The 57,671-nt window shown below is 73.7% G+C and carries 46 protein-coding genes (2 of these 46 running past the window's edge); 15 read left to right on the top strand and 31 right to left on the bottom strand.

The window, feature by feature from the left end:
• Positions 1-550: the 5' portion of an ArsR/SmtB family transcription factor gene (locus BJ999_RS04655; protein WP_179832129.1), read on the bottom strand. Its footprint begins 464 nt before the window's first position; only the first 550 of its 1,014 coding nucleotides appear in the window; its start codon is at positions 548-550; its stop codon lies beyond the left edge, outside the window.
• Positions 551-609: 59 nt separating this feature from the next.
• On the opposite strand from BJ999_RS04655, the gene BJ999_RS04650 reads away from it, so the two are divergent.
• The 3 genes from BJ999_RS04650 to BJ999_RS04640 all read left to right on the top strand — a co-directional run bounded on the left by BJ999_RS04650 (position 610) and on the right by BJ999_RS04640 (position 9,044).
• A complete protein-coding gene (locus tag BJ999_RS04650) occupies positions 610-1,872 on the top strand; it encodes an MFS transporter (protein ID WP_179832128.1) in 1,263 nt (420 codons plus the stop codon).
• A 3-nt stretch (positions 1,873-1,875) separates the two neighbouring features.
• A complete protein-coding gene (locus BJ999_RS04645) occupies positions 1,876-3,288 on the top strand; it encodes a B12-binding domain-containing radical SAM protein (protein ID WP_179832127.1) in 1,413 nt (470 codons plus the stop codon).
• Between the two features lie 239 nt (positions 3,289-3,527).
• Positions 3,528-9,044 carry an ATP-binding protein gene (locus tag BJ999_RS04640; RefSeq protein WP_179832126.1) on the top strand — a complete coding sequence of 1,839 codons (5,517 nt, stop codon included), beginning with the start codon at positions 3,528-3,530 and terminating at the stop codon, positions 9,042-9,044.
• A gap of 93 nt (positions 9,045-9,137) precedes the next feature.
• Here BJ999_RS04640 and BJ999_RS04635 read toward each other — a convergent pair whose 3' ends face one another.
• Together BJ999_RS04635 and BJ999_RS41745 are read right to left on the bottom strand one after the other, a co-directional pair.
• The gene (locus BJ999_RS04635) at positions 9,138-9,479 is read right to left on the bottom strand and encodes a HEAT repeat domain-containing protein (protein WP_218934937.1); all 342 of its coding nucleotides are present in this window, start codon (positions 9,477-9,479) and stop codon (positions 9,138-9,140) included.
• A 61-nt stretch (positions 9,480-9,540) separates the two neighbouring features.
• Positions 9,541-9,984 (bottom strand): MarR family winged helix-turn-helix transcriptional regulator, encoded by a 444-nt coding sequence (locus BJ999_RS41745; protein ID WP_179832125.1) that lies wholly within the window; start codon positions 9,982-9,984, stop codon positions 9,541-9,543.
• Positions 9,985-10,035: 51 nt separating this feature from the next.
• On the opposite strand from BJ999_RS41745, the gene BJ999_RS04625 reads away from it, so the two are divergent.
• The 4 genes from BJ999_RS04625 to BJ999_RS04610 all read left to right on the top strand — a co-directional run bounded on the left by BJ999_RS04625 (position 10,036) and on the right by BJ999_RS04610 (position 15,193).
• Complete coding sequence (locus BJ999_RS04625; protein WP_179832124.1) at positions 10,036-11,181, top strand: substrate-binding domain-containing protein; 1,146 nt, start codon at positions 10,036-10,038, stop codon at positions 11,179-11,181.
• 91 nt (positions 11,182-11,272) lie between these two features.
• Complete coding sequence (locus tag BJ999_RS04620; RefSeq protein WP_179832123.1) at positions 11,273-12,679, top strand: APC family permease; 1,407 nt, start codon at positions 11,273-11,275, stop codon at positions 12,677-12,679.
• Entirely contained in the window at positions 12,676-13,686 is a 1,011-nt protein-coding gene (locus BJ999_RS04615) for an acetamidase/formamidase family protein (protein ID WP_179832122.1), read from the top strand. The genes BJ999_RS04620 and BJ999_RS04615 overlap by 4 nt, the downstream gene beginning before the upstream one ends.
• Positions 13,687-13,828: 142 nt before the next feature.
• The gene (locus BJ999_RS04610) at positions 13,829-15,193 is read left to right on the top strand and encodes a hypothetical protein (protein ID WP_179832121.1); all 1,365 of its coding nucleotides are present in this window, start codon (positions 13,829-13,831) and stop codon (positions 15,191-15,193) included.
• 69 nt (positions 15,194-15,262) lie between these two features.
• Here the strand turns inward: BJ999_RS04610 and dacB are convergent, their stop codons facing one another.
• The 11 genes from dacB to BJ999_RS04555 all read right to left on the bottom strand — a co-directional run bounded on the left by dacB (position 15,263) and on the right by BJ999_RS04555 (position 27,688).
• On the bottom strand, positions 15,263-16,834 hold the full coding sequence (gene dacB / locus BJ999_RS04605; protein WP_179832120.1) for a D-alanyl-D-alanine carboxypeptidase/D-alanyl-D-alanine endopeptidase: 1,572 nt from the start codon (positions 16,832-16,834) through the stop codon (positions 15,263-15,265).
• Between the two features lie 56 nt (positions 16,835-16,890).
• Entirely contained in the window at positions 16,891-17,568 is a 678-nt protein-coding gene (locus BJ999_RS04600; protein WP_179832119.1) for a spherulation-specific family 4 protein, read from the bottom strand.
• A gap of 5 nt (positions 17,569-17,573) precedes the next feature.
• Entirely contained in the window at positions 17,574-18,461 is an 888-nt protein-coding gene (locus BJ999_RS04595; RefSeq protein WP_179832118.1) for an NAD-dependent epimerase/dehydratase family protein, read from the bottom strand.
• Entirely contained in the window at positions 18,458-19,192 is a 735-nt protein-coding gene (locus BJ999_RS04590; RefSeq protein WP_179832117.1) for a nucleotidyltransferase family protein, read from the bottom strand. The genes BJ999_RS04595 and BJ999_RS04590 overlap by 4 nt, the downstream gene beginning before the upstream one ends.
• Positions 19,193-19,207: 15 nt before the next feature.
• Positions 19,208-20,203, bottom strand: coding sequence for an SDR family NAD(P)-dependent oxidoreductase (locus BJ999_RS04585; RefSeq protein WP_179832116.1), 996 nt, complete (start codon positions 20,201-20,203; stop codon positions 19,208-19,210).
• A gap of 14 nt (positions 20,204-20,217) precedes the next feature.
• On the bottom strand, positions 20,218-21,558 hold the full coding sequence (locus tag BJ999_RS04580) for a hypothetical protein (RefSeq protein WP_179832115.1): 1,341 nt from the start codon (positions 21,556-21,558) through the stop codon (positions 20,218-20,220).
• Complete coding sequence (gene pelF / locus BJ999_RS04575; RefSeq protein WP_218934936.1) at positions 21,555-22,988, bottom strand: GT4 family glycosyltransferase PelF; 1,434 nt, start codon at positions 22,986-22,988, stop codon at positions 21,555-21,557. The genes BJ999_RS04580 and pelF overlap by 4 nt, the downstream gene beginning before the upstream one ends.
• Positions 22,989-23,005: 17 nt before the next feature.
• On the bottom strand, positions 23,006-25,009 hold the full coding sequence (locus tag BJ999_RS04570) for a hypothetical protein (protein WP_179832113.1): 2,004 nt from the start codon (positions 25,007-25,009) through the stop codon (positions 23,006-23,008).
• A 214-nt stretch (positions 25,010-25,223) separates the two neighbouring features.
• Entirely contained in the window at positions 25,224-25,874 is a 651-nt protein-coding gene (locus tag BJ999_RS04565) for a response regulator transcription factor (RefSeq protein ID WP_179832112.1), read from the bottom strand.
• Between the two features lie 137 nt (positions 25,875-26,011).
• The gene (locus BJ999_RS04560; protein ID WP_179832111.1) at positions 26,012-27,055 is read right to left on the bottom strand and encodes a maleylacetate reductase; all 1,044 of its coding nucleotides are present in this window, start codon (positions 27,053-27,055) and stop codon (positions 26,012-26,014) included.
• A 165-nt stretch (positions 27,056-27,220) separates the two neighbouring features.
• Entirely contained in the window at positions 27,221-27,688 is a 468-nt protein-coding gene (locus tag BJ999_RS04555; RefSeq protein ID WP_179832110.1) for a MarR family winged helix-turn-helix transcriptional regulator, read from the bottom strand.
• 97 nt (positions 27,689-27,785) lie between these two features.
• Here BJ999_RS04555 and BJ999_RS04550 point away from each other — a divergent pair, with 97 nt between their 5' ends.
• Positions 27,786-28,838, top strand: a complete 1,053-nt coding sequence (locus BJ999_RS04550; protein ID WP_179832109.1) for an amidohydrolase family protein — start codon at positions 27,786-27,788, stop codon at positions 28,836-28,838.
• On the opposite strand, the gene BJ999_RS04545 is transcribed toward BJ999_RS04550, so the two are convergent.
• The 4 genes from BJ999_RS04545 to BJ999_RS04525 all read right to left on the bottom strand — a co-directional run bounded on the left by BJ999_RS04545 (position 28,831) and on the right by BJ999_RS04525 (position 31,973).
• Entirely contained in the window at positions 28,831-30,102 is a 1,272-nt protein-coding gene (locus BJ999_RS04545; RefSeq protein ID WP_179832108.1) for a cytochrome P450, read from the bottom strand. The genes BJ999_RS04550 and BJ999_RS04545 overlap by 8 nt on opposite strands.
• Position 30,103: 1 nt before the next feature.
• Complete coding sequence (locus tag BJ999_RS04535; RefSeq protein WP_229810234.1) at positions 30,104-30,922, bottom strand: TetR family transcriptional regulator; 819 nt, start codon at positions 30,920-30,922, stop codon at positions 30,104-30,106.
• 111 nt (positions 30,923-31,033) lie between these two features.
• Positions 31,034-31,438 (bottom strand): hypothetical protein, encoded by a 405-nt coding sequence (locus tag BJ999_RS04530; protein WP_179832107.1) that lies wholly within the window; start codon positions 31,436-31,438, stop codon positions 31,034-31,036.
• A gap of 118 nt (positions 31,439-31,556) precedes the next feature.
• The gene (locus tag BJ999_RS04525) at positions 31,557-31,973 is read right to left on the bottom strand and encodes a PGPGW domain-containing protein (protein WP_179832106.1); all 417 of its coding nucleotides are present in this window, start codon (positions 31,971-31,973) and stop codon (positions 31,557-31,559) included.
• 240 nt (positions 31,974-32,213) lie between these two features.
• Between BJ999_RS04525 and BJ999_RS04520 the strand changes: the two genes are divergently transcribed.
• The 5 genes from BJ999_RS04520 (at position 32,214) to BJ999_RS04500 (ending at position 39,596) form a co-directional block, all read left to right on the top strand.
• A complete protein-coding gene (locus BJ999_RS04520) occupies positions 32,214-33,335 on the top strand; it encodes an acyltransferase family protein (RefSeq protein WP_179832105.1) in 1,122 nt (373 codons plus the stop codon).
• A 267-nt stretch (positions 33,336-33,602) separates the two neighbouring features.
• Positions 33,603-35,021, top strand: a complete 1,419-nt coding sequence (locus tag BJ999_RS04515) for a bifunctional cytidylyltransferase/SDR family oxidoreductase (protein ID WP_179832104.1) — start codon at positions 33,603-33,605, stop codon at positions 35,019-35,021.
• A 138-nt stretch (positions 35,022-35,159) separates the two neighbouring features.
• Complete coding sequence (locus BJ999_RS04510) at positions 35,160-36,935, top strand: CDP-glycerol glycerophosphotransferase family protein (protein WP_179832103.1); 1,776 nt, start codon at positions 35,160-35,162, stop codon at positions 36,933-36,935.
• Between the two features lie 38 nt (positions 36,936-36,973).
• Positions 36,974-38,941 carry a glycosyltransferase family 2 protein gene (locus BJ999_RS04505; protein ID WP_179832102.1) on the top strand — a complete coding sequence of 656 codons (1,968 nt, stop codon included), beginning with the start codon at positions 36,974-36,976 and terminating at the stop codon, positions 38,939-38,941.
• Positions 38,942-38,981: 40 nt separating this feature from the next.
• Positions 38,982-39,596, top strand: coding sequence for an acyltransferase (locus BJ999_RS04500; RefSeq protein WP_179832101.1), 615 nt, complete (start codon positions 38,982-38,984; stop codon positions 39,594-39,596).
• A 24-nt stretch (positions 39,597-39,620) separates the two neighbouring features.
• On the opposite strand, the gene BJ999_RS04495 is transcribed toward BJ999_RS04500, so the two are convergent.
• The 10 genes from BJ999_RS04495 to BJ999_RS04450 form a co-directional block, all read right to left on the bottom strand.
• Positions 39,621-40,199: a hypothetical protein gene (locus tag BJ999_RS04495; RefSeq protein WP_179832100.1), complete on the bottom strand. Its 579-nt coding sequence runs from the start codon at positions 40,197-40,199 to the stop codon at positions 39,621-39,623.
• 20 nt (positions 40,200-40,219) lie between these two features.
• A complete protein-coding gene (locus BJ999_RS04490) occupies positions 40,220-41,668 on the bottom strand; it encodes a glycosyltransferase (RefSeq protein ID WP_179832099.1) in 1,449 nt (482 codons plus the stop codon).
• Between the two features lie 4 nt (positions 41,669-41,672).
• Positions 41,673-42,212, bottom strand: coding sequence for a hypothetical protein (locus tag BJ999_RS04485; RefSeq protein WP_179832098.1), 540 nt, complete (start codon positions 42,210-42,212; stop codon positions 41,673-41,675).
• Positions 42,209-43,465 carry a glycosyltransferase gene (locus BJ999_RS04480; RefSeq protein WP_218934935.1) on the bottom strand — a complete coding sequence of 419 codons (1,257 nt, stop codon included), beginning with the start codon at positions 43,463-43,465 and terminating at the stop codon, positions 42,209-42,211. Before BJ999_RS04480 ends, BJ999_RS04485 begins: the two co-directional genes overlap by 4 nt.
• Position 43,466: 1 nt before the next feature.
• Positions 43,467-45,065, bottom strand: coding sequence for a glycosyltransferase family 4 protein (locus BJ999_RS04475; RefSeq protein WP_218934934.1), 1,599 nt, complete (start codon positions 45,063-45,065; stop codon positions 43,467-43,469).
• A 65-nt stretch (positions 45,066-45,130) separates the two neighbouring features.
• Positions 45,131-46,435: a nucleotide sugar dehydrogenase gene (locus BJ999_RS04470; protein ID WP_179832097.1), complete on the bottom strand. Its 1,305-nt coding sequence runs from the start codon at positions 46,433-46,435 to the stop codon at positions 45,131-45,133.
• 3 nt (positions 46,436-46,438) lie between these two features.
• Positions 46,439-48,043 carry a glycosyltransferase family 2 protein gene (locus BJ999_RS04465; protein ID WP_179832096.1) on the bottom strand — a complete coding sequence of 535 codons (1,605 nt, stop codon included), beginning with the start codon at positions 48,041-48,043 and terminating at the stop codon, positions 46,439-46,441.
• Entirely contained in the window at positions 48,033-49,064 is a 1,032-nt protein-coding gene (locus BJ999_RS04460) for a Gfo/Idh/MocA family protein (protein WP_179832095.1), read from the bottom strand. Before BJ999_RS04460 ends, BJ999_RS04465 begins: the two co-directional genes overlap by 11 nt.
• On the bottom strand, positions 49,061-50,170 hold the full coding sequence (locus BJ999_RS04455) for a DegT/DnrJ/EryC1/StrS family aminotransferase (RefSeq protein WP_179832094.1): 1,110 nt from the start codon (positions 50,168-50,170) through the stop codon (positions 49,061-49,063). Before BJ999_RS04455 ends, BJ999_RS04460 begins: the two co-directional genes overlap by 4 nt.
• Before the next feature lie 154 nt (positions 50,171-50,324).
• The gene (locus tag BJ999_RS04450) at positions 50,325-52,094 is read right to left on the bottom strand and encodes a MoxR family ATPase (RefSeq protein ID WP_179832093.1); all 1,770 of its coding nucleotides are present in this window, start codon (positions 52,092-52,094) and stop codon (positions 50,325-50,327) included.
• A 145-nt stretch (positions 52,095-52,239) separates the two neighbouring features.
• Between BJ999_RS04450 and BJ999_RS04445 the strand changes: the two genes are divergently transcribed.
• On the top strand, positions 52,240-53,553 hold the full coding sequence (locus BJ999_RS04445; protein ID WP_229810236.1) for an SDR family NAD(P)-dependent oxidoreductase: 1,314 nt from the start codon (positions 52,240-52,242) through the stop codon (positions 53,551-53,553).
• A 4-nt stretch (positions 53,554-53,557) separates the two neighbouring features.
• Here BJ999_RS04445 and BJ999_RS04440 read toward each other — a convergent pair whose 3' ends face one another.
• From BJ999_RS04440 to BJ999_RS04430, 3 genes are read right to left on the bottom strand one after another with little or no spacing between them, the layout of a single operon-like run.
• Positions 53,558-55,174 carry a hypothetical protein gene (locus BJ999_RS04440; RefSeq protein WP_179832091.1) on the bottom strand — a complete coding sequence of 539 codons (1,617 nt, stop codon included), beginning with the start codon at positions 55,172-55,174 and terminating at the stop codon, positions 53,558-53,560.
• A gap of 22 nt (positions 55,175-55,196) precedes the next feature.
• Positions 55,197-56,558, bottom strand: coding sequence for a vWA domain-containing protein (locus BJ999_RS04435; protein WP_179832090.1), 1,362 nt, complete (start codon positions 56,556-56,558; stop codon positions 55,197-55,199).
• A 40-nt stretch (positions 56,559-56,598) separates the two neighbouring features.
• Positions 56,599-57,219, bottom strand: a complete 621-nt coding sequence (locus BJ999_RS04430) for a TetR/AcrR family transcriptional regulator (RefSeq protein WP_179832089.1) — start codon at positions 57,217-57,219, stop codon at positions 56,599-56,601.
• Between the two features lie 72 nt (positions 57,220-57,291).
• Here BJ999_RS04430 and BJ999_RS04425 point away from each other — a divergent pair, with 72 nt between their 5' ends.
• Positions 57,292-57,671, top strand: the 5' portion of a protein-coding gene (locus BJ999_RS04425; protein ID WP_179832088.1) for a maleylpyruvate isomerase family mycothiol-dependent enzyme. The gene runs 178 nt beyond the window's last position; only the first 380 of its 558 coding nucleotides appear in the window; it begins with the start codon at positions 57,292-57,294; its stop codon lies off the right edge, out of view.

The raw sequence follows: 57,671 nt of genomic DNA, 5'->3' as shown, positions 1-57,671 counted from the left end.
GCATCCCGGGGCGCATGTCGTCGAGCGCGGCGGCCCAGCCGCCCTGGCTCAGCTGCCCGGCGCGCGCGACGGCGTCGGCCTCGATGACGCGGCGGCGGCGCTCCCAGTCCGGCTCGACGGTGTGCGTCCACACCCACTCCAGCAGGCCGGCGATCCGCTCGGGCGCGTCGGGGCGGCGCAGCTCGGCGGGCAGCGGGCCGCCGAACGAGACCTCCAGGTCGGCGTGCGCCCGTTCGGGCGGGGTCCGGCGGACGACGGCGAGTTCCTCGTGGAACGGCGGCGAGCCCACGCCCGGGTGCGGCGGCGTCAGGAAGTCGGCGATCCACCTGGTCCTGGTGCCGAGGGCGGCGTCCAGCAGCGCGGCGGTGACCGGGTCGCGCCGCAGCATGCGCCGGTAGGCGGGCAGGTGGTCGTCGAGCCAGGCCCGCTCGCCCGGGTGCGCGGCGGCGTTCTTCTCCAGGAGCTTCACGCAGGCGGTGGTCTCCGCGAGGGCCGAGATCACGAACCGCCCGCTCGCGAGCGTGTCCGCGTTGACCAGCCACACACCCATGTTTCGCCTCCCTGCGAAACATTACCGGCCGCGCGGCGGCGGCCCCGAGTCTGTCGATCATGCGCACCTATCGGGATCTCTTCCGCGCCCCGGAGTACACGCCGCTCTTCGCGTCGTTCACGGTCCAGGGGTCCGCCCAGACGGTCAGCGGCCTGGCGCTCGGCACGCTGGTGTACGACGCGACCCGCTCGCCGCTGCTGTCGGCGCTGAGCATGTTCGGCGGCTCGTTCGCCCAGATGGCCGGCGCGCTGACGCTGCTGTCGGCCGCCGACCGCCTGCCGCCGAGGACCGCGCTCGCCTGCATGGCGCTGCTCTTCGGCGCTGGGACGGCCGTCCTGGCGGTTCCCGGCCTTCCGCTGGCGGCGCTGTTCGCCATCGTGCTGGGCCTCGGCCTGGTCGCCTCGCTCGGTAGCGGCGTCCGCTACGGCCTGCTGAGCGAGATCCTGCCCGAGGAGGGCTACCTCCTCGGGCGCTCCGTCCTGAACATGGCGGTGGGGACGACGCAGATCTGCGGCTTCGCCGTCGGCGGCGTCCTCGTCGTCGCGCTCTCGCCGCGGGGCACCCTGCTCGCCGGCGCCGCGCTCTACCTGCTCACCGCGGTGGTGGCGGTCACCGGCCTGAGCCGCCGCCCGCCCCGGGCCGCCGGGCGCCCGAGCCCGGCGGAGACCTGGCGCACCAACGTGCGGCTGCTCTCCTCGGCCCCGCGCCGTTGCGTCTACCTGGCGATGTGGGTGCCGAACGGCCTGATCGTCGGCTGCGAGGCCCTCTTCGTCGCCTATTCCCCGCATCACGCGGGGCTGCTGCTCGCCGTGGGGGCCGTCGGCATGCTGGTCGGCGACACCGTGACGGGCCGGTTCGTCCCGCCGCGCCTGCGCGAGCGCCTCGGCCCGCCCCTGCGGCTCCTGCTGGCGGCCCCCTACCTGCTGTTCGCCGTGGACCCGCCGCTCCCCCTCGGCGCGGCCGCCGTCCTCCTGGCCTCCGTGGGCTATGCGGCGACGCTGCTGTTGCAGGAGCGCCTCATGGCGCTGACCCCGGTCTCCCTGCACGGGCACGCGCTGGGTCTGCACGCGTCCGGGATGCTCACGATGCAGGGCGTCGGCGCGGCGCTGGCGGGCGGGGTGGCCCAGGCGACGTCGCCCACCGCCGCCATGGCGATCATGGCCGCCGCCTCGGTGGCCGTCACCCTCGCCCTGGCCCCGGGGCTCCGTCCCCTTCCCGCGCTCCGGCCCGCGAACGAGAGCCGACGCGCCCGGACGGCACGGGATCTCCACACGATCCGCACACGACGGACGCCACCGGCGCGGCGGCGCGGCGTCCAATGAGACATGCGCGTGAAGATGATCCTCCCGGCCCTGACCGAGGCGACCTCGCCGTTCTTCCGTCCGATCAAGTACTCGCTGTTCCCGCCGCTCGGGCTGGCCACGCTCGCCGGGTACCTCGACCCGGACGACGAGGTGACGGTGACCGACGAGCACGTGCAGAAGGTCGACACCTCCGACGAGCCCGACCTCGTGGTGATCCAGGTCTACATCACCTCCGCGCGGCGGGCCTACGAGCTGGCCGACCTGTACCGCGCCCGGGGCGTCCACGTCTGCCTGGGCGGTCTGCACGTCACCTCGCTCCCGGACGAGGCGGCCCGGCACGCCGACACGATCTTCTGCGGGCCCGGCGAGGACACCTGGCCCCGCTTCCTCGCCGACCTGCGCGCCGGGCGCCCGGCGGCCCGCTACGACTCGTCCGAGCGGACGCTCGCCGCGCTGCCGCCGATCCGCCGCGACCTCATCGCCCGCGAGCGCTACCTCGTCCCGAACTCGATCGTGGTCTCGCGCGGCTGCCCGCACGTGTGCGACTTCTGCTACAAGGAGGCGTTCTTCGAGGGCGGCAAGTCGTTCTACACCCAGACCGTCGACGCGGCGCTCGCCGAGATCGACCGGCTGCCGGGGCGGCACCTGTACTTCCTGGACGACCACCTGTTCGGCAACGCCCGGTTCGCGTCCGCGCTGTTCGACGGGATGCGCGGGATGGGACGGCTCTGGCAGGCGGCCGGGACGGTGAAGGCGGTGCTGAACCCCGGGCTCCTGGAGAAGGCCGTCGAGTCCGGGCTGCGGAGCCTGTTCGTCGGCTTCGAGACCGTCAACGCCGGGAACCTCACCGAGCAGCGCAAATGGCAGAACATCGACCGCGACTACGGCGCGGTGGTCCGCCGGCTGCGCGACAACGGCGTGATGGTCAACGGCAGCTTCGTGTTCGGGATGGACGAGGACGACCCGTCGGTGTTCGACCGCACCGTCGAGTGGGCCGTCGGCCAGGGGATCGAGACGGCCACCTTCCACATCCTGACCCCCTATCCCGGCACGCGCCTCTACGGCCGCATGGCCAAGGCCGACCGCCTCCTGCACTCGGACTGGGACCGGTACGACACCCGCACGGTCGTCTTCAAGCCCGCCAAGATGACCGCCCGGCAGCTTGAGGACGGCTACTGGCGCGCCTACCGCGACTTCTACCGCTGGGGTTCGATCCTGCGCGGCGCCGCGACCAAGCCGACGCTGCGCGGCAAGGCCCGGCACGTCGCCTACGCCGGCGGCTGGAAGAAGTTCGAGCCCGCCTGGGACCTGGTCATCCGCGCGAAGCGGGCGGGCCGCGCGCTGCCGCTGCTGGAATCGGTCCTGTCCGGCTTCGGCAGCCGTCCGGCCGGTTCCGAACCCGGCCGGGAGCCGGAGCCGGTTTCCGTATCCTGATCCCTTCGCCTGGAAGGGCGACGTCCGCGCGCCGCCCGCTCCCCGCACAAGGCGGGGGACGGGTTTTGCAGGTTTCCTACAACTACAGCGGCGCAGCGTGCGTTGTCGGCGGCATGGCGCCGCCGCCCTCTGGGCGGAAAGGTGAATGTGTCCGGGTGCGCCGTGCCCCGGGAGCCGCACATCGTCTGGCAGCTCACGTCGTCCAACGGCGCACATCGTCTACAGGAGGGCTCGGTCGGGTGTTCAGTCGTGTCGCCATCGTGAACCGGGGTGAGGCCGCGATGCGGCTCATCCACGCCGTACGGGACATCGCCGCGGAGAGCGGGACGCGGATCGAGACCGTCGCCCTGTACACCGATGTCGACCGGACGGCCACCTTCGTCCGCGAAGCGGACCTGGCCTACGACCTCGGGCCCGCGTCCGCCCGGCCGTACCTGGACCTGGAGGTCCTGGAGCGCGCGCTGGTGGAGACCGGCGCCGACGCCGCGTGGGTCGGCTGGGGCTTCGTCGCGGAGGACCCGGCGTTCGCGGAGCTGTGCGACCGGATCGGGGTGACCTTCGTCGGGCCGAGCGCGGAGGCCATGCGCCGGCTCGGCGACAAGATCGGCGCGAAGCTGATCGCCGAGGAGGTCGGCGTCCCGGTGGCGCCGTGGAGCCGCGGCGCGGTCGAGACCCTGGACGAGGCGGTCGCGGCGGCGGCGCGGATCGGCTACCCGCTGATGCTCAAGGCGACCGCGGGCGGCGGCGGGCGCGGCATCCGCGTGATCACCAGCGAGGCCGAGCTGGCCGACGCCTACGAGCGCACCAGCCAGGAGGCGGCGCGGGCGTTCGGCAGCGGCGTCGTGTTCCTGGAGCGCCTGGTCACCGGCGCCCGGCACGTCGAGGTCCAGGTCATCGCGGACGGGGAGAGCGCGTGGGCGCTCGGCGTGCGCGACTGCTCGGTGCAGCGCCGCAACCAGAAGATCATCGAGGAGTCGGCGTCGCCGGTGCTCGACGCCGAGCAGACCGCCGAGCTCAGGGCGTCGGCCGAGCGGCTCGCCGTCGCGGTCGGGTACCGCGGCGCGGCGACCGTCGAGTTCCTCTACCACCCCGGCGACCGCATGTTCGCGTTCCTGGAGGTCAACACCCGCCTCCAGGTCGAGCACCCGATCACCGAGTCCACCACCGGGATCGACCTGGTCAAGGCGCAGCTGCACGTGGCCTCCGGCGGACGGCTCGAAGGCGCGCCGCCGGCGGAGCGCGGGCACGCGATCGAGGCGCGGCTGAACGCCGAGGACCCCGACCGCGACTTCGCCCCCTCGCCGGGCCGCATCGCCCGGCTGGACCTGCCCGCCGGGCCGGGCATCCGGGTGGACACCGGCGTCAGCGAGGGCGACACGATCCCCGCCGACTTCGACTCGATGATCGCCAAGATCATCGCCTACGGCCGCGACCGGGACGAGGCGCTCGGCCGGCTGCGCCGCGCGATGACCCAGACCACGGTGATCATCGAGGGCGGCGCGACGAACAAGAGCTTCGTGCTCGACCTGCTCGACCGGCCCGAGGTGATCGACGCGAGCGCCGACACCGGCTGGATCGACCGCGTCCGCGCCGAGGGCGACCTCGTCACCCACCGGCACTCCGCCGTCGCGCTCGCGGCCGCCGCCATCGAGGCCTACGAGGAGGCGGAGGGCGCCGAGCGGCGGCGCCTGCTGTCGACGGCGTCCGGCGGGCGCCCGCAGGCGCGGCACGAGAGCGGCCGGCCGCTGGACCTCAAGCTGCGCGGCGCCGGCTACCGGGTGCGGGTGGCCCGGGTCGGCGCGGACCGGTTCCGCGTCGCCGTCGAGGCGGGCGGCGAGGTCCGCACCGCCGACGTCGAACTCGAACGCTTCGACCGGCACCTCGGCCAGATCACCGTCAACGGCGCCCGGTACCGCCTGCTCACCGGCACCCACGGGCCGGTCCACTTCGTCGAGGTGGACGGCGTGGCGCACCGGGTCAGCCGCGACGAGGGCGGCGTCGTCCGCTCGCCGGCGCCCGCGCTGGTCGTCGCCACGCCCCTGGAGGTCGGCGCCGAGGTCGAGGCGGGCGCGCCGGTGCTGGTCCTGGAGAGCATGAAGATGGAGACGGTGCTGCGGGCGCCGTTCAGGGCGCGGCTGAAGGAGTGCGTCGTCACCGTCGGCAGCCAGGTGGAGACGGGTGCGCCGCTGCTGCGGCTGGAGCCGCTCGCCGACGAGGCGGAGGTCGCGGACGTCGCGGCGGCCGGGACGGTCGAGCTGGACCTGCCCGCCGCGCCCGGGGCCGTCCCGGCCCGCAGGCGCGCCGCGCGCGGCCAGGAGGACCTGCGCAGCCTCCTGCTCGGCTTCGACGTCGACCCGCACGACGAGCGCCGGACCCTGGACGACTACCTCGCCGCGCGCCGGGCCGCCGCCGCGGACGGGCACCGGCCGATGGCCGAGGAGCTCGGGCTCATCGACGTGTTCGCCGACCTCGCCGAGCTGAGCCGCAACCGGCCGGCGGGCGGCGACGGCACCGACGGCGGCCACGTGCACAGCGCCCGCGAGTACTTCCACACCTACCTGCAGAGCCTCGACGTCGAGCGGGCCGGGCTGCCCCAGGCGTTCCAGGCCAAGCTCGCCAAGGCGCTCGGCCACTACGGCGTCACCGACCTGGAGCGCTCCCCCGAGCTCGAGGCGGCGGTGTTCCGGATCTTCCTGGCCCAGCAGCGGGCGTCCGCCGACGCCTCGGTCGTCGCGACGCTGCTGCGCGAGTGGCTGGGCGAGCCGCCGCCGGACGAGGCGCAGCGCGAGTCCGCCGGGCTCGCGCTGGAGCGGCTGGTGGCCGCGACCCAGGTCCGGTTCCCCGTGGTCTACGACCTGGCGTGCGGCGTGGTGTTCGCCTGGTTCGCCCAGCCGCTGCTGCGCCGCAACCGCGCCGCCGTCTACGCCCGCGTCCGCCGCAACCTGCGGCACCTGGACGCGCACCCGGACGCGCCGGAGCGCGACGAGCTCATCGCCGAGATGGTGCGCAGCACCGAGCCGCTGGTGCGGCTGCTCGGCCAGCGGCTCGTCCGCGGCAACCGCAACAACGCCGTGATGCTGGAGGTGCTCACCCGGCGGTACTACGGGAACAAGGACCTCACCGGCGTCCGCACCCGGGAGGCCGGCGGCTGCGCGTTCGTGGTCGCCGAGCACGCGGGCTCGCGCCTGGTCTCCTCCGCGGTGAGCTTCGACGCGCTCGGCGGCGCGCTGCGCGGGCTCGCCGAGCTGGCGGCCGGCGACGAGGCCGTCGACGCCGACATCTACCTGTCCTGGGAGCGGCAGCCGGAGGACTTCGACGCGATGGCCGCCGCGCTGCAGGAGGCCGTCAACGCGCACCCGCTGCCGCCGCAGGTCCGCAGGCTCACCGCCACCGTCGCGGGCAGCAGCGGCGCGGTGATGCACCACCACTTCACGTTCCGCCCGGCGGAGGGCGGCGGGATGGATGAGCGGAGCGATCCGGGGGGTGTGGGGGGTCGTCCCCCCACAGGGGGCATGGCCGAGGAGCGGCTGATCCGCGGCCTGCACCCGTTCATCGCGCAGCGGATGCAGATGGAGCGGCTGCACAAGTTCGACCTCACCCGGCTGCCGTCCTCGGACGAGGAGGTCTACCTCTTCCAGTGCGTGGCGCGCGACAACCCGTCCGACGACCGGCTCGTCGCGTTCGCGCAGGTGCGCGACCTCACCGCGCTGCGCGACGGCGACGGCAGGCTGCGCTCGCTGCCGACGGCCGAGTACACCCTCGCCACCTGCCTGGACTCGATCCGCCGGGCGCAGGCGCGGCGGCCGTCCAAGAAGCGCTTCCCGACCAACCGCATCGTGATCTACGTCTGGCCGACGAGCGACCTCACCCGCGCCGAGCTGCAGCGGCTCGCGGGCCGCATGCTGCCGACGGCGGCGGGTGCCGGGCTGGAGGAGGTCCTGCTCATCGCACGGCAGCGCGACCCGCGGACGGGCGAGCCGGTCAAGGTCGCCGTCCGGGTCTCCTTCGACGCCACGGGCGGTACCCGGCTGACCGTCGGCGCGCCGTCGGACGCGCCGGTCGAGCCGCTGGACGGCTACCGGCAGAAGGTGCTGCGGGCGAGCAGCCGCAACACCGTGTACCCCTACGAGCTGACGGACCTGCTCGGCGACTTCGTCGAGCACGACCTCGACGACGACCACGCCCTGGTGCCGGTGGACCGGCCGAAGGGGCGCAACAGCGCGGCGATCGTCGCGGGCGTCGTCACCAAGCGGACCCGGCGGCACCCGCAGGGCGTCACCCGGGTCGTGCTGCTCGGCGACCCGACCAAGTCGCTCGGCGCGCTGTCGGAGCCCGAGTGCCGCCGCGTGATCGCCGCGCTGGACCTGGCCGAGCGGATGCGGGTGCCGCTGGAGTGGTACGCGCTGTCCTCGGGCGCCCGGGTCTCCATGGACTCGGGCACGGAGAACATGGACTGGGTGGCCGCGGCGCTCAAGCGGATCGTCGAGTTCACCCAGGACGGCGGCGAGATCAACGTCGTCGTCGCGGGCATCAACGTCGGCGCTCAGCCGTACTGGAACGCCGAGGCGACGATGCTCATGCACACCAAGGGCGTCCTGATCATGACGCCGGACTCGGCGATGGTGCTCACCGGCAAGCAGGCGCTCGACTTCTCCGGCGGCGTCTCGGCCGAGGACAACTTCGGCATCGGCGGCTACGACCGGGTGATGGGTCCGAACGGGCAGGCGCAGTACTGGGCGCCGAACCTCATCGCCGCGCGGGACGTCCTGATGTCGCACTACGACCACACCTACGTCGCGCCCGGGGAGCCGGGGCCGCGCGGCGCCGGCACGACCGACCCCGTCGACCGCGACGTCTCCGCCTTCCCGCACGTCCTGGAGGGCAGCGAGTTCACCACGGTCGGCGAGATCTTCTCCGCCGCGGCGAACCCGGACCGCAAGAAGCCGTTCGACATCCGGACCGTGATGCGGGCGCTGTCCGACCAGGACCACCCGGTGCTGGAGCGCTGGGCGGGCATGGCCGACGCCGAGACCGCGGTGGTGCAGGACGTGCACCTCGGCGGCATGCCGGTGTGCCTGCTCGGCATCGAGTCGCAGTCGGTGCCGCGGCGCGGCTTCCCGCCCACCGACGGCCCGGACGCCTACACCGCGGGCACGCTGTTCCCGAAGTCGTCCAAGAAGGCCGCGCGGGCGATCAACGCGGCCAGCGGCAACCGGCCGCTGGTGGTGCTGGCGAACCTGTCGGGCTTCGACGGCTCGCCGGAGTCGATGCGCCAGCTCCAGCTGGAGTACGGGGCCGAGATCGGCCGCGCGATCGTCAACTTCCGCGGCCCCATCGTGTTCTGCGTGATCTCCCGGTACCACGGCGGCGCGTTCGTGGTGTTCTCCAAGACGCTGAACCCGAACATGACCGTGCTCGCGCTGGAGGGCTCGTTCGCGTCGGTGCTCGGCGGCGCCCCGGCCGCCGCGGCGGTGTTCGCCGCCGACGTCAACGCCCGGACCGCCGCCGACCCGCGGGTGCGGGACCTGGAGGCCCGCGTCGCGGCGTCCTCGGGCCCCGGCCGCGCCGCGCTGACGGCGGAGCTGGACGAGCTGCGCGCGACGGTCCGCACGGAGAAGCTCGGCGAGGTGGCAGCGGAGTTCGACCGCGTGCACGACATCCGGCGCGCGGTCGAGGTCGGCTCCGTCGACGCCGTCATCCGCGCCGCGGAGATGCGCCCGCGGATCATCGAGGCCATCGAGGCCCGCCGGGGGTGACCCCGCGCCGCCGGGGACCGGCCGGCCCCCGCGCCGTCAGCGGTGCGGGGGCGCGGCCGTCTCGGGCGTCACCAAGATCATGGCCAGGTGCGGCTAGGAGATCCAGCCGTTGGCCTGCGCCCGGTCGAGGGCCTCGTCGGCCTCGCGGGTGTCGAGCATCTCCAGGCCGCGGACCGCCCAGAACCGCAGCGACGCGTCGGGGCTCTCCAGCTGGCCGCGGAACACCTCCAGTGCCTCCGGCGACCGGGCCTCGGCGATCAGTTCGAGCAGCCAGCAGCGCAGGCCGGGGTCGTCCCGCTCCGCCGCGAACTCCGCGATCAGCTCGCCGACGTAGGCGTCGGCGTGCTCGCGCAGGAAGTCGAAGGCGTCCTCACGGACCCGCGGCTCCCTCGTCCGCATGAACTGCATGGCCTGATCGAAACGCCGCCGCGACATGCGCCGACCCTATGGCCGCCTCCCGACAGAACGCACACCGGCGAACGCGCCGGGCCGGGGGTCAGCGGATGCCCTTCCAGAGGTCGGACAGGAGGGCTGACAGGTTCTGGATCGTGTCGCCGTGCCGCTCGGCGAGGGCCTGCTCGTGCGCGCGGGCCAGCGCCTCCAGCCGCTCCAGCTTGGCGCGGCCCAGGTCGGAGACGTGCACCGACACCCGGCGGCGGTCCCGGCTGGAGTGGGACCGGTAGAGGCAGGCGGAGTCGACCAGGGCGTCCACGAGCCGGGTCAGGGTGGGGTGCGGGATCTCGACGATGAGCGCCAGCTCGCCCATCGAGACGTCGTCGGCCTCGGCGAGGGCGCGCAGCACCCGCCACTGCTCGACCGTCGCGCCCTCCTCGTCCAGGCGGGCGCCGAGGTCGCGGGCCAGGGCCCGCTGCGTTCGGGTGAGCAGGTCGACGAGTTCGGTCTCCGCCGTGCGCGCCGCCGCGCCGTGCCGCTCGACCACCCGGTGCCTCCCTCGCCAGCCGCCCGTGGGGAGAGCATACTTGGCCTGGTCATGAAGGGTTCGGCGGTCATGCGCGCGGTGGTGCGGGACGGCACGGGGTTGCTGGTCACCGGGCCTGACCCCGCGGTGCTGCGGCTCGGGCTGCTGCTGCCCCTGTCGGGACCGCTCGGCCTGACCGGGCCGTCCGGGCTGAGCGCCGCGTGCCTGGCCGCGACCGAGGTCAACGCCTCCGGCGGGGCGGCGGGACGGGCCGTCGAGCTGGTGCCGGTGGACGCCGGGCGGTCGCCGGGCGCGGTGGCGGGCGAGGCCCGGTTCCTCGCCGACGCCGGGCTCGTCCAGGCGTTCGTCGGGTTCCACACGAGCGACGTGCACCGGGGCCTGGAGGCGGCGCTCGCCGGGCAGGTGCCGTACGTGTTCACGCCGCCGCACGAGGGCGGGCCGCGGCGGCAGGGCGTGGTGCTGCTCGGCGACTCGCCGGAGCGGCAGCTCGGCTCCGCGCTGCGCTGGCTGAGCACGCGGCTGAGGCTGCGGCGGTGGGCGCTGGTGGGCAGCGACTACATCTGGCCGCGGGCGGTGCACCGGACGGCGGCGCGGCTCGTCCGGTCGGCGGGCGGCGAGGTGGTGCTGGACCGGCTCGTCCCCTTCCCGTGGGCGGCCGGGGACGACCCGGAGGCCCGCTTCGAGGAGGTCGTGCACGCGCTGGCGCGGACGCGCGCGGAGGCGATCCTGCTCAGCCTGGTCGGCCGGGACCTCGCCGTGTTCAACCGGGTGTTCGCCGCCTCGCGGCTGTCCGCCGGGGTGGTCCGGCTGTCGGGGGCGCTGGAGGAGAACGTCCTGCTGGCCGCCGGCGGAGACGACACCGGTGAGCTGTACTCGGCGATGCGGTCGTTCGCCGGGCAGGGGGACGAGCGGCAGCTCGCGCTGGCCGAGCGGTACCGGACGGTGTTCGGCGAGGTCGCCCCCGTCCTCGACGCCTACGCGGAGGGCTGCTACGACGGCGTCCACCTGCTGGCGGCGCTGGCCGCCGCGGGCATGCTGACCGCGCGGCACGGGCGGCCGGCCTCGGCGCGGCTGCTGGCGGGCGCCGACCCCGTCGCGCGGAGCGCCTGGTCGGCCGCGCCGCTCGGCCCGCCGCGCCCGGAGGGCTACCTGGCCAGGGCGGACGGCCTGGACCTCACCGTCGTCACCCGCCTCTGAGATCTGTGCGCATCAAACCTTTTCATTTGAAAAGATTGCCTCTAGGGTTCGCGGAGCGGGAACGACCCGCGTCCTCGGCTGAGGAGGAAGCATGGCCGTCGACCCAACGCCGCCGGAGGGCATCGAGCGCTACGGGTACGCCCAGGAGCTGCGGCGCTCCCTCACGTTCCGGGACCTGGTGGTCTACGGACTGATCTTCATGGTGCCGATCGCCCCGTTCGGCATCTTCGGCAGCGTCTTCGAGGGCTCGGGCGGCATGGTCGCGCTCGCCTACGCCATCGGGATGCTGGCCATGCTGTTCACCGCCGGCTCGTACGCGCAGATGTCGCGGGCCTTCCCGATGGCCGGGTCGGTCTACACCTACGCCGGGCGGGGCATCGCGGCGCCGGTCGGGTTCCTGTCCGGCTGGATGATCCTGCTCGACTACGTGCTGGTGCCGGCCCTGCTCTACCTGATCGCCGGCGTGGCGATGAACTCGCTGGTGCCGGACGTCCCGGTGTGGCTCTGGCTCATCGCGTTCGTCGTGCTCAACACCGTCGTCAACTTCTTCGGCATCGAGATGACCGCCCGGATCAACCGGATCATGCTGGTCGCCGAGCTGGCCATCCTGGCGGTCTTCCTGGTGGTGGGCCTGGTGGCGCTCGCCCAGGGCAAGGGCCACGGCGGGGGCGGCCTCAGCCCGATCTACAACGGCGCGACGTTCTCCTGGGGGCTGGTGTTCGGCGCCGTGTCGATCGCGGTGCTGAGCTTCCTCGGCTTCGACGGCATCTCGACGCTGGCGGAGGAGAACCGCGAGTCGGCCCGCGCCATCGGACGGTCCATGGTGGCCTCGCTGCTGCTGGTCGGTGTGCTGTTCATCGTCCAGACGTGGGTGGCCTCGCTGCTGGTGACCGACCCCGACAGGCTGGTCGGCGAGGGCGACCCGGACGGGACCGCGTTCTACGACGCCGCGCGGGTCGCGGGCGGGGCGTGGCTGGCCAAGCTGACCGCGCTGGCCACCGCGATCGCCTGGGGCTTCGCCAACTCCCTGGTCGCGCAGGCGGCGACGTCCCGGCTGCTGTACGCCATGGCGCGGGACCGGCAGCTGCCGAGGTTCCTCGCCAGGGTGCATCCCCGGCGGCAGGTCCCGGTCAACGCGACCCTGCTGGTCGCGGCCGTCTCGCTGGGCCTCGGCCTCTACATGGAGCAGCGCGAGGACGGCATCACGCTGCTCAGCTCGCTCGTCAACTTCGGCGCCATGACGGCCTTCCTGGTGCTGCACGTCTCGGTCGTCGTCCACTACGTCGTCCGGTCGGGCAGCCGGGACTGGTGGCGCCACCTGGTCGCGCCGGCGATCGGCTTCGGCATCCTCGGCTACGTGGTGGTCAACGCGAAGGTCGCCGCGCAGGAGCTGGGCTTCCTGTGGCTCGGCATCGGGCTGGTGCTGCTGGTCGGGCTGCTGGTCACCCACCGCCGTCCGGCCCTGGCCGGCATCGCAGAGGAGGAGGACGAGAAGTGACGTTCGACGTGGTCCCGCTGAGGGACACCGAGCCCGGTTTCGCGTTCGGCGGCCGGGAGGCGGCGCTCACCGTCGCGCCCGGCACCGTCGTGGAACTGACGACCGAGGACTGCTTCGGCGGCGCCGTCCAAGGGGTGGACGATCTGCCGAGCCGGGTGTGCACCTTCCCCTACCTCAACCCCGTCACCGGCCCCATCGCCGTCGCGGGCGCCGAGCCGGGCGACGCCGTCGCGGTGCACTTCGTGGACATCCGCCCCGCCCGCGACTGGGCGGTCTCGTCCACCTTCCCGCACTTCGGGGCGCTGACCGCGACGCACACGACGGCGATGCTGCACCCGGCCCTGCCGGAACGGGTGTGGATGTACGACGTGGACGCCGCGCGCGGGATCTGCCGCTTCCGGGCCCGCGCGAGCGACCTGGAGATCGAGCTGCCGCTCGACCCCATGCACGGCACCGTGGGCGTGGCCCCGGCCGCCAACGAGGTGATCATGAGCATCACCCCCGGCGCGCACGGCGGCAACATGGACACCCCGGAGATGCGCGCGGGCACCACCGCGTACTTCCCGGTCAACGTGCCGGGCGGCCTGGTCTCGATCGGCGACGGCCACTGCCGCCAGGGCGAGGGCGAGGTCTGCGGGACCGCCGTGGAGGCGGCGATGAGCACCGTCGTGGTCGTGGACCTGATCAAGGGCGCGGCTCCCGCCTGGCCGCGTCTGGAGGACGACCTCCACCTGATGTCGACCGGCTCGGCCCGCCCGCTGGAGGACGCGTTCCGGATCAGCCAGCACGACCTGGTCGGCTGGACGTCCTCGCTGCTCGGCCTGGACGAGCTGGACGCCTACCAGCTGGTCAGCCAGGCGGCGCTCGCCCCGGCGGGCAACGTCGTCGACACCAACTACACGATGCTCGCGAAGATGCCCAAGACCGCCCTGCCGGGCGTCTCCGCATACGACGGCGTCCACGCGCGCCTGCGCGGCACCGCCGAGAGGTACCTTTCCCAGCGCTGACGACGTCAGGGCCCGGCCTTCCACCTTCATCACCCTCCGTGTTCATATAATGCCGGTGCGTTGCGACGTTCGGGGGCGGAGCGCGGCCGCGCGCTCCGCGGGAGGGGTGTGCGTCTTGAGGACGAGCTGGAAAGTGGCGGGGGTGGCCGTCGGGACGGCCGCCGCCGCGGTCGTGTCCGCGGGGTGGTCGGTCGGGGCCTCCGGAGCCGGAGCTTCCGGAGACGGCCGGTGGAGGCTGGTCGCGCATGAGGAGTTCGACCGGCCGCTGCGCGTCGACGGGTCGCCGTGGCGGCTGGACCCGCAGGGGCCGCGCAGCCCGTGGGCGGTCGACGCGTTCGACGACGACGGGGCGGCCTGGAAGAAGATCAGCGGGCCGCTGTTCGAGCGGCAGATGAAGACCCTCAACGTGTTCCGCAAGCGCGTCGCCTTCGGGCGCGAGGGGTGGCTGACGGCGGAGGTCGCCGCCGTCGACAAGGACCGCGACGGGCGGCCCGACTCCCGCCCCGGGCTGTCGGCCGTGACGCTGCCGGGCGGGCACAACGTCGCGCGGATCTCCGAGCCGAAATGGGACGCGGGGGTCCTGATCCGGCCGACCCGCCCACTGCCCCGGTACTACCGGGTGGAGATGACCCTGCGCGGCATCCAGTTCGGCGGCAAGCGGGGCGGCACGTTCGACTACAACGGCAGGCACAACGGCTACACCAGGGAACCGTGCAAGACCCGGTACCCGTGGACGTTCCAGGGCGCGCTGCCCGGCAAGTCCCGGTGCCAATACCCCGACGTGACGAGGGAGAACGGGTTCTACTACCTGACGATCCTCGACCACGCGAACCCGGCGCCGCACGGCAACCCCGGCATCCACTTCCGGCGCAAGGTCATCATGGACGGCTACTACAGCGACGACGCCCGCTGGAAGAACGCCGCGACCTGCAACCCGAAGACCCGCACGATGTACCGGACGTTCGACGGCACCTTCAACGGGATCAACGCACTGTTCCCGCGCGGCGACCTGTTCCGCGAGACCGCCAACAACAACATCAGCAACGAGTACTACGCCAAGACCGCGTGCGGGGAGGCGTCCATGGACCGGCGGTACGGGCCGGGCGGCCGGTTCGAGGGGCACCTGACCAGCGCCGAGCTGCGGCCGGAACTGATGCCGAAGGCCGCCTACCGGTTCGCCATCGAGCGCGACCGCACCGGGTACACGCTGGAGATGAGCGGCCCGTTCCTGCACACCGGGCAGACCACGCTGCGCGTCCACCACGACTTCGTGGAGAACGGGCGCCCGATCTGGCACTACAACCAGACGCCCGGCGAGTACGACGGCCGGTTCGACCGCAGGCTCGTCCACAAGGGCCCGGCCGGGACGTACACGACCGAGCACAACTGGCCGAAGGGCTCGGCCTACCCCGACTCCTTCATCATCGGCGACCCGCACCTGAACTACTACGAGGGCGAGGCGTTCGTCGACGACGTCCGCCTCTACATCCCCAAGAACCAGGGGTGATCCGCGCCGGCGGGGCGCGTTCCGCCGCCGGCGGGACGCGCCCCGCCGTCGGTCAACACCGGCCGCCGTTCAGCAGCGGCCGATCCAGGAGCACTCCACCTGCGGGGCGTTCCCGGAGACGCGGAACGTCCGGACCGCGGAGGGGTCTCCCCCGGCCAGCCGGATCGCGACCCTGTCCTCGATGTCCTTGGGCGCCGCGCCCTGGTAGCCGTTCAGCACGACCGAGAAGACGAGCCGCCGCCCGGACGGGTCGGTGACGTAGCCCGACAGGGCGGAGGCGCCGGTCAGCGTCCCGGTCTTGGCGTGCACGTTGCCCGCGGCCGGGGTGTCCACCATTCGCGATCGCAGGGTGCCGCCGTCGAGGCGGTCGGGGTCACCGGCGACCGGCAGCGCCCGGTACCAGGTGCCGAACCACGGCGCGTCCTGCGCCTTCCTCAGGAGCGTGCCGATGTCCTGCGCGGTCGTGCGGTTCTTGCGCGACAGCCCGGATCCGTCGGCCATCTCCAGTCGTGCGGCGGGGACGCCCTGGCCGCGGGCGTACCGCTCGACCACGGGCAGCCCCGCAGTCCAGCTCCCCTTGCCGGTCTTCTCCCGGCCGATCGCCTTGACCAGGGTCTCGGCGACCATGTTGTTGCTGAGCTTGAGGAACGGCACCATCAGCCGCGACAGCGGCATCGAGGAGCGGGCGGCGAGCGCGGCCACGCGCTTCGGGGTCCTGCCGCGCTCGGTGGCGCCCTTCACCTGGACGCCGTGCGCCCTGAGCGCGCTCCGGAAGACGTCCGCCGCGTACAGGCTCGGGTTCTCGACCGTGCGCAGGGTCGTGTAGGGCGCCGCGCCCGCCGGGTGGGAACCGCTGACCACGATGGTGTCGGTGCCGTTGGCGCGGTTCACCGCCAGCGTGGACGGCGTCCCAGGACGTCCCGTGACCGCCCTGTTGTCGATCTTGACGGTGCCGGTGGCCGGGGCGAGACCGACCGCGACCGGTGCGCCCTCGGCGCCGCCCGGCTTCACCGACACCTCGACCGAGCCCGCGTCGAAGTCGTCGTTCGGCGCGACGGTCAGCGCGGACGTCTGCGCGGCGTAGTAGTACTGCAGGTCCGTCGGGTCCCAGTGCGAGGGCGTGCGAACGGCGTCGAACCAGGTGTCGTCCGCGACGAGGTCGCCCTCGACGCGCCGGATGCCGCGCGCCGCCACCCGGGCGGCGAGCCGGTCGTAGTCGGCCGCCCGCGTCGTCGGGTCGCCGGTGCCCTTGAGGTAGAGGTCGCCCTTGACGGACGATCCGGACACGGCCCGGGCGTACACGCCGGTGCGGAACCGGTACCCCGGCCCCAGCAGCGACAGTGCCGCACCCGAGGTGTAGAGCTTCATGTTCGAGGCGGGCATCACCGGCGCCGTCGCGCCGCGCGAGTAGCGGACGGCGCCCGTCCGGGCATCGCGCACCACGGCGCCCACGGTAGCGCCCTTGAGACGGCCGTCGGCGAGGATGGCGTCGAGGTCCGTGCCCAGATCTCCCTCGGCGGAGTCTCCCTTGGCGGAGTCTCCTTTGGCGGCGGCCGTGGCCGCGGGGTGCATGGCGGGAGCGGCGAGCAGGGACGTCCCGGCGACCAGGACGGACGTGATTCGCACCAGTGGTCCACGCATGGGGTGTGAGCGTAGGGCAACGGCCCTGCGGCGGCAGCGGAACGACACGGCCGGCATCAGTCCCCCGCGTAGACCAGAGAGAGCTCCCTGGAGAAGTACTCGGGCAGGCCGTTCCACGGGTTCGCTCCGTTCCCGTCGGTGATGTACACGACGCCCGCGTTGCAGCGCCTGGCGCGTGCGAGCGCGCGCGGGAGAACCGACCGCGGCGCCGCGTAGACCAGATGGCAGAACCGTTCGGGCGGCAGCCGCGTCGCCCATGCGGGCGCGCGGACGTGCCGGTACGCCGACCAGGGCCCCTCAAAGGTGACGAGCAGGTCGGCGAGCTGCGCGTACGCCTCGTCGGGGTACGCGCCGTGGTTGAGGACGACGTGTTCCGCACCCCGCGCCCGGACCCCCGCGACGATGCGCCGGTACCGCAGCACGTGCTCGGGGACGGCGGACACCTGGTCGAGGAACACCGCCCGGACGCCGTACCACAGGCGGTACCGCCGCACCTCCTCCTCGATCTCGGCGGGCGGACGGCGCCCGTACGCGGTGTCCACGTACCCGGCGAGCCGCACCCCGGCGGCGGACGTGCGGTGCGCGACGTCCGCGAACCCGCTGTCCCGGACCGTGCCCGCGCCGCTGTCGACGTTGAGCACGACGGCGCCGAGACGAGGGTCGGCGAGGTCCGTCCAGTAGACGGCGCCCGGAGGGAAGTACGCCGGCACGGCCACCGACGCGGCAGGCTCCACCCCACTCATGGTTGCGCTGCCCAGAGGTCCCGTAGTGACGTCGTCAGGTCGGTGACGGGGGTCCAGCCGAGGGCCTGGCCGGCGGCGCTGATGTCGGCGCGCTGCCAGGCCACGCCCGCCGAGCGGTCCGAGCCGGCGGCGGCCTCCAGCACCCGGCTCCGCGCGCCGGTGACGCGCAGCAGCTGCGCCGCGAGGTCGCGCAGCGGCGTGGCCCGCCCGCTGCCGACGTTCAGCACGGCGGGCAGCTCACCGGGGGCGCGAACGGCGGCGACCACCGCGTCGGCGACGTCGCGCACGTCCACGAGGTCGCGGCTCGCGTCGAGCGGTCCCACCCGCACGTCCTCGCCGGTGCCCGCCGTGCGGCGCAGCTCGGTGGCGAGCCGCCCGGCCAGCGTGGTGCCGGGCGCGCCGGGTCCGACGGGGTTGAACACCCGCAGGACGACGGCGTCGAGCCCGGTGGCGGCGCGGACGAGTTCCGTCCCGGCCAGCTTCGTGACCCCGTACGGGCCGAGCGGGCGCGGCGGCGCGAGCTCCGAGACGGGCGTGCCCCGCTCGACGTGCCCGTACTCCGCGGCCGAGCCGAGGTGCACGAGCCGGACGGGTCGCGGCACCGCCGCAACCCCCGCGAGGAGGTTCGCGACGGCCACGACGTTGCCCCGGACGAGTTCCGCGGGGGAACCGTGCGTGACCCCCGCGCAGTTGACGACCGCGTCCGGTGCGGCGCGTCGGACGGCCGCCGCCACGGCGCCGGGGCCGGCGGTCAGGTCCAGCGGCAGGCCGCCGAGCCCCAGGGACCGTCCGGCCGCGACGACGTCGATTCCGGCGGCGGCCGCCCGCGCCCGGACGTGCCGGCCGACGAACCCCGTTGCGCCGACCAGCAGGATCCGGCTCATGACCGCCGGGTGGCCGGGACGCGGCCCTCCAGCAGTTGCGGCCGCAGCGCGGGGAACTCGGCGTTGGCCCGGTCGTAGTCGGCGGGCCGGCCGATGTCGAGCCAGTACCCCTCGAACCGGTACTCGCGCGGATGGCGCCCGGCCGCCAGCAGGTCGAGGACGAGCTCGTCGAAGCCGAGCGGGAACCCCGCTTCGTACTCGGCGAGCGCGGCGGCGGACACCCCGTACACGCCCATGCTGACCTGGTAGTCGAGCGTGGGCTTCTCGGCGAACTCGACGACCCGTCCGTCGACGGCGGTGAGGACGCCGAAGTCGATGTCGACCTTCCGCGCGTAGGTGGCGACGGTCAGCGGGGGCCGGGACGCCCGGTGCTCGTCCAGCAGCCCGGCGAAGTCGAGGTCGGTGAGGACGTCGCCGTTGGTCACGAGGAACTCGTCGGGAAGCCGGTCCCGCATGGTCAGCAGCGGTCCGATGGTGCCGAGCGGCGCCTCCTCGGAGGCGTAGTCGATGCGCAGCCCCCACCGGCTCCCGTCACCGACGTAGGACCGGATGAGGTGCCCGAGGTGCCCGATGGCCAGCGTCACGGTGGCGAACCCCTGCCGGGACAGCTGGTGCAACAGGATCTCCAGGATGGAGTACTCGTCGCCTATGGGGACGAGCGGCTTCGGAAGGGTCGTCGTGTACGGGCGCAGCCGCACTCCCTTGCCGCCCGCGAGGATGACGGCGTGCATGATGACGGTGCCTCACTAGATGGTGTAGGTGGACGGTCGGTAGCGCGCCAGGTTGGCGGGGTCGAGGAACCACTCGACGGTCTGCTTGAGGCCCTCTTCGAGGGTGTGCCGGTGCCGCCAGCCGGTGACGCGGCGCAGCCGGCCCGCGTCGCAGACGAGCCGCATGACCTCCGACGCCGCGGGGCGCTCGCGGTCGGCGGCGCACCGGAACTCGGGGTCGGCGCCCATCAGGTCGGCGATGGCCCGGGCGAGCCGCCCCATGGAGATCTCCACGCCGGTGCCGGAGTTGAACGTGCCGCCGACGACGTCGCCGGCGGGCGCCGTGCCGAGCGCGACGAACGCCTCGGCGGTGTCGCGGACGAACGTGAAGTCGCGGGTCGGTTCGAGCGCCCCGACCTCGACGGTGCCGGATCCGGCGGCGATCTGGCCGGCGACGGTGGGGATGAACGCGCGCGCCGACTGCCGGGGCCCGAAGGTGTTGAACGGGCGCAGCGTCACGGCCGGCAGGCCGAACGAGGCGTGGTAGCTCTCCACCAGCCGGTCCGCCGCGATCTTCGTGGCCGCGTACGGGGACTGCGCCTGGAGGGGGTGCGACTCGTCGATGGGCACGCGCCGCGCCGTCCCGTAGGTCTCGCTGGTGGAGGTGTGCACGAGCCGCGGCGTCTCCTCGTCGCGCACGGCCTCCAGGACGTTCAGGGTCCCGGTGACGTTGGTGTCGACGTACGAGCGGGGCGCCCGGTAGGAGTACGGGATCGCGATCAGCGCGGCCAGGTGGTAGACGGTCTGCGCGCCGCGGACCAGGCCGCGCACCGACGCCGGGTCCCGGACGTCGCCCGGCACCGCCTCCACCTGCTCCATCACGTCGGGCGCGACGTCGTCCAGCCACCCCCGGGACGCGAACGAGTTGTACTGCACCATGGCCCGGACGCGATGCCCGCGGTCCACGAGCGCTTCGACCAGGTGGGAGCCGATGAACCCGTCGGCTCCCGTCACGGCGACCGTGTTCTGCATCGGTTGTCTGCCCTTCATCGATGGGAGGTCGCGCGGGCCAGGACGCGGCCCGCGTGGATCGTGAGGAGGACGAGCAGCCCGCACGACGCGGCGAGCTGGACCGTGGCGGGGGCCGCGTCCGGCAGGGCCGGGGCCGCCGCGACCTCGGCGGCCAGGGCGCAGGCGTATCCGGTGAGGGCGGCGCCGATGCGGCCGCAGGCCTGGAGGACGAGCGCCAGGAAGAAGGCGCAGCCGAGCGCGGCGAACCCGCCGAGCGTCCGCGCCGTGACGGCCGTGGCGGGCAGGCGGGCGATGACCGCGGCGACGGCGGTGATCGCCAGCAGCGCCGCCAGGTACTGGACGAGGGCGCAGACCAGGGCGGTACGGGCGGCGCGCGTGAACGCGGCCATGCCGGTGTGCGAGCGCAGGAGGTCGTGGACGCGCCGGCGGTAGGCGTACAGGACCCATTCGGCGCAGCCCATCGACAGCGAGAGCGACAGCACCGCCACCGTCGTGGTCCCCGACGGGACGGGACGGCCCGCCAGCGCGCACAGCAGCGTGTACGTCAGCAGCCCGCCGGTCAGCACCCCGAAGAGGGCGAACGGCAGCGCCGCCCTGAGGTCCGCGCGCGTGACCTTCGGACGTCCGGCGCCGCGGGTGCGGAGGAGCGCGAGCACCGCCGTGGCCGCCAGCGACACCGCCCAGGCGCCCCAGACCGCCGCGGGCGGCCCGTGCCCGGCGAGGTGGAGCGTCCCCGCGGCGACGCCGGGGAGCAGCGCCGGAAGAAGCCACACCTCGGCGCCGTCGACCTGCACGACCGTGGCCGACAGCAGGTAGGCCGACAGTCCGGCGGACAGCGCCGTGGCCATCGCGCCCGCTCCCGCGAGGGCGCCCGTGCCCACCGTGGCCGGGACCACGACCAGCGTCCCGCTCGCGAGCCCGTACCGCAGGACGCCGGACGCCGCGGCCCGGTCCATGCGCCCCAGCCGGATGTACCCGAGGTAGGCCGTCCCCTGGCTGAACGCCCAGGACAGCAGCAGCGAGAACACCAGGACGACGCCGGCGCCCGTCCCGTCGAGCACCTGCGCGCCGGAGACGTAGCAGAGCCCGGGGAGGCCGAACAGCACCCCGCGCAGCAGGTGCCGCAGAGGCTCGGGCCGCCACGGCGCCTCGGTCTTCTCGGCCGGCGGCGGGCGGCGCGGCGTCCGGGCGTACAGGTCCTCGGCGAGCGCGAACACGTCCGGATGGCCGTAGGCTCTGGCCGCCTCGTCGTTGATGCCCTCCGACTCCAGCCCGGCCGTGACCTCCAGCGCGTCGACGGCGCCCGCGCACAGCCCGGCCATGCGCTCGCGCAGGCCCTCCACCGAGGCGCTCACGCGAGCCTCGCCTCGGCCGCCGGACGGGTCGAGCCGCCGGGCGCGCGGAGCCCCGCGTAGATCTCGCGGAACGCGTCGATCGCCCGGTCCACGGTGAACAGTTCGAGCGCCCGCTCCCGCGCGGCCCGGCCGAGCCGCCGCCGCGCCATCTCGTCCCCGAGTAGCCGCAGGCACGCGTCCGCCATCTGGCGCGGCGCGCGCGGCGGGACGACCAGCCCGGTGTCGGCGACCGCCTCGCGCACCCCGCCGACGTCGGTCGCGACGGTCGCGCGACCGCAGGTCATCGCCTCGATCAGCGTGTAGGGGAAGCCCTCGGAGATGCTCGACAGGACGACCACCGTGCCCGCCGCGTAGGCGTCGCGGATGTCCTCGACCCGCCCCTCGAACGTGGCCTGCCCGGCGATGCCGAGGTCGGCGACGAGCTCCTCGCAGCGCGCCCGGTACCGCTCCCCGCCGGACGGGGTTCCGCCGAACATCCGCAGCCGCGCCTCCGGCAGCTCCTCCCGCACCAGCGCGAACGCCCGGATCAGCGTCTCCAGATCCTTGATCGGATCGACGCGCCCCGCCCAGCTGAGGGTGGGGTCGGCGGGTTCGGCGCCGGCCGCCGGGAAGTTCGCCGGGTCCACGCCGTTGTAGACCGTCTCCATGGTCGCGGGGTCGGCGCCGCACCTCACCTCCCACCGCTGGTTGTAGAGGTTGGCGGGCGTGAGCAGGTCGGCCGTGCGGTAGCCGGTGGCGCACAGCAGGCGCATGAAGCCGAGCACCACCGCCTTGACCGGCCACGCGAACGGCGACCGCCGCATCCCGATATAGCGTTCCCGCAGGTAGATGCCGTGCTCGGTGAGGCACAGCGGGGTCCCGTGGGTCCATTTGGCGGCGAGGCCGGGCAGCACGGGGATGCCGTTGGACACCGCGTGCGTGACGTCGGCGCGCGGCGGGGGGACGGTCAGCGGGCGCAGCAGGTGCTCCAGCAGGTCGACCGCCGTGAGCGCGTCGTGGACGGTGGGCCGGACGCCGATCCGGTCGAACGCGTCGGCGCGGGCCGTCCAGGCGTCCATGAGCCAGCGGACGGGCCCCTCCGTGCGCATCGCCGCACCGAGGTCGCTCGTCCGCCCGAACTCGAACAGCCCGCGCAGGACATGGGGGAACACGTCACCGCCCCGGGACGGGGCCAAGATCGCCTCAAGGAGGGAGCGGAAGAGCCGCTCGAACCGGCGGGCCCCGCCGCGGGACGGGGGCCGCCCCGCGGACGGCCCCCACATCGGCACGGATTCGGCGGTCACATGGCCGGGAAGGTCCCAGACCACCGGTTCCGACCCGGTGGTCGTGAGCGCCCGGACGTGGAACGCGTGCTCCGGCATGCCCTGGACGAGCTGGTCGCACCAGACGCTCACACCACCGTAGTTGTGCGGATACGTTCCCTCCGTCACCAGGGTGATCTCCAACGTCAGGCTCCGGGCGGGGTGAGGGTGACGTCCCCGGCCCGGTGGTCCGAGCGCTCGCCGGCGTAGGACTGGCCGAACGGCGCCCCGCCCTCCCGGGTGCCCTCCGGCATGGTGACCGGCACGTCGAGGCCGGCGGGCGCCCTGACCGTGACCCTGCCGTCCTGCAGGTGGGCGGTGACGTCGGCGCCGCCCTTGAGCGCGGCGCGCCACGCGTCCTGCCGGCGCAGCTCGGCGCCCGCCGCCGACATCGGGACGTTCGTCACCGGGGTGTTCTCGGCGAACACCGCGCGGTAGTCGGCGAGGACCCGGTCGAGCAGCGTGTACAGGATGCGGCCCTCTGTGAGGTTCGACTGGTGCGCGTAGTGCGGGCGCGGGTCGTTGCCGAGGATGTGCGACAGCGTGATCCGCGTGTCGGTCGGGACGATGTGGGAGGTGAACCCGGTGGCGGGGTCGAGCGGCGTGATGCACGTCGTCGTGTCGGGACGGTCCTCGCACAGGCCGCTGCCGCCGTCGGCCCGGCGCGTGTAGATCCAGTTGTACTCGTCGACCTCCTCGGCCTCGGTCGCGACGTTGAAGAAGACGCTGAGCGGGTGCCGCGGGACGGTCCGCACGCTCCCGAGTTCCCGCTGCCCGCCCTCGCGGGAGGCGTCGCCCGCCGTCCACCTGACGCCGGCCCCGGCCAGCGCGGGCGCCAGGTTCGGGTTGTCGTCGGGCTGCTGCGGCAGGATCCGCAGGCCCGAGTGCTCGCCGGTCACGAGTTCGTCGGTGTCGAGGGCGATGCCGTGGGCGGTCGCCCAGTCGATGTTCTCGGTGACCTCCTTCCTGATGTCGTCGGCGCCGACGTAGAGGGTCTCGCCGGTCACCGGGTCCTTCACGCACGTCCACGGCCGGATCCGCAGATCCTGCCGGCAGCCGAGGAAGGCGTGGCCGAAGGTGTGGTTCACCCAGCGGAACCTGCCGCGGGCGGCGACGAAGGCGTCGGCGAGCGGGTCGCCGCCCTTCTCGCGTATCTCGTCGTCGCTGCCGCCGCCGTTGAACGCCAGGTCGAGCGCGAACCCGCGCCGCGTCTGCCACTGGTCGGCGAACGCGACGTCCTCGGGCTTCATGCGGATCTCTTCGGTGAGCGTCGGACCCTGGCAGTCCTCCTGGGGAGTGCAGTCGTCCTCGACGCTCCACCGCGAGTCGGGCAGGAACACGTCGTCGACGTGCACGCCGAAGTAATTGCGGCTGTAGCCGAGGTGGACGCCCTTGGTCAACCAGGTGACGATGCCGTGGCCGATCGTCCGGAACTGCCACTGGTCGCTGTTCGCGCTGAAGGTCAGCACCAGCTCGCTGCGCCCGTCGTGGTCGTAGACGCCGCCGAGCGTGCCCGTCCTGCCCTGGACGGTCCCGGTGAGGAACGTCTGGAACGACGCCCCGGCCACGGGGTCGTCCGGCAGCGGTGTCGCGAGGAAACCGTAGCTCTCGCCGACGTCGGCGGCGTTGTCGTCGAACCGCACGGGCCCGCGCAGGTACCGGAACGCGTCGCCGCGCCCGGCGTCGGTGACCTCGGCCGTGGTCCCGTCCAGAGTGCCGGCGTAGCCCGGGGTGTTCATCCCGACCGTGGAGGACGGGTACACGTACGAGTCGAGCTGGCGGATCCCGAACCGCTTCTCGTAGTCGGCGAGCACGGTCATCTCGGCGGCGTCGGCGAACGGCGCCGCGTTGGGCAGCACGACCGCCTGGTACCTGGCGCGCGGCGCCCCGTCGACGGTGTCGGACAGGAACGCCTCGTCGATCACCGGCCGGCCGGAGTCGCGCAGGTCGACGGTCGTGTGGGGGACGCCCTCGGCCCTCAACTGGTCCGCGACGGCCGACACCGAGGCGCCTCCGTCGGTGACGACGAGGACCCGCAGGTCGACGCGGGGACCCGCGGCGGTGGCCGGGGGCTGCGGGCCGAGGGTCAGGGCGGCCGCCGTCAGCACCCCGGCGAGGACGCTGAGGGCGGGGCGGCGGACGACGCTCACGGGGCCTCCCGGAGCACGCGACGACGGCGACTGAATTTCAACACCGTTCACATCCCGAATAGAAAGGCAATTGAGTTCTTTCGAACCGGACGACCAGAGCATGCGGTACCGCATCGGGCGAGTAAAGGCGGGGCCGGGCCCATCTTGGACCGGGACCGGTCCTAGGACTCCGCGGGGCCTGCGGAAATCGCTTTACCGCGGCCCGTGATCGGCCTTAGGGGATGTCCGCCCCGCCGCCGGCGGACACCGGGCGCAATTCCCGCCAGCGGGCGATGGCGTGCTCGCGGCCGGTCGCGCCCAGCCGGCGGTAGATCTGGTGCGCGTGGTTCTTCACGGTCTTCTCGGCGATGACCAGGCGGCGTGCGATCTGCCGGTTGGTCAGCCCGGCCGCGATCAGGTCCAGGATCTCGGCCTCCCGGGCCGTCAGCCCGTGGCCCGGCCAGGCCGGGACCCGGCGGCGCGGCCCGTCGTGCAGCCAGCGGACGAGCGCGGTCACCACCGGCGGGGAGAGCGACGACTCCCCGCGCCCCGCCGCGACCAGCACGTCCGCGAGGTCCGCCGGCTCGAAGTGGCCGTAGGTGAGGCAGCCGTGCGCCCCGGCGGCGAGCACCTGCACGAGGACGTGCGGGTCCTGCGTCGCGGTGACCACGACGATCCGGACGGCGGCCGCGGCCCGGACCAGCCCGCCGACGGCGCCCGGGTGCGGCGGCGAGGCGTCCAGCAGCACCACGTCGGGCGCGTGGTCGCGGACGGCGGCCGGGGCGCGGTCAGCGGGCGCGCCGCCCGCGACGACCACGCGCGGCACCGAGTCCAGCAACGACGCGAATCCGATCCGGGAGACCGGATTGTCACTGACAATCAGCACCCGAACCGATTTCGATTCGGGCTCCGGACCGGGAGTCGCCATACATCGAGAATAGAGGATGTCATTGACCGCCCCCTTGACCGCGAGAGGACGGTGCCCTCATTCGAACATTGTGAGAAATATTCGCTACCGGCCGCTCACCACATCGCGTCGAGCAGTTCCGCCACCGCGCCGGCGTCCGGCGCCCGGGGGTTGGGATAAGGGTCGGCGGCCACCCGCCCGGCCATCTCGGGGAGCCGTTCGCGGGGGACGCCCAGGGCGGACAGGCGGGTCGGGCCCCGGTGCGCCCGTGCCAGCGCGGCGACGACCGCGACCGGGTCCGGCCCGGCCACCCGGGCCAGCCGGGCCGAGGCGGCGGGCGCCGACGGCAGGTTGAACGCCATGACGTGGGCCAGCAGCATCGTGTGCAGCTCGGCGTGCGGGAGGCCGAACGCGCCGCCGAGGACGTGGGCGAGCTGGTGGTGCAGCCCCATCCGGGTCTGCGCCAGGCAGATCCCGGCCAGCCACGCGGCCGACTGGAGACGTGCGCGTCCCTCCGGTCCGGTCAGGTCGTCCAGCACCTCGGGCAGCGCGCCCAGGATGCCGCCCGCGGCCTCGATCGCCAACGCGTCCGTGACCATCGTGGCGTCCGGCGCCCACAGGGCCTCGACGGCATGGGCGAGCGCGTTCATCGCGCTGGTCCGGGTCAGGCCGGACGGCATGCCCAGGGTGAGGCGGGGGTCGTAGACGACCGTGCCGGGCGCCAGCGTCGGGGCGCGGCGCGTGGTCTTCACGCCGTCCTCGGTCTCTCCCAGCACGGGCGTCATCTCCGAGCCCGCATAGGTGGTCGGCACCGCGACCTGCGGCATGCCCGTGCGTGCCGACACCGCCTTGGCCAAGCCGATCGCGGAGCCGCCGCCGACCGCGACCACGCAGTCCGCGCCCGCGGCCGCCTCCATGGCGCGCACCGTCACGGCGACCGGGGTGTGCGGGGCCGGACGGTCGAAACGCGCCGCGAGCCGGGCCCCGAGCGCCCCGGCGATCCGGTCGGCGGGCCCGGCGGCGGACGGCGCCGCGACCAGCAGCACCCTCCCCGCCCCGATCCGCACGACCTCGTCCGCGACGAGCTCGCTCGCACCCGGCCCGATCAGGACGCGGGACGGCGGCGTCTCGTGGACGACGACCTCGTCCGCAGTGCTCATGAAGTCCGGCCCGACAAAGGGATCATGCTCACTCTCCTGTACGGCGCTGGGCGCTCCTCGACGGCGCAACCTCTCTCCTATCCAGCGCCGCCGGTCTCTCACGCGACACACGTCGTCCCGTGATGCCGTCCTGACCAGGCGACGCGTCCCGGCGCGGGCGCCCGCTCAGCCCGCGCGCCCGGCGATGCGGCGGAGCAACGCGACGAGCTGGTCCCGCTCGTCGCCGTCGAGACAGCCGAAGAGCCGCTCGCCCACGTCGCCGCCGGCGCGCCGCCCGCCCTCCAGCGCCCGCGTCCCGTCCGGGGTCAGGCTGATCGCGTGGGCCCTGCGGTCCTGCGGGGCGCGCTCGCGCCGGACCAGGCCGCCGCCCTCCAGCTCGTCGACGATGCGCACCATCGTGGACTTGTCGATGCCGGTGAGGTCGATGAGGCGCCGCTGGCTGGACGGCCCGTACATCTCCAGGGCGAGCAGCATGCCGAACCCGCGCACGTCGATGCCGAGGGGTCGCAGTTCGTCGTTCATGCTCGCCCGGCTCCGGTTGTGCGCGGAGGCCAGGAGCATGCCGAGCCCCACATGCCGGACGGCGGGGTCGCCGTCCTCGGACAGGAGGCGTTCGAGCAGGTCGTCGAGCATGGGACCAGTTTAGGGGCTTCTGATATAGTCTCGGATGAGACTTTCTCATGAGAGAAAGCATGGTGGGCGGCGCATCGAACGAGTGAGGGAGACGCCCATGCCCGAGACGACCCGCCGACGCGCCCTGCAGGTGACCGGCCTGGCGATGGCCGCGGCCGCCGTTCCGGCAGGCGAGGCGGCCGCCGCCACCCCCGGGCGGTCGCGCGGCAGGATCGACACCCACCACCACGCCGTCCCGCCCCGGATGCGGCGGTGGGCGGTCGAGCAGGGCCTCCTCCCGCCGACCGGCGGGCCGTCCTGGGCCCGGTGGACGCTGCCGGACACCCTGCGGACGATGGACACCAACGGCATCGCCGCCGGGGTGGCCTCCGCGCCGGTGCCCGCCGAGGTGTTCCTGGACCGGAAGGTCGCCGCCTCAGGCGTCCAGGTGTGCAACGAGTCGCTGGCCGAACTGGCGCGCGAGCACCCCACGAGGTTCGGCTTCTTCGCCAACGTGGCGATGCTCCACCCGGACCTGGCCGTGCGGCAGCTCGCCCACGCCCTCGACGACCTGGGCGCGGACGGAGTGCTCCTCAACACCTCCGCCGGCGGGCACTACCTCGGGGAACCGATGTTCGACCCGCTGTGGGCCGAGCTCGACCGGCGCCGCGCGGTCGTGTTCACCCACCCGGTCGCCCCCAAGGGCCTGGCCGAGGCGCCGGGCGTCGGGGACTGGCTCGCCGACTACCTGCTCGACACCACCCGCACCGCGCTCAACCTGATCGCCGCCGGGACCCTCGACCGGTACCCGGGGGTGTCGGTCATCCTGTCCCACGGCGGCGGGTTCCTTCCGTACATGGCGGGCCGCGCCGAGCGCTCGGCCCGGGAGGACGGCGGTCCGCTCCCGGCGAGGATGCGCCCGGCGCTCCGCCGGTTCCACTACGACACGGCTCTGCCGGCGTCCCCGTACGCCACACCGTCCCTGATCGCCGCGGCCGGCGCCGACCGCGTCCTGTTCGGCACCGACTGGCCCGCCAACTCCGCCCGCGAGGTCGCGCTCAACACCCGGGACCTCGACCGCGACCCGGTGCTGGACGACCGCGCCCACCACGCCGTCGACCGGGCGAACGCCCTCCGCCTGCTCCCCCGGCTGGCCGAACGCCTTACCTGATGCGGACGGGGAGGGTGCGGGGGCCGCGGACCTGGCCGGCGGCCCAGGTGACCGCCGCCGGGTCGGCCAGGCTGAAGGACGGGACGCGTTCCAGCCAGACCTCGAGGGCCACGCGCAGTTCCATGCGGGCCAGGTGCGAGCCGACGCAGCGGTGGATGCCGAGGCCGAAGGCGGCGTGCCGGTTCACCTCGCGGTCGATGGCGATCTCGTCCGCCCGGTCGAACTGCTCCGGGTCGCGGTTGGCTGCGGGGAACGACAGCAGGATCCAGTCGTCGGCCTTCATCTCGACGCCGCGCCAGGTCATGTCCTCCCGCACCAGCCTCGCCATCGTGACGGGCGCGAAGGCGCGCAGGAACTCCTCCATCGCGGTCGGCACCAGCGACGGGTCCGCGACGAGGCGCTCGCGGTCCGCGGGCGTCTTCGCCAGGTGCCACAGCGAGGCGCCGATCGCGCTCCAGGTGGTGTCGATCCCCGCGATGAGCAGCAGTGCCATCGTCCCCGAAACGTGGGACCGTTCGAGCTTGCGCCCGTACAGCTCGGCTTCGACGAGGTAGGTGGTGAGGTCGTCGCGCGGGTCGGCGACGTGGTCGCGGATCTGCTCCAGCAGGTAGTCGAACAGCTTGTCCATGCGCGCGATGCGCTCGTCCGGCGGGAGGTTGACCCCTTCGAGGGTGGTCTCGACGAACTCGCGGAACCGGGGCCCGTCCTCGGACGGGAAGCCGAGCATGTCGGCGATGACCCGGATCGGGATGTGCTGCGCGTACTCGTGGGCGGCGTCCACGACGTCGCGGCCCTCGAAGGAGTCGATGAGCTCGTGGCAGTACGCCCTGGTCGCGGGCTCCAGCCGCGCCACCGCGGACTTCGTGAACGCCGGGAGCAGCAGCTTGCGCGCGTCGTGGTGGAACGGCGGGTCGGAGGAGATCGGCGGCGTGACGCCGACCGGCGCCACCTCCCGCGGCGGCCGGAAGTTGCTCATGACGACCGAGCGGGAGGTGAAGCGCTCGGTGTCGTAGGCGATCGCCGCGACGTCCTCGTAGCGGGTCGGCAGCCAGCCGCCGCCGAACCGCTCGGTCCGCGCGACCGGGCAGCGCCGCCGCAGGTCGTCCTGGATCGGATACGGGTCGCTGGCCCATTCCGGTTCCAGGTGGGAGAAGTCGGTCGCCCAGTCGGAGACCGGGCCCGTGACGACCTCGTTGCGCGTGCCGAGCGGGCGGCTCTCCCGCTCCTCCTTGAAGCTCTTGCCGAAGCGGTCGTCCGCGGTCATCTCACGCCTCCCCGAGAACGTCGATCGCTCGCTCGGGACAGTTCGCGCCCGCCAGGCGGGCCTCGTGCTCCCCGCCCTCGGGGACGGCGCCGTCCCCGAGGACCGTGCCGTAGCCCTCGTCGTCCTCGCCGAACAGGCCGGGGGCCAGGTCGTAGCACCGGCCGTGCCCCTGGCAGCGTTTCGTATCGATCTGCACCTTCACTGTGTTCCTCCCGTGTAGGGCGGCGGCGGGGCGGGGCGGCGCGAGCGCGGCCACGATCCGCGCGAGCAGCGCGGCCCACTCCTCGTCCCCGACGGCGTGCATGTCCGGCGGGATGAGCGCGCTCCCCATCCCGAGCAGCAGGCAGAGGTGGGCGAGCGCGTTCGGCGACAGCGCCGGGTCCATCTCCTCGCCCGTCTGGGCGATGCGCATGAGCCCGGCGAGCCAGTCGCCGCGCTCGCCGACGTAGTCGCGCATGGGACGGGCGACCTCCTCGTCCCGGCGGGCCGCGACGAGGGCCTCCACGACGAGGTGGGCGCGGGCGTCGCGGCGCTTCGGCAGCCATCGCCCGGTGGCGAGCAGCAGCTCGACGACCGGGCGGTCGGGGTCGGCGTCGAACAGGTCGGCCAGCAGCCGCCGCCCGTGCGCGCGGAGCGCGGCCACCAGCAGCTCGGCCTTGGAGTCGAAGTGCGCGTACAGGGCGCCGTTGCTGACGCCGGCGGCCCGCGCGATGTCGGCGACGCGCGTCCCGTCGTAGCCGCGCCGCGCGAACTCGTCGGCCGCGGCGCTCAGCAGCCGTTCCCGCGTCTCCGCACGAGTGACGCCCGCAATACGCCCCATACCGGAATTAAACGAGCGTTCATTTGACGGGTCAAGGGCCCGGCGCGACTCGCTCTCCGCCTGGCCTGCGGACACTGCGCCCTCATCGCACGGACGCAGCGTCCGGAGGCGTCACCGCACGGCGGAGGAGTAGGACTCCGCCTTCTCCTTCCTGCCGACGGTGAAGAATCCGATCAGCGCGGCGAGCGCGGCGACGGCCTCCCCGGCGAAGCTGATCGTCTTGTCGGCGTACCACTGCGGGTCGTACATCCGGGGGATCGGACCGAGCTGCCCGAAGTCGACGAAGTAGTACAGCAGCACGGCCCCGGCCGCGCTCGCCGCGACGACGAGCGCGATCGCGTACGTCCACCTCCGGGCCCAGAAGAGCACCAGCAGCGCCGCGACGGCCGCCGCGATGGCCTGGCCACGGAACAGGTCGTCTCCCGGGATGACATCGCTCGGAGTGTTGGGCCCGGGGGCCATGTCGGGCGCGAAGCGCCAGTGCACGACGGCGTCGGCCGCGAGTCCCGCGGCCACGAGTACACGAAGAAGGATGCCCATACCCATGACACGGTGATACCCGGCCGGCGGATCAACCTGGCAGAACATTTCGCCCTGGCCGGGCCCGGCCGCGTCGAGCCGTCCGCCCGGCCCGTCACTCGGGGAGGGTGCCGGCGCGGCGGGCCCTGACCCGCCGCCAGCTCCAGTAGAGGAGCCCGAAGAGGATGAAGCCGGACAGGATGAGCCCCGAGCCCGTGCTCCATCCGCTGAGCGGAAGCTCCTCCACGAGCCCCCAGGCCACACCCGCGCCGATCAGCGCGAGCCCGGTGAGCACGGAGCCCGTGAGGCGCCACCACGACGTCACGCTCTCCTCGGCCGCCTGGATCGCCCGCTCCCGGACGGGCTCGACGTAGCGGTTCACGGCCGGGAACTCCCGGGAGAGGATGAGCAGGCCGGCCAGCACGAGCAGCAGCCCCGGGCCGGGCAGCACGAGCAGCGCGACACCGGCCACCAGCACCGTGCCGCCGGCGATGATCACCACCCCCTGCCGGGTGGACCTCCCGTATCCCATGCCTCTCCCGTCCTCCCGCACTGGCCCGGTCCCCCGGACCCTGCCCCGGCCATCGCATCAGGTAACGGCCGCCGCCTCGGTAACGGGCGTGTACCCGTCTCAGAGGATCTTGCGCGCGGGACGCCCGCCGAATCCGCGGCGCCCGCCCGTGACGCCGCGGCAGCGCGCTGTGACTCCGAGGGTTCTGGACCGTTTCGTTAGGTATGCTCCACGAGCCCCTCCCAGGATCAGAGATCTTTCATGACACAGACACCCGAGGCGTCCGTCGTGGCGGTTCCCGACTCCGCCGAGGCGCCGGTCCCCGACTCCGCCCCGGCGGCGGCACCCCCCGCCGAGCGCACGCAGGACAAGCCGCGGACGCAGGGCGGCGCGGCTCCCCGAGGACGCGACCCGCACCTGGACAACGCCAAGTTCCTGGCGATCCTGCTCGTCGCCGGCGGGCACGGGCTGTCGGGACTGCGGGACGTCCCGCTGGCCGCGGCGCTCTGGAACTTCATCTACCTGTTCCACATGCCGCTGTTCGTCATGGTCAGCGGCTACCTGTCCAAGCGGTTCACCCTCACCGACGACAAGGCCGTGCGGCTGGTCGGCTCGACCATCGCGCCGTACCTGATCTTCCAGTGCGCCTACAGCCTGTTCGCCTGGGGCGTCGACGGGCGGGCGTTCCAGTTCGACGCGCTGGACCCCTACTACCTGACCTGGTTCCTGCTGGCGCTGTTCGTCTGGCGGCTGCTCACCCCGGTGTGGCGGCGGCTCAGGTTCCCGCTGGCGACGGCCGTGCTCGTCGCCCTCCTCTGCTACATGTCCGACATCGGGAGCGCGCTCGACCTGTACCGGATCCTCGGGCTGGCGCCGTTCTACGTCCTCGGGCTGACGCTGTCGCCGGAGGTGATCCAGATCGTCCGGCGGCCGTGGGCGCGGATCACGGGCGCCGCGCTCCTGGCGGCCGCGCTCGCGGGCGCGTACCTCACCCGGGACCACATGAACGCGCGCTGGCTGAACTGGGACACCGCCAACGGCGACCTCGGCGTGGACGAGCTCACCGGAACCGTGATGCGCGCCGGGCTGATGCTCACCGGGACCGTGCTCATCCTGGCCTTCCTCGCGGTCACCCCGTCCCGCCGCACGTGGTACAGCGACCTCGGCGCCGCCACCATCTACGGCTACCTGCTGCACGGGTTCCTGACGCGGCTGTTCACGTTCGAGGGCTGGCAGAAGCTCGCCTGGTTCGACACGGTTCCCGGCGTCCTGTCGGTGGTGCTCGCCTGCTTCGTCATCGTCACGGTGCTGAGCACCTCCCCGGTGCGCCGCGTGACCCGCTGGGCCGTCGAGCCCGACATGAGGCCGCTCTTCGGCCGGTGACGACCGGACGCCCGGGGCGCAACGATCATGGTCCGGGGCGCCGCAGGCCCCTGCATGCAAGGGGTTACAGGAATCTGGAACGTTGGTGAATTCGCCTCAAAGTTCCACAGACCGGGTACAGTTAGGCGGCAGTTCCCCCCTGTGCGGATCACCAGCCCTGCGAAAGCCGTGCCGCCCGCACCCCCAGATCCCACGGGTGACTGCATCACGTTCGGTTTTCGGCCGCCGTTCCGGCTGCCATGAAGAATAAGGACGGTCGCATTGGTCATGGCGCCGCAGGGTGAGCATCGCGTCGTAGCCGTCATCCTTGCGGGTGGCAGCGGACAGCGGATGGGTCTCAGCACTCCCAAGCAGCTCCTCAAGATCGCCGGGAAGACGATCCTCGAACACACGCTGGGCGTGTTCGAGGAGGCCCCCGACGTCGACGAGATCATCGTCCTGATGAACCCCGGGTTCATCCAGGACGCCGCGGACTGCGTGCGGAAGGCCGGCTGCACCAAGGTCAAGGCGGTGCTCCCCGGCGGGACGTCCCGGAACGCCACCACGCAGCTCGCCCTCGACGCCCTCGCCGACCACCCGGCCGAGACGACCAGCGTGCTGTTCCACGACGCGGTGCGCCCGCTGCTCTCGCAGCGCATCATCCGCGACTGCGTGGCCGCGCTGCGCGAGCACCGGGCGGTGGACGTCGCGATCCCGTCCGCCGACACGATCATCCAGGTCGACCAGGACGTCATCGTGGACGTCCCGCGCCGGGCGAACCTGCGCCGCGGTCAGACCCCGCAGGGCTTCCGGCTCGCCACCATCCGCGACGCCTACGAGAAGGCGTGGCGGGACGAGAACTTCGAGGCGACCGACGACTGCACGGTGGTGCTGCGCTACCTGCCCGGCACCCCGATCTACGTCGTCCCCGGCGACGAGCACAACATGAAGGTCACCGAGCCGGTCGACATGTTCGTCGCGGACAAGCTGTTCCAGCTCGCCTCCTCCGACGCCCCCGACCTGACCGAGGACGAGTACGCCGAGGCCCTCGGCGGCAAGACGATGGTCGTGTTCGGCGCCAGCCAGGGCATCGGCGCCTCCATCGCGGAGCTGGCCCAGCGGTTCGGCGCCCGCGTCTTCGGCTACAGCCGCGGCGCCACCCGCACCCACGTCGAGCGGCCCGACGACGTCGCCGGCGCGCTCGCGCAGGCCTACTCGGCGACCGGCCGCGTCGACTTCGTCGTCAACACGGCGGGCATCCTGCGGATCGGCCGGCTCGACGCCATCGACCCCGAGGCGATCGAGGAGGCGCTGCGCGTCAACTACCTCGCGCCGATCCACATCGCGCGGGCGTCGTACCCCTACCTCGCCAAGACCGGCGGGCAGCTGCTGCTCTACACCTCCAGCTCCTACACCCGCGGGCGCGCCGACTACAGCCTGTACTCCTCCGCCAAGGCCGCCACGGTGAACCTCACCCAGGCGCTGGCCGACGAGTGGTCCGGCGACAAGGTGCGGATCAACTGCATCAACCCCGAGCGGACCAGCACCCCCATGCGGACCGCGGCGTTCGGCCAGGAGCCCCCGCACACCCTGCTGAGCGCCGACCAGGTGGCCCGCACCTCCCTCAACGTCCTGCTCTCCAGCCTCACCGGGCAGGTCATCGACGTGCGTCGTGAAGACCCCCTCCTCGGCGGCCGTTCCGGCTGACACCCCACCCCCGCACGCGCCCGCTCGGCCCGGCGGGCGCAGGTCCCCCCTTCCCCTCTCCCCAAATGCGCCATTCCTCAGGCGCTGACAAGACGGAGGTGTGCCGTGCGGCGTCTCGTCTCCCGGTACTCAACTCTCATGCGGTACTCATCGGTGCTGGCGCTGCCCGTCACGCTCGGGCTGCTGATCGGGGCCGCCGCGGCCGGGTCGCCCTGGGCGTTCCTCGGCGCCGCCGTGCTCTGCTACACGGCCGAGTTCGCCCTCGGGCGAACGCTGCCGGACGCGGCCAGGCCGCTGCGCTGGGGCCAGATGAACCCGGGCGCGCGGGTGCTGGTCCGGCAGGCGGCCCTCGTGCTGCTGCTCGTCCAGTCGGGCGACGCCGGCAGGCCGACCGTCGTCCTGGCGGCCATCGGCCTCCTGCTGGTCGACTGGATCCGGGCCGCGACCCTCGCCGGCGCGGTCGCCTCGCGGCGCGTCAACCGGCTCCCCTTCGTCACCCGCAACCTCGGGCAGGGCGAGCCGTCCTCCCCCGTCCCCGGCGCCGCCTGGCAGGCCCGGCTGACCCTCCTGCTGGAGAGCCAGGCCGACCTCCTGCCGCTGCTGTTCGGAACCGCCGGGCTCCTGCTCGGCCTCCCGGCCCTGGTGGTCGCCGGACTCCTCGGCACCGCGGCGGCCGCCATCGCCGTCGCGGCCGCGCAGGCGCCGCGGCTGCGCCGGATGCGCGCCCTCCTCGACGCCGAACGGTCGGGCCGCGACGTGCAGCGCCGCGTGGACCACTACAAGCCCGAGGTCGTCCTGTACTTCACCGGCCCGCCCACCACCGTCTACCAGGCCAACATGTGGCTGGAGACGCTGGAGCGGCTGGACCGCAAGGCGATGGTCCTCGTCCGCTCCCCCGAGGTCGTCGGCGCGCTCGCGCCCACCCGGCTCCCCGTCGTGTGCATCACGCGGGCCGAGGACATGATGAACTTCGACCTCGGGACCGTGAAGGTCGCGCTCTACCCGGGCAACACCGGCAAGAACCTCCACCTGCTCCGCGAGGAGCACATCAAGCACGTGTTCGTCGGGCACGGCGACAGCGACAAGGGCCCGAGCTCCAACCCCGTCAGCAAGGTCTTCGACGAGGTGTGGGTGGCCGGCCCGGCGGGCCGCGACCGCTACCACAACTCCGACGCCGGGGTGCGCGACGAGGCCATCGTCGAGGTGGGCCGCCCGCAGCTCGGCGAGATCACCACCGAGCCGTCCGGCGGGCCCGTCCCCACCGTCCTGTACGCGCCCACCTGGGAGGGCTGGGACAGCGAGCACGGCTACAGCTCCCTGCTCGGCATGGGCGAGCGGATCGTCCGGACGCTGCTGGAGCAGGGGCCGCGGCTGCGCGTCATCTACCGGCCGCACCCCTACACCGGCCGGCGCCTGGCGGAGGCCGCCGCCGTGCACGCCCGGCTCATCCGGATGATCGAGCAGGCGAACCGGAGCGGCGCGGGCGGCCACCAGGTGGTGACCGGCGCGGACGCCTCCCTCTACGAGTGCTTCAACCGCTCGGACATGCTGATCACCGACATCAGCAGCGTGATCTCCGACTACATCCCGAGCCTGAAGCCGTACGTGGTCGCCAACCCCGACGGCATGGACGAGAACCTCTTCAAGACCGAGTTCCCGTCCGCGTCGGCGGCCTACCTGCTGAGCCCCGGCTGCGGCGAACTGACCGACATCCTCGCCGTCGCGGCGACGCCCGGCCAGGACCCGCTGGCCGCGGAGCGGCGCACGCTCCGCGACTACCTGCTGGGCCCCGAGCAGCCGGACGCCATGACGCGGTTCGCCGCCGCCGTCGACGCGCTCGCGCAGGCCGGCCCCAGGTCGACGATGTACGAAATCCCCCGACGAGCGGTCACCGCGGCCACCGAGCACGCCTAGAGTGGCCTTCACAGTCACCTCCCGAGCGTAGAGGGGCCATGAGGCAACCCCTGGTCAGCGTTATCATCCCGGTCTACCAGTGCCGGGACACGGTGGGCGGGGCACTGGAGTCGGTCTTCGCCCAGTCCCTGCCCGCCGAGCAGGTCGAGGTCATCGCCGTCGACGACGGCTCGACCGACGGCGGCGGCGAACTGCTGGACGAACTCGCCCGCACCCACGACCGGCTGACGGTCCTCCACCAGCCGAACTCCGGTGGCGCGGGCGCGCCGCGCAACCGGGGCCTGGAGCTGGCGTCCGGGACGTTCGTGTTCTTCCTGGACGCCGACGACCGCCTGGCCCCGGAGGCGCTGGAGCGCATGACGGCGATGGCCGAGCGCAACGGCACCGACATCGTCCTCGGCAAGCAGGTGGGAACGGGCGGCCGCAAGTCGCCCAAGGTGTTCGCCCGCTCCATCGAGCGCACCCACGTGCTCGACCCCGACTGCGACCTGTTCGGGCGCATGTCGATGGCCGCGCTCCAGCTCTTCCGCCGGTCCCTGGTCGAGGGCGCGGGGCTCCGCTTCACCGAGGGCCTGGTGGCCCACGAGGACCAGCTCTTCACCGCCGGCGCCTACCTGAACGCCGGCGGAGTCTCCGTCCTGGCCGACTACGACTGCTACTACTGGGCCGCCCGCGAGGACGGCTCCAGCGCGACGCAGGGAGCGGGCGCCCCGCCCGCCGACCTGTACGCGATCATCGCCCAGGCGATGCGGCAGGTCGCCGACCACACCGAGCCGGGCGAGACCCGGGACCGGCTGAACCGGCGCTACCTGCGGCTGGAGGTCTTCGGCCGCCTCGACCGCCTCTACCTGGACTCCTCGCCCGACGACCAGAAGCTCACCCTCGCGGGCTGCCGCGAACTGCTGGAGGAGTGGTACACCCCCGCCCAGCAGGAGCTGGCCCTCCCCCTCCACCGGGTGATCGCGCACTGCGTCCTGCACGATCTCGACGACGAGCTGGTGGAGGTCCTGCGGTTCCGCCGCAGCGGGACGCGGCCCCGCCTCCACCTGGAGGACGGGCGCGCCTACGTGAAGTACCCGTTCTTCCGCGACCCCGCCGTCCGCATTCCCGACGCGTGCTTCGCGAGCCCCAAGCCGCTGGTCGTCCGGCCGGCCCTGGCACGGCTGGCCTGGGATGACGGCGCCCTGATGGTCGGCGGCACGGTGCTCGTCCAGGACGTGGACGAGGAGAGCCCGGCCGTCCGCCTGCTGCTGACGGACGGCGACGGCGCCCGCCGCCCGGTGGAGTGCGAGACCGTCCCGGCCGCGCCCGTTGACGACGGCGTCGAGGTGTCCTTCACCGCCGCTCTCGGCCCGCGGGCGGCCCCCCTCCGGAACGGCGGCTGGACGGTCCAGATCGAGGTCTCGCTCAGCGGGCACGTGCGGACGCTGCCGCTGGTCAAGCCGCGCGATCTGCCCCTCCCCCGGGCGGCCCTGGCGGGTGCCCGCCTGCTGCGCCCGAGGCAGGAGCGCGACAGCGGGCCCCTCACGCTGGAGATCGGCGGCGCCCTCACGTCCGCCGACTTCCGCGACGTCGAGGTCGGCTGGGGGCCGGGGCGGCGGGTCCGGGTGCAGGCCGACGCGCCGCCCGTCCTCGGCGACGGCCCCGCGATGAGCGTCGTGCTGCACCACGCCGACGACGGGACGACGATCCGCGCGGTGCTGGAGGCCGCGCCGGACGACCCGTCCCGCCTGCGCGCCGACCTCTCCCTCGCGGGCGCGCGTCCCGGCCGCTGGCGGGCCCGCTTCGCGGTCGACGGCGTGGGCGATCCCGTCCCGGTGCGCCTGCCGGCCGAGGGCGGCGGCGTCCTCGGGCCGGTGACCGCGTCGCTGGTGCCCCCGCGCCGCGTGCACGTCAAGATGGACCGCAGGACGGCGACCGTGCACGTCACCGCGCCGCTGGCGTCGCTGGCGAGGCGCACCTGGCGGCGGCTGCTCCCCGGCGGGGGCACGAAGCCGCGGCCGTGACCCGCATCCACCCGCTGAACCTTCGCATGGAAGGCACCGAATGAGTCACCGCATCCTGCCGAGCGCCCAGGTCGACCCCGGCGCGGAACTCGGCGACGGCACCACCGTGTGGGACCTCGCGCAGATCCGCGAGGGCGCCCGGCTCGGCACGGGCTGCATCGTGGGACGCGGCGCCTACGTCGGCACGGGCGTGCGGATCGGCGACAACGTCAAGCTGCAGAACCACGCGCTCGTCTACGAGCCCGCCGTGCTGGAGGACGGCGTGTTCGTCGGTCCCGCCGTCGTGCTCACCAACGACCGGGAGCCCCGCTCGGTGGACCCGGACGGCAGGCTGAAGCGCGGTGACGACTGGGAGGCGGTCGGCGTCCACGTCGCCGAGGGCGCCTCGCTCGGCGCCCGCAGCGTGTGCGTCGCGCCGGTCCGCGTCGGCCGCTGGGCGATGGTCGCCGCGGGCGCGGTGGTGACCCGCGACGTCCCCGACTTCGCGCTGGTCGCGGGCGTCCCCGCCCGCCGGATCGGCTGGGTCGGCAGGGCCGGTGCCCGGCTCACCGAGCGTTCCGACGGGACGTGGGAGTGCCCGCGGACCGGTGAGATCTACGTCGAGGCGCCCGCCGGCGGCGGCTCGGAGACGACCGTCCTGACCGAGAAGGGCTGAAGCCGGAGCAGGCGGCGGGCCCGGTCAGGGCTTGGCGTCGAGGCTGCGCACCTGCCGCGTCGTCACGACGAGGTCGGGGTGCAGGCGGGCCAGCCGGCGGCCGAGCGGCACCGACGTCCGGTCCATCACGACGACGCGGACGAGCCCGCCGGTGTCGATCTCGCGCAGGACGCGCCGCCACGCGATGCGGGCCAGCAGGTGCGGCCGGACGTGCCGGTAGAACGGCACGAAGAGCCGCCGGTGCACGGCGCGGGAGACGCGGGTCCGGAGGCGGTCCAGGCGGGCGCCGAGAGGGCCCGCCCGCGCCACCGGGCGGACGGCGATCCGCGGCGCCCTGATCACGACCGTGTGCTCCAGCCAGGGCAGCGGGTGCCGGGCCTCCGCCTTGTCGAGCCGGTGCAGGCGCACCCGCTCGTCCAGGTTCGCCCACCCGTCCGGCTCGGCGGTCACCACGTCGACCCGCGCGCCCTCCTCCGCGAAGTACCCGGCCAGCCCGATGACCCTCTTGTGCTGGCGCTTGGGCGGCACGTTCGGGACGGGGTCCATGGTCAGCCTCGGGTCCATCGCCAGGACCAGCACCTTCGGGGGTCGCGCGCGTTGCACGTCGCCGTCTCCCAACATGATCACCCGCCCACGCCGCGCCTGCGGGCGGCCAGCTCGGTGAGCCGTCCCACGAGCGGCTCCAGCGTCACGTTCCGTTCGAAGCGGTCCGCGTAGGCGCGGGCCTCCGCCACCTGCCGCTCGTCCAGGCCGGCCGCCGCCTTCGCCGCCGCCACCATCGAGGCGGCGATGTCGGCCGGGGCGAGCCCGCCCGGGTTGAACCACAGCGGGTATCCGCGCAGCAGCTCCTCGGCCGCCGAGCCGGGCGTGTGGACCGACACGATGGGACGTCCCGCCGCCATGTACTCGAAGATCTTCCCGGAGGTGACGTAGCGTCCGCCGCCGTTGAGGAAGACCAGCACGTCGGAGTCCTGGTAGACGTCGGCGAGCGCCGTCTTGGACACCGGCCCGCGGTGGTGGACCCCGGGGGCGAGCACGTGCTCGTCCTCCCCGCCGTGGGCGAGCTCCGCCTGCTCGGCCACCGCCGCCCCGCCCCCGACCTCCTGGGCGCTGACGGCCGCTGCGGCCGCCTCTGCCGCGGCGGCGAAACGCTTGCGGAGCTTGTCGTCGGTGCCCTGGAAGAACCCGAAGTAGCCGTAGAAGTCCAGGGTGGCGGCCCGCATGTCCGAATGCGCGCGCGCACGGGAGAACCCCTCGATCAGCTCCTCGATGGGCTGCTTGTCGGTGACCGTGCCGACGAAGGAGAAGCGGGGCGCGTGCCCGTCCGTCGTCGCGCGGGCGGCCGGGGGCGGCGCGGCGCTCTGCGGGAGCGTGTCGGCGTCCCACCCGTTCAGGACGGTCATCATACGGTCCGCCGCGCGCGGGTAGCGCTCGGCGTGCCACGCGCGCTGGGCGTCGTTGACGTACAGCGAGTTCGCCGCGGACCGCAGCACCCGGCGCTCCCAGCGCCAGGCGGGATGCCCGTCCTCGAACATCGGCTCCTCGCTGAACTGGTCGAGGGTCCAGGAGTCGCGGTAGTCGATGACGTAGGGGGTGCGGGTCAGCTTGTGGAACAGCCAGGCCGCGGCGAACGACGAGTACGGGTTCCCCGTCGCGAGGACCACGTCGAACCTGCGCCGCGCGTGCATCCGCAGCGCGCGCCGGACCGAGTCGCGAGCCCAGGACGCGTAGTGCTCCGGGAAGACGTGCTTCTGCCCCCACGTGTACAGCGACTGGGCCAGCTGGGGGAACGTCCCCCGGAACCGGCTGTACTCGCGAAGGTCCGTCTGCCAGACGAACCGGTTCAGGTCCGGGCGCACCAGCGTGATCCGCGGGTCGACGGTCTTCGTCAGCCGGTCGTCGACCGAGCCGATCGTGTCGTACAGGAACGGGAGCGGCGCCGCGAAGACCGTGACGTCCCAGCCCAGCTCGGTCAGCCGGTTGGCGGTCGCCCGGGGCCGGTACACGCCGCTCGCACGGGACGGCGGGAAGTAGAAGGCCAGGTAGAGAAGGCGCGGGCGGCGTTCGGTCATGGCGTCATCCTCTGGCGTTGCCTGCCGGGGACCTTTCATGAGCGACGGAGTAGGAGAGCGTCGCTCCGGCGCCCGCGATCGTGTCCGCGAGCTCGGCGACGGTCACCAGCGACTGCGGGTCCGCGATGACGACGAGGTCGATGGAGCGGGCGTGCAGCAGGTCTCGCTCGACCGTCCGGCGGCGCACCGCGCCGGCGTCGCGCCGGTAGCGACGGGCCAGCCGCCGGTCGATGGGCCGGGCGACGCGCCTGCGGTACGCGGAGTCGATCCGCTTCCCGAGCCCGCGCAGGGGCCCGGGGAAGCACACGCGCAGCAGCAGCCCCGGGATCCGGTACAGCGGGATCCGCACCGCGTCGGGGCGGTAGCGCCGTTCGAGTGCGGACAGCTCGACGGCGTCGACACCGTCCGGGAGCGGGTCCTTCGCCCACGTCGAGGACTTGCGCACCAGCACGGCTGCGCTGCCGCCGTCCGCGACGACCTGCGCCGCCTCCCGGACGACCGCGGGCCGGCGGGAGGCGCCGAGCGCCACGAACAGCACGTTCACGCTTCTTCTCCCCCGTTCGCGGCACCGTCGTTCGCGGCACGAGCGGCCGCGCCCTCCGGGAACCAGTGCCGGTGGTGCGCCTCGGCCACCGTGCGGTACCCGAAGCGCCCGTCCAGGATCTCGCGGGCCTTCGCCAGGTCGAGGCCGTCCGGGAAGCGGTCGCGCAGGCGGCGGTACCCGGCGACGATCGAGCTCGCGTTCTCCTCGACGTCGATCATTTCCCCTGCGGCGGCTTCTATGCCGGCCAGCGTGCGCTCGGGGCCGCCGCAGCGGGTGACCAGTACCGGCAGGCCCGCCGCCACCGCCTCGACGATCGTGACACCGAAGGTCTCCCACCGGGCGGGGTGGACGAGCAGGTCGTGCTCGCGCATGAGCCGCGCGGCCTCGTCGGGGGCGACCGCGCCGAGGAACGACACCGCGTGCTCGACGCCCAGCTCGGCGGCCCGCTCCTGGAGCCGCCGGGCGAGCACGCCCGGCCCGGCCATCGTCAGCGTCAGTCCCGGGTCGTCGGCGAGGCACTCGGCGAACGCCTCCAGCAGCCAGCCGACGCCCTTGCGCTCGACCAGCGTGCCGACGTACAGCCAGCGCCGCAGCTCGGTGACGGGACGCTCGCGCGGCTCCCCGAACGCGATCGGGTTGGAGATCATCTCGATCTTGTGGGCGAGCGCCGGGAACGCCTCGGCGAGGGTGTCCCGCAGCACGTCGGTGACCACGAGAAAACCGGTACAGCGCTCCAGGACCCGCTCGTACATCTCCCGGGAGTCGGGCTGCTCCAGGACCTTGTCCAGGAAGGACGCGTGCTCGGTGACGAACACCCGCGCGTCCGGGCGGGCGTTCTCCAGCGCCGTCCAGCCGCCGCGCAGCCCCACGTGGGCGTGGACGACGGGCGCCGGGATCGGCTCGCCGCCCAGCGCCTCGCGCAGCCACCGGGCGTGCTGCACGGCGAGTTCGGCGAAGGTGTAGTCCGGCACCGTCGGCACCGGGACGCGCACCAGCCGGGAGCCCGCGACGTCGGGCGCGGGGTGCAGCGCGACCGGCAGGAGGCGGCGATGCGCCTCGCGCGCCGCCTCGACCTCCTCCGCGGGCCGCCTCATCAGCCACGCCTCGGTGTGGTAGACGGTGACGTCGCCGCAGCCCGGGGCCGTCGCCTCGACCATCGACCGGACGAAGGACCCGGCCCACTCCTGCATCGGGTTCGGATACCAGGGCGTGACGACGGCCACTCCCGCGCCGACTTTCCCGTCCGCCGCCACGTCAGTCCTGCGCGCCGATGAGCTGGTCGTCCGGACCCGCCGGCGGCGCGCCCGGGGCGGGCCTCGCGGCGGACGGCAGCAGCTTGGCGTAGACGCCGTCCAGAATCTCGGCCTGCGCCTCCCAGGTCCACTCGTGGAGCAGCTCGGGCCGGTCGTCGTACACGGCGCGGTACCGCCGCGGGTCGCCGAGGACCGCCTCGACCGCCCGCACGTAGTCGTCGAGGTCCTCGGCGTGGAAGACCTCGCCCTGCCCGGTGGCCTTCGCCATGTCGCCCATCGCCTCCACGTCGCTCACGACGATCGGCAGCCGGGCGTGCGAGTACTCGAAGAACTTCGTGATCAGCGCGATCTCGTGGTTGGGCCAGTGGTGGATCGGGATCACGCCGATGTCCGCCGCCGCCAGGAACGGGACGACCTGGTCGAACGGCACGTACGGCACCGTGTGGACGCGGTCGGCGGCGCCGAGTTCGGCGGCGCGGGCGACCAGGCCGCGGACGTACTCGGACCCCGCCGAGGAGACGACCAGGGCGACGTGGAGCCGGGGCAGCCGCGGCAGCGCCTCGATCATGATGTCGAGGCCGCGCTGCGGGGCGGCGGCGCCGCTGTAGACGGCGATCGGGGTGTCCGGGCCGACGCCGCACATCTCCCGCATGTCGGGGACCGGATCGGACGTGCTCGGCTCGCCCCCGGTGATCGGGGCGTTGAGCACGACGGTCGGCCTGCCGCGCAGGCCGTGGCGCTCGATCAGCCGGTCGGCGAGCGCCTCCGAGACGGTCACCACCGCGTCCGCGTCGCCCGCGTACTCGCGCTCGTACGCGCACATGGCGGGATGCCAGCGCGGGTCGGAGCCCCAGGGGCGGATGCCCGGCAGGAACTCGTGCGCGTCCCACACGAGCTTCACCGTCCGGCCCTTCGCGCGGGCCCGCCGCACCGAGCGCGCCGCGACGCCGAGCATGCGGAAGTCGTTGGCGTGGACGATGTCGGGTTCGAGCTTGTCGATGACCTTGCCGTAGGCGCTGTCCCAGTCCCACAGGTTGCGTTGCAGGACGCGCCACGCCCGGTCGCCGAGGACCTTCAGCCAGAAGTTGATCGCGAGCCGCTCCATCGGCGCGCGCGGGTTGCCGCGGGCCGCGGCGAGCGACTCGGTCTGCCGCACCCGCAGCGCGACCCACCGCGACTGGAGCTTCGCCGTGACCCGCCGGGCCAGCAGCCACACCTTGCGCGCGGGGCCGCGGGACTTGCGGTCGAGGCGCGCCGCGGCGAGGTCGGCGCGCCGGGACTGCACGAGCCGCCGCCGGTAGTCCGCCACCTTCGGGTGCCCGTACGCGAGCGGGCGGCGCAACGTGGCGCGCAGGACGCCGTGCCGGTCGCGCAGGAGCACGTGCTGCACCGGCAGGAGGCGCACGCGGGCGCCGCCGAGGTCCCACGAGCGGCGCCTCTTGCCCCTCGCGCTGCCGAGCAGGTGCACCTCCCAGCCCGCCTCGGCCATCGACTTCGCGGCCTTCTGCACCCGGGAGTCGCGCACGACATCGTTGTCGACGAGCATGACGACGCGGCCGCGCGACGGCGCACCGGGAACCGTCCCGTCTTCGATTTGCATTCGATTCTCCAGTTGCGGTCGGCCGGGGCGCTTGCGCGGACCGGCCCGAGCGGTCAGCGAGGCGTCTACGAACCGGTCCGAGCGTCCGGGGCGCCGATGACGACGCGGTGTACTCCGGGCCAGCGGGCGGCGTCGGTGACGCGGCGGCCGTCGACCAGGGCCTTGACGCCCGGCAGGTCGTCCGCGCCGAGTTCGCGGTAGGCGGCGTGGTCGGCCTGCACGATCGCGGCCGTGACCGACTCGCCGCGGTGGGGCGGCAGGCCCAGGGCCTCCAGCTCCTCGGCGGTGTACATCGGGTCGGACACGTACGGGACGGCGCCGCGCCCCCGCAGCGCCTCCACCGTGGGGAAGACGCCGGAGAACGCCGTCTCCTTGACGCCGCCCCGGTACGCCGCGCCCAGCACGAGGACGCCGGCGCCGGTCAGATCGCCGTAGGCGTCGGCGAGGAGGCCGACGGCGTACTCGGGCATGCCCGTGTTGGCCTCGCGGGCGGCACGGACGACGGTCGCGTCCGGGTCGTTCCACAGGTACATCCGCGGATACACCGGGATGCAGTGGCCGCCGACGGCGATGCCCGGCTGGTGGATGTGGCTGTACGGCTGGGTGTTGCAGGCCTCGATGACCTTCATGACGTCCACGCCCGCCGCGTCGGCGTAGCGGGCGAACTGGTTGGCGAGGCCGATGTTGACGTCGCGGTAGGTCGTCTCGGCGAGCTTGGCGAGCTCCGCGGCCTCCGCGGAGCCGAGGTCCCAGACGCCGTTCGGGCGGTCGAGGTCCGGCCGCTCGTCGAAGTCGAGGACCTGCTCGTAGAACTCGACGCCGTGCCGGGCGGACGTCTCGTCGACGCCGCCGACGAGCTTGGGGTAGCGGCGCAGGTCGGCGAACACCCGTCCGGTCAGCACGCGCTCCGGGCTGAACACCAGGTGGAAGCCGGCGCCCGCGGTGAGGCCGGAGCCCTCCGCCAGCATCGGGGCCCAGCGGTCCCGGGTGGTGCCGACGGGCAGCGTCGTCTCGTAGCTGACGAGCGTGCCGGGTCGCAGGCCCTGCGCGATGGAGCGCGTCGCGGCGTCCATCCAGCCGAAGTCCGGGACGCCCGCCGCGTCCACGAACAGGGGGACGACCACGACGACCGCCTCGGACTCGGCGACCGCCGCCGCCGTGTCGGTCGTCGCCGTGAGCAGCCCGGCCCGCACCGCCTCGCCGAGGTGGACGTCCAGCTCCGCCTCGCCGGGGAACGGCTCGCGGCCCGCGTTGACCTCGGCCACGACGCGTTCGTCCACGTCGGCGCCGATCACCCGGTGGCCCTTGCGGGCGAACTGCACCGCGAGCGGGAGACCGATCTTGCCGAGCGCGACCACGCAGATCCGCATGTGCTACCTACCTCCAAGGGACGTCACGCGCCGGACCCGCTGGGCGACGGCCTGGGCCGGACGTACCGGACGTGTCTCGATCATCGTGCCGTGCCGGTCGTCGCCGGCCACCGCCAGCCGGTAGGGCCTGGCCCGGTGCCAGAAGAGCTCGCCGCGCGGGCCGGGCACCACGGACGCCCCCACCGGCACGGTGATGTCGTGCGTCTCCCCGGCCGCCCGGACGATGAGCCGCAGCGCGTGCCGGTGCTCGCCGGACGCCGCCGTGAGCGCCGCCGGGATCCGGGCGGTGACGTGCAGGCCGTCCTCGCGCGCCTCACGGGTCGTGTGCTCGTCGAGGTCGAGGGTCTCGCCGCCGCCGCGGGGGGCGAGCGCGAGCCGGACGGTCGCGGGGTCGCCGGCCTCGGGACCGGTGAGCGGGGTCCGGACGGTGATCTCCACGGTGTCGCGGTCGGGCCGCACGGCGACCGTCCGGGCCTCCTGGGACAGCCGCTTGCGCATCCCCTTGGTGATCTCGAACAGGTCGTCCGCCAGCTCCGGGCGGGGGTCCTCGAAGCCCTGGTAGGCGAGGTAGGTACGGCCGTCCTTGAGCGCGATCAGGTAGGAGCGCTCGGCGACCCCGTCCCGGATCGCCTCGCACAGCAGGTCGACCTCGCCGAGCTGCGCCAGCCGGAGCCGGGCGCGGCGGACGATGGGCAGCGTGAAGAGGACCTCGTCGGTCACGTACCGCTCGACGAGCGTTCCGACGCGGGCGCAGACGTCCTCCTGCGTCGCGCGGTCGAGTTCGAGGAACCCCTCCCGCGTCGGCATCGTCAGCTCCCAGCGGGTGTGCCGCCTGAGGATCGCGTCCCGCTTCGGGCCGGGTTCGATCAGGTCGGCGACGACACCGAAGAGGCTCTCCGCGCATTCGAGCCGGGTGTGGACGTCGACGGCGCCCTGCGTGATGTTGCCGCCGTCGTCGCGCAGCACCGCGTAGTAGCAGGTGTAGTCGGCGAGGACGGAGATCCGCCGGGCGCGCACGCACGCCTCCAGGGTGAACGGCTGGTCGCTGCCGATCCGCATGTGCTCGTGGAACCGCAGCTTGTGCCGCTCCACCAGCTCGCGTCGGAACAGCTTGCAGTTCGACAGCACCCACGGCAGCACCGAGTCGTACAGGTCGATCTCGGGGCGGTTCTCGGCGAACAGCTCGGGACGCCGGACGGCCCGCCCGTTGACGCCCTCCATCTTCCCGACGAGGACGTCGGAGCCCCATTCGTCGGCCGCCGTGACCATGCGCTCCAGCGCCTCGGGGCCGAGGTGGTCGTCGGCGCCGACGAAGTAGACGTAGCGTCCGGTCGCGACGTCCAGCGCCCGGTTGCTGGGGGCCGCCGGGCCGCCGGAGTTCGCCTGGCGCAGGACGGTGATGACGTCGGGGTGCTCCGCGGCGAACCGGTCCAGCTCGGCGCCGCTGCCGTCGGTGGAGCCGTCGTCGACCGCGACGACCTCCATGCGGTCCGGGCCGATGCTCTGCCCGACCAGCGAGTTCAGGCAGTCGGTCAGGTACGGCATCGTGTTGTAGACCGCGACCACGACGGTGACGTCGGGGACTCCGGCATCTCGGTCAGACGCCATCCAGCACCTCCGCGAGCTGTAGCGTGACGGTCTCGCCGAGGCGGGCGGACTTCAGGACGGCGGCCGACACCTCGACCGTCCGCAGGCCCTGCCGCAGGGTGACGACGTCGCCCGGGGCCGACCCGCCGGGCCCGGCGAGGACCGCGTCGCGGAAGCGCTCGTGCTCGACCAGCAGCGGCTCGCGCTTGGGGATCGCGTACCGGATCATGTCGCCCTCGGAGACGCCGCGGAACGCGCGCAGCGCCTCCCACTCGGTGTTCATCTCGCCGTTGGCGTAGAAGGTGAGGTCGGCGGTGAGCGTGTCGGCGATGAAGCAGCCGCGCTCGCCGGTGACCACGGTGGTGCGCTCCTTGAGCGGGCTCAGCCAGTTCACCAGGTGGTTGACCATGGAGCCGTCGGTCAGGCGCCCGACGGCGGCGACCATGTCCTCGTGCGGCCGGCCGCTGCGCGCCACGGTGTGCGCGGAGATCGACACGTAGTCCTGGCCGGTGACCCACCCGGTCAGGTCGATGTCGTGGGTCGCGAGGTCCTTGACGACGCCGACGTCGGCGATCCGGTGCGGGAACGGGCCCTGGCGGCGCGTGACGACCTGGAACACCTCGCCCAGCTCGCCCGCCTCAAGGCGGGACCGCATGCTCTGCAGCGCCGGGTTGTAGCGCTCGATGTGGCCGACCCCGGCCACGAGCCCGCGCGACTCGAACGCCGTCACCAGCCGTTCGGCGGCCTCCACCGACTCGGCGAGCGGCTTCTCGATCAGCGCGCCCACGCCGCCCTCGGCGAGCGCGAGCCCGATCTCCTCGTGCAGCGCCGTCGGGCAGGCGACCACCGCGTAGTCGATGCGGGCGTCCAGCAGCTGCTGGAGGGACGGCACCAGCGGCACCCCGTGCGGGGCGCCCTCGGGCCGCCCGGCCGGGTCGACGATCCCGACGAGGTCGACGCCGTCCAGCCCGGACAGGACCCGGGCGTGGTTGCGCCCCATCACGCCGAGCCCGATCAGGCCCACCCGCAGCGGCGCGGTCACGACGCCGCCCCGGCGGCGTTGACCGCGTCGGCCACGCGCGCCAGCTCGTCGTCGGCGAGGGACGGGTGCACCGGCAGCGACAGCACCTCGGCCGCCGCGCGCTCGGTCTCGGGCAGGTCCCAGCGCGGGTCGGGGGCGCCGTCCTTCAGGAACGGCCTGAGCCGGTGGACGGGCGTCGGGTAGTAGACGGCGCTGCCGACCTTCCGCTCCTCAAGGCGCCCCTGGAAGGCGTCCCGGTCGCCGGTGACGCGGACGGTGTACTGGTGGTAGACGTGCCGCACGCCGGGCGCGACCGGCGGCACCGCGGCGCCGGTGATCTTGGCGTCCAGGAACCGGGCGTTGGCGATGCGGCGCTCGGTCCAGCCGGGCAGCCGCCCCAGCTGCACGCGGCCGATGGCCGCGGCGACGTCGGTGAGCCGCACGTTGGCGCCGACGATCTCGTTGGCGTAGCGCTGCTCCATGCCCTGGTTGCGCAGCAGCCGCAGCGTCCGGGCGGTCTCCGCGTCGGCGGTGGTGATCATGCCGCCTTCGAGGGCGTGCATGTTCTTGGTCGGGTAGAAGCTGAAGCAGCCGATCGTGCCGAGGGCGCCCACCGGGGTGCCGCCGTGGGAGGCGCCGTGCGCCTGGCAGGCGTCCTCGACGACGGCGAGGCCGTGCCGCTCCGCGATGGCGCCGACGCGGTCCATCGCCGCCGGGTGCCCGTACAGGTGCACCGGCATGATGGCGGCGGTGCGGGGGCCGACCGCCGCGGCGACGGCGTCCGGGTCGACGCAGAACGAGCCGGCCTCGATGTCGACGAAGACCGGCTCGGCGCCGACGAGGCGGACGACGTTGGCCGTGGCCGCGAACGTGAACGAGGGGACGATCACCTCGTCGCCGGGGCCGACGCCGAGGGCCATCAGGCTCAGGTGCAGGGCCGAGGTCCCGGAGTTGACCGCGACGCAGTGGCGGCCCGCCACCAGCGCGGAGAACTCCTCCTCGAACGCGGCGACCTCGGGGCCCTGCACGACCCGCCCGCTGCGGAGCACGCGGACGGCCGCCTCGATCTCCGCCTCCCCGATCACGGGACTCGCCGCGGGGACGGGCCTTTCCGATTCCACGGGCATGCACGGGCTCCTTAGGGCGAGACGACGAGCAAGGGCTTCCTCGCGGGGAACAGATCGCGACAAAGATGCGCACTCTCGGCGGAAGCCTCGTCTGACGGACGGATTCTAGCCAAGTCAGACCGTGGCGAGGACGTTTGCCGATCTATCTCCCCCCTCAGAGACCTCCCATGAAGACGCCGGTCCAAAACCGCTGCCGGTCCGGATCGGCTCCGAACAGGTACGTCGCCTTCAACTTGGGCGGCAGCATCGGCGCGAGCCGGGCGGCCGCCTCCGCGTGGTGGCGGAGTTGCGACAGCTCGGCGTTGGCGAAGACGCGGTGCACGATGTCCGTCGCGTCAGAGCCCTCGTCCCCGGCCGCGCGGAGCCGTTCCGCCCAGCCGTCCAGGTCCGCGGCCAGTTCGCGCAGGCCGGTCACCTGCCGGCGGGCCAGCCGCGCCTCAAGGGCGGTGAGCGGGACGGGCGCGTAGTCGCCGTCGCCCAGGTACATCTTGCCGATGTCCATGGGCAGGCCGGTGCCGTGCAGTCGGATGAGGCGCTCCAGGGTGCGCTTGGTCATCCATTGCCGTCCCTCGTCGTCGATGTCGTTCTTCCACCACTCGAGGACGGTCTCGGCCACTCCACCGTAACGGGAAATGAGCCATTCGTTCGCCGGAATGTCATCTGGCTCGATTTCCAGCGAGACGGTGAAGCGGGACGCCTGCGCGATGGTGTTGCGTGACACGAGCAGCTTGCGGCCCAGGTAGTACGGAGGATTCTGCAAGGCGATCTGGGCACGGAGACCCTTGATGCGCCGTCCGGCCAGAGTCCACTCTTGCGTGACCTCCATGAGGCGGGCGAACGTGGCCTTGTCCTTGGGCCGGTTGTACTCGTCCCAGACGATGGCCTTGTCACCGGGCTCCAGGAACGGACCCGACAAAAGGTTGTCGAGGGTTCCGTCCAGGGTCGGGACGGGCGCGCACAGGTCCTCCACGTTGGTGACGGGCAGCGAGAAGTAGAGCGGGTCCGCGCCGAGTTCGTCCCGGACGACCTCCTTCACCACCTCCGTCTTGCCGCAGCCGGGCGGTCCCTGGACGAGCACGGCCCAGCGCCGCTCGATCGCCGCGCGGACGACCCGGCGGACGGCGTCCGGCACGTGCGCCGGGTCGGGGACGTCGGCCCCGGCCCGCCGCAGCTCGGCGGCGATGCGGCCGAGGATCTCGGGGGCCTGGTCGGCTCCCCGCCTCCTGCCCGAGGTGACGAGCGGCAGGCGGCGTCCGTCCACGAGGGGGAGGCCCCAGGCGAGCGGGAACCCGGCGAGCGCGCAGTCGATGACGTGCTCCAGCGTGCGCGGCGACAGCAGCCTGCGGAGCTCGGCGGGCAGCGACGCCCACACCCGGAACACGCCGGTGAGGTCGACGCCGCGGAACCTGCGCGACAGCGCGGCCCGCCACGCGGTGTCGGCGGCGGTGACCCGCAGCGTCGCCATCCGGTCCAGGACGGCCGGATCCGTGCGGAGGGCGGCGGTCTCGGCGAGCGTCTCGTTGTCGGTCAGGAACACCCCGACGCAGCCGAGCGCGCGCAGGTCGTGCTCGCCGAGCGTCCAGTTGCAGGCGATCTGCATGAGCTGCGACTGGATCGTCGCGCCCGCCTGGAGCGAGTCGTCGATGAGCAGCACGAACGGCCTGCCCGGCTTGAGCTGCCGCATGACGAGCTGCCGCAGCACCAGCTCCCCGTCCTGCCGGACGGGCGCGTTGACCAGCAGGTCGTCCGGGGTGAGGTTCGCGGCCGGGACGTAGACGAGCGCGGTGTCCTCGCGGCGCCGGACGTGGTGGAAGAACGTGGAGGTCTTGCCGATGCCGTGCTCGCCGAAGACCTGCCCGGTGATCCCCAGCTCGATCATCGTGTCGATGAAGCGGGCCAGCCGCGGCCCGTCCGGCATGCTCATGCGACCAAGTACAGCGGTCCGGGGATGCCCGGATCACCCGAATAACATCGAGACCCGCCGTCCGCCTGGAGCCGAGGAACGTCCGGAGGGCGAGAGCGAGAGCCTCGATGCACGACGAGGAGTTCGCGGGTCTTAAATGGTGCGCATGCGCGACGACGATGTGCGGACCTGCCTGCGCGTCCTGGCGGAGCTGGCGGACGCGCCGGACGGCGACCCCGACGTGGCGCGGGTGCGGGCGGCGGCCGGAGCCTTCGTGCGGCGGACCCGCGAGCGCGAGCGGGCGGCGGCCCGGCTGCGGCGCGCGGCGGCCGACGCCCGGATGCTGGCCGCGACCGCCACCGGGGCGGCGGGACGCGTCGAGGGCGCGCCCGCCGAGCCGCCGCGCGAGGCCGTCCCGTCCGGGACGGTGACGGGCGGGCTGCGCGCCTGCTACGTCTGCAAGGCGCACTTCCGGGAGGCGGACGCGTTCTACCACCGCCTCTGCCCGCCGTGCGCGCGAGAGCACCGGCGGCACCGGCACGCGCGGGCCGACCTCGCGGGACGCCGCGCGGTCGTCACGGGCGGGCGGATCAAGGCCGGGTTCGAGCTCGTGCTCAAGCTGCTGCGGGACGGCGCCGCCGTGACCGCCCTGACCCGGTTCCCCGCCGACGCGCGCCGCCGCTTCGCCGAGGTCGCCGACCGGGCCGACTGGCACGACCGCCTCACGGTCGTCGGCATGGACCTGCGGGACGTCCCGTCCCTCGTCCGGTGGTGCGACGGGCTCGTCGAGGCGGGCGAGCCGCTCGACATCCTGGTGAACCTGGCGGCGCAGACGCTGCGGCATCCGCCGGAGTCGTACGCGGAGCTGCTGGCCGGCGAGGGGCCGCCGGGCGGGGAACTGCCGGCGGGCGAGGGCCTCGCGGCGCCCGGCCCGCTGCCCGTACCGCTCTGGGCCGGCGCCGTCGACGTCGCGGGCCTGCTTCCCGACCCGTCCCCGGTCAACTCCTGGACCCGGCTGGTGCACGAGGTCGATCCCGTCGAGCTGCTGGAGGTGCAGCTCATCAACGTGACGGCGCCGTTCGTCCTGCTGGGACGGCTGCGCCCCCTCCTGGAGCTCTCGCGGCATCCGCGGCGGTACGTGGTGAACGTCTCGGCCGTCGAGGGGCAGTTCGACCGCGTGTACAAGGGCGCCGAGCATCCGCACACCAACATGGCGAAGGCGGCGCTGAACATGCTGACGCGCACGGCCGCGTCCGAGCTGGCCGAACACGGCGTGCACGTCACCAGCGTCGACCCGGGCTGGTTCACCGACCAGCAACCGGAGCCCGCGCGGGCGCGCCGGACCGCCGCCGGGTTCCGCCCGCCCCTGGACGTCGTCGACGCCGCCGCCCGGATCTACCACCCGATCGTGAGCGGCGAGCGCGACGGCGACCCGCCGAGCGGCTGCCTGCTGAAGGACTACCAGGTCGTCAACTGGTGACCGCTCAGGCGGAGACGGCTCCGGCGGTCGCGAGCAGCTCGGGCAGCGTGCCGACGAACCCGTCCTCCAGCAGCTTCAGCGCCACCATCCACGCTTCGGGCCGCCCGCCGAGATGCCGGTCGACGTGCTCGGCGAGGCGGCGCAGCACCCGCGGGTCGGGCATGCCCTCGACCTCGCCGAGGAGCGGGTCGACGTCCACCGCGGCGAGCACGGCGTCGACGTGCGCCGCCGCGAGCACGGCGTCGGCGGTGACCTCCCGGTCTTCCGCGAACAACCGTCCCGCTCTCTCGCCGTAGGCGAGCACGGGGTCCCAGTGGTGGCGCACGCCGGGTTCGCGGAGGCGGCGCGTGCGCCCGTGGCCGGTCTCGTCGACGAACCGCGGCGTGAGGACGACGTCCTCGTCCAGCCCGAGCCGCGCCCTGACCTGCGCCGTGCCGCGCAGGCCCGGGATCCACAGCGTCTCGGCGACCACCCGCAGCGTCCGCTCCGGAACGGTCGCGGTGACGAACTCGGCGGTCAGCGTCCCGGCGGCGAAGCCGTTCCCGGCGACCTTGACGATCACGTCCGGGCCCGCCCCCGCCCCGGCGAGGTCGGCGAGCACCTCGGGCGCGGGGTCGGGCAGGAGGACGGCCACGTCCGGGTGGTCGGCGACGACGATCCGGACCAGGTCGAGCGGGGCGTCGGTGCGCCTCGCCACGAACCGGGCCGCGCGCAGGGGGAACGGCCCCTCCGCCGCCCGGCGCCGCGGCTCGTCCGCCAGCACCGCGTCCCAGCCCACGCGCGGGACGCAGGGATGGCGGCGGTTCACGACCGTCCGGACGAGCGGCGTCCCGCGCCACGGCTCGCAGCCGTCCACGTCGGCGATCTCGGCGACCGAGCGGAGGAACTCGGGACGGCGCACCCGCTCCGACAGCTCCCGCAGCCGCCGCTCCCCCTCCGCGCTCGCCAGCGCCGCCTGCGCGTACGCCAGCACGCTGGGCTCGGAGTCCTCCGGTCCCCAGCGGAACGCGGGCAGCCGCCCCTCCTCGACGAGCTGCCGGATCTCGTGCCGCCGGTCCGCTTCCAGGAGCGTCCGGCAGGCCAGGACGGCGCCGTGCGGATCGGCGCCCGCGCCCAGGTAGAGCAGCGCGTCCGCGGCCAGCTCCGGGTCGGCCGCGTACAGCAGCGCGTGGTCGAGGGGCTCCTGCCCGCGCGTGGACAGCAGGGTCTCCCGCACCTCGGCGGGCAGCGGCAGCGGCGTCACGCCGTCCCGCCGGGAGGTCTGGTGGGCGAGCTGGCGGCGCAGGTTCCGCGGGATGCGCCCGAGCGCGCTCTCGGCGGTCAGCAGGGTCGCGTTGACCTCGGGGTCGTCCAGGTCGAGCAGCCGCCCCAGCAGCTCCGGCGGGTCGCCCGCGAGCACCGCGTGCTGGACGAGCAAGTCGAGGTCACCGGGCCGGCCGCGCCGCAGCAGCGCCTCGAGGACGACCCGGTTCGGCCTCCCGAAGCTGCGCACCGCGTACTCGACGCGGCGTTTCGGGAGATGGCCGAGCAGCGCGTCCATCTCGCCGGGCGTCGCGAACCGGAGCAGCCCGGCCGTGCAGCGGGCGATGTCGAAGGCACGGGTCGTGGGGTGGGGGGCCATGGGCCGTCACCGTAGCGAAAGATCACTCCGGCCGGACCCGGTGGCAGGCCATTCCCCGCCGCTCCGGCCACTCGTCGCCCCCAGAGGTAATGAGCCAGATCCACTTCCCCGGGTCGGCCGGGACGATCGGGTCGGCGTACCCGTCGGTCACCACGATGACGGCGTCGGCGGGCTCGTCCCGTCCCTCCACGTGCCGCCGGACGGCCTCGAAGTCCGTCCCGCCCCCGCCGCGGAGCGGTTCCCCGGGCCGGAACGGCTTCACCGAAGCGTCGAAGGCGACCCACTCGGCCTCGGTCCCGTCGATCCGGCCGACCAGCTCGCCCAGCCACTCCACGAGGCCGTCCGGCATCGACCCGGACGTGTCCAGCGCGATGACCAGCGACTTCACCCGCTGCGGTCCGCGCCGCGCCAGCATCGGCTCGTGCCCGAGCGCCGCCAGCACGGCCCCGCGCTTCTTCGGGTAGACGAGCCGTTCCCCCTCCTCCAGCTTCGAGGCGAGCACGTCCACGAGCCACCGCTGCCACCAGTCCACCCGCCGCGTGGCCGACGTGACGCCCCGGAGCGCGTGCGCCCCGAGGTCACCCCAGATCTTGTCGACGCCCTCCGAGGCCCCCTCGGTCCGCCGCAGCAGGTCGAGCAGCTCGTCGCGCGCCACCCGGTCGCCCCGCCGCGCCGCGATGAGCACGCTCCGCAGCACGTCGTCCCCGACCCGTCCGACCGTCTCCTGGTCGAGCGCGTCGACGAGCACGTGGATGCATGCGGCCTGCCCGACGCCCGGCGGATTCCGCATCCGTCCGAGCTCCCGGTAGACGCTCATGTCGGTCTCGACCCACTCCTCGAACGGAAGCGGCTCGACGCGCTGCTCCCGCAGGTCCTCCGCATAGGACGCGTGCACGCCGCGCGGCGAGATCCCCACGGGCGCGCCGCCGATCTCGGGCAGCCCGGCTCCGAGCCGCACCATCGCGACATGGTTGATCGTGACCTCGCACGCCAGCGTGAACACCGGGTCGCTCCGCAGGTCGGCGTCCGCGAAGAGGTGCCGCTGGATGAGGTGCCGGGCCTCGTGGAACAGGACGAACCGCACCCCTTCGCCCCCGATCCCCACGAAGAACTCGGGGTTGTAGAGGAGCAGGCAGGACCCGTCCCCGGAGGCGACCACGGCCGCCGTGTCCACCGCCGTGGTGGGCAACTGGTGGTGGCACTTGCTGAACAGCCACGACGCGACGGCGCTGTGCGTCATCCCCAGTTCGAGCAGCGCCCGCTCCTTCAACCGCCGCGCCGCCTCCACGACCTGCTCGTCGGCGGGCCGCCACCGCTCCAGCGCCCGCCGATCGGCCAGCTCGACGACCGGCGCCCGCGGCCGCCCGACCTCTCCGTACCCCACCCCCCAACCTTCCCGGCAACCCGCGCCCCGTTCCACAGATTTACGGAGACCCGAGGGTTCGGGCGGGCAACCCGGCGGCGTGGCGCATGGCGGTTCGTGCGCGGGCCGCGGCCGAGGGGTCGCCCAGGAGCTGGATCTCCTGGTTGGCCGCCATCGACAGGCCCATCAGCGTCGTGGCGACCTCGTCCGCGGGACGGTGCGAGCCCGGCAGCGCGGCCTGGGCGGCGGCGACCTCGCCCGCCAGTGCCCGGCGGTTGGACGCGACGAGCTCCCGCAGCCGGTCGCGCAGCGGCCCCGGCCGCCCGTCGAGCTCGGACGTGGCGGCCGTGATGAAGCAGCCCCCGGGGAACGGGCAGTCGGCCAGGTAGTCGACCCACCCGTCGATGAGCCGTTCCAGGCGTTCCGGCCCGACCGGCAGGCCCTCCAGGGGTCCGGTCACCGCCGCGCGGAAGACCTCGCAGGCCTGGTCGAGCGCGGCCATGAGCAGCCGCTCGCGCGACCCGAACGGACCGACCAGGCCCGCCTTGCTCATGCCGAGCCGCTGCGCCAGCGAGCCGACCGTCAGACCCTCCAGGCCCAGCCGGGAGGCGTCCTGCACGGCGGCGCTCACGATCCGCTCGCGCGTCCGGGCCGCTTCGGCCGCCGAGTGACGAGGTGACATGCCCACAAGGATAGCGAACGAGCGTACGCTATGGTTTTGGCGAACGCCCGTTCGCCAAAGATGGGATGCGACATGACCGACCTGCTCAGCCTCGACGCCACGGCACTGGCCCTCATCGGACACGACGTGGCGGTGATCCCCGACACCGCGATGGCGGACCCGACCCCCTGCGAAGGCTGGACGGTCGCGGACCTGCTCCACCACATGAACGAGCGCCACGAGGCCATCGCACGGACGGTCCTGCCGCCCCTCGAACCGGGCGGCGACCCGCGCGACGGCTTCGCCCTGATCGCCGCCCGCTGCCTCGCCGTGCTCGAACGGGCGGGCGAGACCGTGACCATGCCCCGGCTGGGCCCGCTGTCGACCGAGTGGGTCCTCGGCATCCACGTGGTCGACATGCTGGTCCACCGCTGGGACCTGGCGCGCGCGCTCCGCACCACGCTCACCGTCCC

Source organism: Actinomadura citrea, assembly GCF_013409045.1.
Lineage (GTDB): Bacteria > Actinomycetota > Actinomycetes > Streptosporangiales > Streptosporangiaceae > Spirillospora > Spirillospora citrea.
The sequence above is the reverse complement of the archived record's forward strand: the minus strand, read 5'-3'. Positions and strand labels throughout refer to the sequence as shown.

Excerpts from the sequence above, each read along its gene's own strand:
- dacB (WP_179832120.1), bottom strand. The coding sequence starts at position 16,834 with ATGCGTGGACCACTGGTGCGAATCACGTCCGTCCTGGTCGCCGGGACG.
- BJ999_RS04545 (WP_179832108.1), bottom strand. The coding sequence starts at position 30,102 with ATGACCGCGGACGACCGCTTCGGCAAGAGCTTCAAGGAGGAGCGGGAG.
- BJ999_RS04560 (WP_179832111.1), bottom strand. The coding sequence starts at position 27,055 with ATGAGCACTGCGGACGAGGTCGTCGTCCACGAGACGCCGCCGTCCCGC.
- BJ999_RS04535 (WP_229810234.1), bottom strand. The coding sequence starts at position 30,922 with ATGGGGCGTATTGCGGGCGTCACTCGTGCGGAGACGCGGGAACGGCTG.
- BJ999_RS04645 (WP_179832127.1), top strand. The coding sequence starts at position 1,876 with ATGCGCGTGAAGATGATCCTCCCGGCCCTGACCGAGGCGACCTCGCCG.
- BJ999_RS04515 (WP_179832104.1), top strand. The coding sequence starts at position 33,603 with ATGGCGCCGCAGGGTGAGCATCGCGTCGTAGCCGTCATCCTTGCGGGT.
- BJ999_RS04470 (WP_179832097.1), bottom strand. The coding sequence starts at position 46,435 with ATGCGGATCTGCGTGGTCGCGCTCGGCAAGATCGGTCTCCCGCTCGCG.
- BJ999_RS04475 (WP_218934934.1), bottom strand. The coding sequence starts at position 45,065 with ATGCAAATCGAAGACGGGACGGTTCCCGGTGCGCCGTCGCGCGGCCGC.
- BJ999_RS04505 (WP_179832102.1), top strand. The coding sequence starts at position 36,974 with ATGAGGCAACCCCTGGTCAGCGTTATCATCCCGGTCTACCAGTGCCGG.
- BJ999_RS04635 (WP_218934937.1), bottom strand. The coding sequence starts at position 9,479 with ATGTCGCGGCGGCGTTTCGATCAGGCCATGCAGTTCATGCGGACGAGG.
- BJ999_RS04625 (WP_179832124.1), top strand. The coding sequence starts at position 10,036 with ATGAAGGGTTCGGCGGTCATGCGCGCGGTGGTGCGGGACGGCACGGGG.
- BJ999_RS04595 (WP_179832118.1), bottom strand. The coding sequence starts at position 18,461 with ATGAGCCGGATCCTGCTGGTCGGCGCAACGGGGTTCGTCGGCCGGCAC.
- BJ999_RS04450 (WP_179832093.1), bottom strand. The coding sequence starts at position 52,094 with ATGAGCATGCCGGACGGGCCGCGGCTGGCCCGCTTCATCGACACGATG.
- BJ999_RS04430 (WP_179832089.1), bottom strand. The coding sequence starts at position 57,219 with ATGTCACCTCGTCACTCGGCGGCCGAAGCGGCCCGGACGCGCGAGCGG.
- BJ999_RS04445 (WP_229810236.1), top strand. The coding sequence starts at position 52,240 with ATGCGCGACGACGATGTGCGGACCTGCCTGCGCGTCCTGGCGGAGCTG.
- BJ999_RS04525 (WP_179832106.1), bottom strand. The coding sequence starts at position 31,973 with ATGGGATACGGGAGGTCCACCCGGCAGGGGGTGGTGATCATCGCCGGC.
- BJ999_RS04620 (WP_179832123.1), top strand. The coding sequence starts at position 11,273 with ATGGCCGTCGACCCAACGCCGCCGGAGGGCATCGAGCGCTACGGGTAC.
- BJ999_RS04490 (WP_179832099.1), bottom strand. The coding sequence starts at position 41,668 with ATGACCGAACGCCGCCCGCGCCTTCTCTACCTGGCCTTCTACTTCCCG.
- BJ999_RS04520 (WP_179832105.1), top strand. The coding sequence starts at position 32,214 with ATGACACAGACACCCGAGGCGTCCGTCGTGGCGGTTCCCGACTCCGCC.
- BJ999_RS04510 (WP_179832103.1), top strand. The coding sequence starts at position 35,160 with ATGCGGTACTCATCGGTGCTGGCGCTGCCCGTCACGCTCGGGCTGCTG.
- BJ999_RS04555 (WP_179832110.1), bottom strand. The coding sequence starts at position 27,688 with ATGCTCGACGACCTGCTCGAACGCCTCCTGTCCGAGGACGGCGACCCC.
- BJ999_RS04650 (WP_179832128.1), top strand. The coding sequence starts at position 610 with ATGCGCACCTATCGGGATCTCTTCCGCGCCCCGGAGTACACGCCGCTC.
- BJ999_RS04455 (WP_179832094.1), bottom strand. The coding sequence starts at position 50,170 with ATGCCCGTGGAATCGGAAAGGCCCGTCCCCGCGGCGAGTCCCGTGATC.
- BJ999_RS04465 (WP_179832096.1), bottom strand. The coding sequence starts at position 48,043 with ATGGCGTCTGACCGAGATGCCGGAGTCCCCGACGTCACCGTCGTGGTC.
- BJ999_RS04585 (WP_179832116.1), bottom strand. The coding sequence starts at position 20,203 with ATGCAGAACACGGTCGCCGTGACGGGAGCCGACGGGTTCATCGGCTCC.
- BJ999_RS04590 (WP_179832117.1), bottom strand. The coding sequence starts at position 19,192 with ATGCACGCCGTCATCCTCGCGGGCGGCAAGGGAGTGCGGCTGCGCCCG.
- BJ999_RS04550 (WP_179832109.1), top strand. The coding sequence starts at position 27,786 with ATGCCCGAGACGACCCGCCGACGCGCCCTGCAGGTGACCGGCCTGGCG.
- BJ999_RS04500 (WP_179832101.1), top strand. The coding sequence starts at position 38,982 with ATGAGTCACCGCATCCTGCCGAGCGCCCAGGTCGACCCCGGCGCGGAA.
- BJ999_RS04440 (WP_179832091.1), bottom strand. The coding sequence starts at position 55,174 with ATGGCCCCCCACCCCACGACCCGTGCCTTCGACATCGCCCGCTGCACG.